Here is a 55740-nt window from a genome sequence, read left to right on the forward strand (position 1 = left end):
GGAGCTGAAAGAAGCCGTCTAGCGCCTACTCTCTCCGTTAAGGCAAAGCGCCATTCCGGCTCGTGACGCGGCCCCGGAGTGGCGCTTTTCTGTTATAGGATTGTCCTACGAAGCTCGCCTTGACGCGGTTTGCTCGCGCGAACCAACTTCGCCAAAGCGCATTGTTCCTATCTCCTGTTTTTTGCGCGGTTTTCATGCTGGCACCGGCTCTCGACTTCAAGCACACCGTCACCGAGCGCTTCCTGCGCTATGTCGTGATCGATACCCAGTCAGACCCGGATTCACCCACCACGCCTTCCACCGAGAAGCAGAAGAATCTCGGGCGCCTGCTGGTCGCCGAGCTGCAGGCCATGGGGATATCCGACGCGCATCTTGATCCGCACGGATACGTCTACGCGACGATCCCGGCCAATACCGACAAGACGGTGCCGGTGATCTGCTTCTGCTCGCACATGGACACCTCTCCCGACTGCACCGGCAAGAACGTCAGGCCGCAGGTCGTGAAGAACTACCGCGGCGGCGACATCGTGCTGCCCGCCGATGCCTCGCAGGTGATCCGCGCCGCCGAGCACGAAGCACTGGCCGACCAGATCGGCAACGACATCATCACCACCGACGGCACCACCCTGCTCGGCGCCGACAACAAGGCGGGCCTTGCCGAGATCATGGACGCCGCGCATTTCCTGATCACCAATCCGCAGGTGAAGCACGGCACCATCAAGATCCTGTTCACGCCGGACGAGGAGATCGGCCGCGGCGTCGACAAGGTCGACATCAAGAAGCTCGGGGCCGATTTCGGCTACACCATGGACGGCGAGACAGCCGGCCATATCGAGGACGAGACCTTCTCGGCCGACGGCGCCAGCATCATCATCGAAGGCGTCGCGACCCATCCGGGCTTCGCCAAGGGCAAGATGGAGCACGCGATCAAGATCGCCGCCGCGATCGTCGATCGCCTGCCCAAGGACACCTGCTCGCCCGAGACCACCGAGGGCAAGGAAGGCTTCCTGCATCCGGTCGCGATCTCGGGCGCGCTGGAGAACGCGCGGATCGACTTCATCGTGCGCGATTTCACCGAGGCCGGCCTGAAGCAGAAGGAAGCGCTGCTGGAAGACATCGTGAACGATGTCATGAAGGGCTATCCGCGCTCGACCTACCGCATGGAGGTCAAGCAGCAGTACCGTAACATGAAGGATGTGATCGATCGCCACCCGCAGATCGTGGCCTATGCGATCGAGGCGATCGAGCGCGCCGGCCTCACGCCGGTGAAGACCTCGATCCGCGGCGGCACGGACGGCTCGCGGCTGTCCTTCATGGGACTGCCCTGCCCGAACATCTTCGCCGGCGAGCACGCGTTCCATTCGCGGCTCGAATGGGTCAGCCGGCAGGACATGGAGAAGGCCGTGCAGACCATCGTGCACCTGGCGATGATCTGGGAAGAGAAGACCTGATCAGGCCCGCGCGGTCACGATCCAGATCGCGCCGGGCAGCAGCACGGCATCGCCCTTCACAAAAGGCGCCAGCGCCTCGCGCATCGAGGCGATCGCGGCATCGCGCACCTCATCCGGGTGCCCTTCCAGCGCGCGGCTGGCCGGCCCGATCTCGAGCGCGCCCTGGATCGCGGCATCGATGCCGCGCCCGGTCGCGACATCGAGCTCAACCCGGCACGGCTCCATGGCAATGCCGGAGAAGCCGGCTTCGCCCAGGATCCGCTTCACGCGGGCCTCGGAGGCGAACGCGAACGGGCCGGGATCCTCGGGCCCTAGCGGCGGCAGTTTCGGCACGTGCTTGTAGACGGCAGCAAGCGGCGTCATGAAGAACGGATTTTCGCGCGGCTCCTGCCAGCAGGCGAAGGCGAGACGGCCGGTCGGCTTCATCGCCTTGCGCAGATTGGCGAACGACGTCACGGGATCGGCAAAGAACATCACGCCAAAGCGCGAGGCCAACAGATCGAAGCTCTCGCTGACAAACGGATAGATGGTGGCGTCGGCCAGCGCGAACTCGACCGGCAAACCCTGCGGCGCGCTCTGCCGCGCCCGCGTCAGCATCGGCTCCGAGACATCGACGCCGAGCACGTGGCCAGCGGGCGCGACCTTGGCCGCCAGCGCGAAGCTCGAGGCGCCGCTGCCACAGCCGACATCGACGACGCGTTGGCCGGCTTTCGGCGCGGCGCGATCGACCAGGAGGTCGAGCACCGGCTGCAGCACGATATCCTGCGCGGCCTGCCGCGTGGCCCAGCGCTGACCGCCCGGCCCGTTCCAATAAGCAATCTGGTCGGCGTTCTGCGGATGGCCAGCGTTCATGCGATCGAAACCTTGTGAGGAAGCTTCTGTTGTCTCATGTTTGGGCATGATCTCTTTCGGAAAACAGCTTCGCACTTTTTCCGGATCATGCCCTAGCAGCTCTCGCGCGTCGCGGCGCGCAGCATCGGCATCAGCTGATAGGTGAATCCGGCATCCGCCTTGGTGACGGGATCGTTGGCGACGATCTCCTGCGGATCGGCATCGTCAGGCAGTTGCAGCACGCCGAGGCCCCAGACGCCGGAGGGATCGGCGACCGGTCCGAACACCAGCGCCTTGCCGGCCTGCAGCAGTTCGCCGCAATAGGCGACGTGCGCCTGCACGATGGCGGCTTCCTGCGGCGTCATATCCTGAGGAAAGGTCGGGCGCGGTCCGGTCAATTTGCAGACGTAGTATTTCATCGACCTGATCCGCGCTCGGAGCTTTATTTGGCGGCTGCGCTCGTGGGCTTGGCCGGTTTCGGCTTCGCGGCATTCGCCTTGGGCGTGCCCTGCCCGTCGCTGCGCGCGATGCCCCAGGGATCGGTCGGTTTCTGATCCGGCACACCGCTGAGCGCACGCTGATAGGCGCGCTGTTGCCGCGCCTCGTTGGCCGCATCGGCCGGCGACTTCTCGACCTCTTCGCGATAGCGCTGAACGTGATCCGACTGTGCGAATGCGGGTCCGGCAATCATGGTGAGAAGAAAAATCGCGGCGAGTTTGCGCATGCATCAAGTTCCCGGTTAGGCGTACAGAATAGCATCGCTGCAGCGTCGGCATCAAATCTGGGCGCGTGACTTTCGGCATCTTTCGCACCATCGGGTATCGAATGACATTCGGCACGCCAGCGCGGAGCAAGCGCGGTCACGGCCATCCCCATGAGACTACCCCACGGCCGGGATCGCGCCCTCTCCGCGCGTTCACCGAGAGCCATGCAATGGCCTTACTCCGCAGGGCTCATCAACCAGAGGCGGCTTTGCAGCTCGTGAAACACCGCGCCACCGTCATCCTGCGCGAGCATGTGCAAGCGGAGGCCGAGCTGGTCGGACGAGCCGCGGTTCTCACCGATGGAACCGCAGGGACCGTCGAGGGCGTGTTTCTGGACGAATCTCACGGGTTGCGCATCTCGATCAAGGGCCACATCGGGAAGTGGCCGATCGCGACCATCAGGATGCTGCAACCGTAGGGCCGGATCCGAAGGGGGAAGCACGCCCGCACGCGTTTAGGCAGCCAGTCCGCCTGCGCACTTCGAGCTTTGGCGTGACAGCCTTCGCCCTGCGAACCGAACAAGCGGATGAATTCGTGCTCAAAGGCTGGCTTGCCCAGCCGTAGCCCGCAGGACGAAGGCTGGTAGGCGGCGAGAGATTCGAACTCCCGACCCTCTCGGTGTAAACGAGATGCTCTAACCAGCTGAGCTAGCCGCCCTTACCTGCGCGCCTCTTTAGCCTCGCCTGCCCCCGAGGCGCAAGGCCGCAACGCCTCAATCCGTCAGCACCAGTCCGTCGGGCGCGCTGGCAATTCCTTGAGATCATTGATCCATGGCGCGGCGGAGCGGCACCAGACCTGGCGTCGCGGGGTCAATTGGCCGCGCTGGCGAATGCTGCCCCAGCGGATGCCCCAGTCGTCGGGCCCGCCGTCCTCGCCGCTCGTGAACAGCGGCGAACCGCAGTCGCCGCAAAAGTGCTGGAAACGGATTCGGCCGTTATCGCCCCGCTTGCCGTAGACCTTCGGCGCACCTCCGGTCAGCCGCACCTGTTCGGCGTCGCAGATCACCGTGACGCGGTAGGGCGAGCCGGTCAGCGCCTGACAGTCCGTGCAATGGCAGATCGACACCCGTTCGGGATCGATCTCGGCCTGATAAGTGATAGCCCCGCAATGGCATTGCCCGTCGATGTGCATCTGGCGCTCTCCAATTCCGTCAAACAAAGCAGCCGCCGTGAGCGCGGTTCCATTGTCCAGGGCCCTGGCTCTCGGCCCACCTCCTTTAACGGAGCAACGCCGGTATCCCGTACCCGCATTGTTTGGGATACCAAATCGGGATACGAAAGCCGTCTGATCGAGATTCCACGCCCGCCAAGGAGCGGCCAAGGACGGCGCCATGTCGCAGATGCTTCAGATCCATGACCAGCTCCGGGAGATGATCCTGTCGCTCGACCTGGGCCCCGGCGAGCGGCTGACCGAGCGCTGGCTGGAGAGCCGGTTCGAGGGATCGCGCACGCCGATCCGTGCCGCGCTGGTCCGGCTCGAAGGCGAAGAGCTGGTGCGCCGCGACGGCCGCAACTGGATCGTCGCACCGATCGACCTCGGTGAGCTGGAGGCGCTTGCCGAGTTCCGGATTCCGCTGGAGACGACGGCGGTGCGCCTCGCCTGCGCGCGGGCGAGCGCAGCCGATATCGCCGGCGTCGAGGAGATGCTGGATGCCTGCCAGTCCGGCGCGCCGCGCGAGGAATGGCATCGGGTCGGCACCGATTTCCATGTCGAGATCGCGCGGCTCTCCGGCAATCCCTTCATCGTCAAGGCGATCGCCGGCGCCATGACCCGGCTGTCACGCGCGCGCTGGCTGGAAGTGTGGACCGAGCCGTCGCGCGAGCAGGCCTGGCGCGAGCACCGGCGCATCCTCGGCTTCATCAAGGCCGACGATCCGGAGGCCGCCGCGCGCGAGGCCGCCGACCACATCACCGATACCCGCGATCGCCTGCTGCGTTCGCTGAACGAGGATCGCCGCGGCCTGCGGGCGCGCGGCTTCGCCGTGATCGGGTTGCGCTGACATGAACATCGAAGTCGATCGCGAAGCCCTGCTCGACGCGGGCCCCTGGAAACGCAATTTGATCGTCTGCGTGTTCGGCTCCTTCACGACAATCGTGGGGATGACGCTGCTGCTGCCGTTCCTGCCGCTCTATGTCGAGCAGCTCGGCGTGACCGATCATGCCGCGATCGTGCAATGGTCGGGCGTCGCCTATGGCGCGGCCTTCTTCAGCGCGGCGCTGACGGCGCCGCTGTGGGGACGGCTCGCCGATCGCTACGGCCGCAAGCTGATGCTGATCCGCGCCAGCCTCGGCATGGCCGTCGCGATGTCGCTGATCGGCATGGCGCACAATGTCTATGAGCTGGTTGGCTTGCGGCTGCTGACCGGCCTGCTCGGCGGCTACGCCTCGGGCTCGACCGTGCTGGTCGCGGCGCAGACGCCGAAGGCGCGCTCCGGCTGGGCGATCGGCGTGCTGTCGGCCGGCATCATGGCCGGCAGCCTGGTCGGTCCCTTGATTGGCGGCGTGCTGCCGGGGCTGATCGGCATCCGCGCGACCTTCTTCCTGATCGGCGGCGTCATCTTCTTCACCTTCCTCGGCACCACGTTCCTGATCCGCGAGGAAGCGCGCCCGAAGACGGCGAAAGGCGGCAAGGCGCGTGGCGGCTGGTCGCTGGTCCCGGACAAGCGCCCTGTCGTCGCGATGTGGGGAACCGGCCTGCTGCTGATGGTCGCCAACATGTCGATCGAGCCGATCATCACGGTCTATGTCGCGCAACTGGTCGAGGCGCCGCAGGTCACGTTCGTGGCCGGCGTCGTGATGTCGGCGACGGCCTTCGGCAGCCTGCTGTCGTCCTCGCATCTCGGCAAGCTGGCCGATCGGGTCGGCCACTGGCGGATCATCACCATCTGCCTTGCGGTCTCCGCGCTGCTGCTGATCCCCCAGGCCTTCGTGGTCAGCGGCTGGCAGTTGATCCTGCTGCGCTTCCTGATGGGGCTCGCGCTCGGCGGCCTCCTGCCCTGCATCGCGAGCGTGATCCGGCACAACGTGCCTGATGCGGTCACCGGCAGCATGCTCGGCTACTCGATCTCGGCGCAATATGCCGGCCAGGTGATCGGCCCGCTCGCCGGCGGCTTCATCGGCGGCCATATCGGCATGCCCGCGGTGTTCCTCGGCACCAGCGTGCTGATGGCACTCGGCGCGATCGGCAATTTCGTCGTCGAAAGGAAAGAGTAGTTCCGGCGCCGGCGTACCCACGTCGGCGGCTCGATCATTCCGTACCGCAACGACGAAAAAGCCAGTCGGGGTGTCGGAACACGCGCCATTGGTTCGTTCTTTGCTGTGAAGCCAGCAAATGGAGATACCCAATGGCCGACCTGACGCTTACCACCTTCGATTGGGTTCCGGAGATGCCGCGGGGATTTGTGCGCGACCTCCGCGTGCGCTGGGCATTGGAGGAGGCGCGCTTGCCGTATCGCGTTGCAAGCGTGCCGTTTCGCGATCGGAGCCCCGAGCACTTCGCGCACCAGCCGTTCGGTCAGGTGCCGTGGCTGACCGACGGCGACGTCTCGATCTTCGAGAGCGGCGCGATCCTGCTGCATCTCGGCGAGCGCAGCGACGCGCTGCTGCCGACCGATCCGCGCCAGCGCAGCGAGGCTTTGAAATGGCTGTTCGCAGCGCTCAACTCGGTCGAGATGGCGAGCCTGCCCTGGTCGCTCCTGGTGTTCTCGGGCGAGAGCGGCGGCACGTCGGCATGGACACGCTTCGACGGCTTCCTGCAATCCCGGCTTAGGCACATGGAGCCGGTGCTGACGGGTCGCAAATGGCTGGCCGGGCCGTTCTCCGTCGCCGACATTCTCATGGCGGATGTGCTGCGCCTGGTCGACCGCTTCGACGGACTGGCGGAATATCCCGCGTGTCGCGACTACGTCGCGCGTGCCACGGCGCGGCCGGCTTTCGCAAAGGCGCATGCCGATCAGATGGCGCACTTTGCCGCCGCGGACAGAGCCGCAGCCTTCCCGACCTGATCGCGAACAGCGAAAACAAAAACGGCGCCCGAAGGCGCCGTTTTCTTATGTCGATCGGAGCTCGCTTCAGTGCGCCGTCAGGCCACCGGACGCCTCATCCGAAGCATCGGGCTTGACGTCGACCTTGCTGGTCTCCTCTTCCCAGACGATCGGCGCGGGCACGCGGACCAGCGCCTTGGCGACAACCTCATCCAGCCGCGAGACCGGAATGATGTCCATGCCGCCCTTGATCGCATCGGAGATCTCCGTGAGATCCTTGGCGTTGTCCTCCGGGATCAGCACCGTCTTGATGCCACCGCGGGCGGCAGCCAGGAGCTTCTCCTTCAGACCGCCAATCGGCAGCACGCGACCACGCAGCGTGATCTCGCCGGTCATCGCGACATCGTGGCGGACCGGGATGCCGGTCATGACCGAGATGATCGCGGTGGCCATCGCCACACCGGCGGACGGACCGTCCTTCGGCGTCGCGCCCTCCGGCACGTGAACGTGGATGTCGCGGCGGTCGAACATCGGCGGTTCGATGCCGTAGACGATCGCACGCGAGCGGACGTAGGACGCCGCCGCCGAGATCGACTCCTTCATCACGTCGCGCAGATTGCCCGTGACGGTCATCTTGCCCTTGCCGGGCATCATGACGCCTTCGATGGTGAGCAACTCGCCGCCGACATCGGTCCAGGCCAGACCGGTGACGATACCGACCTGATCCTCGTCGTCGATCTCGCCGAAGCGATACTTCGGAACGCCGAGGAACTCTTCGATGTTCGCCTCGGTCACCTTCACCGACTTCTTCTTGGAGATCATCAGCTCCTTCACCGCCTTGCGGGCGAGTGTGGAGAGCTCACGCTCCAGGTTACGCACGCCCGCTTCGCGGGTGTAGCGGCGGATCATCAAGAGCAAGGCCGCGTCGTCGATCGACCATTCCTTGGAGTCCAGACCGTGCTTGGACAGCGCGCTCGGGATCAGATGCTTGCGCGCGATCTCGACCTTCTCGTTCTCCGTGTAGCCGGCGATCCGGATGATCTCCATGCGGTCCATCAGCGGGCCAGGAATATTCAGCGTATTCGCGGTCGTGATGAACATCACGTTGGACAGGTCGTAGTCGACCTCCAGGTAGTGGTCGTTGAAGGTCGAGTTCTGCTCGGGGTCCAAGACCTCAAGCAGCGCCGACGACGGATCGCCGCGGAAATCGGCGCCCATCTTGTCGATCTCGTCCAGCAGGAACAGCGGGTTCGAGGTCTTCGCCTTGCGCATCGACTGGATGATCTTGCCGGGCATCGAGCCGATATAGGTGCGGCGGTGACCGCGGATCTCGGCCTCGTCACGCACGCCGCCGAGCGACACGCGCACGAATTCGCGCCCCGTGGCCTTCGCGATCGACTTGCCGAGCGAGGTCTTGCCGACGCCGGGAGGCCCGACCAGGCACAGGATCGGTCCAGTCAGCTTGTTGGCGCGCGACTGCACCGCGAGATATTCGACGATGCGGTCCTTGACCTTCTCGAGCCCGTAGTGATCGGAGTCCAGCACCGCCTGCGCGGCCTCGAGGTCCTTCTTGACCTTGGACTTCTTGCCCCACGGGATCGACAGCAGCCAATCCAGATAGTTGCGCACGACGGTCGCTTCCGCGGACATCGGCGACATCTGGCGCAACTTCTTCAGCTCGTGCTGGGCTTTCTCGCGCGCTTCCTTGGACAGCTTGGTCTTGGAGATCTTCTCCTCCAGATCGGCCAGCTCGTCGCGACCTTCGTCGTCGCCGAGCTCCTTCTGGATCGCCTTCATCTGCTCGTTCAAGTAATACTCGCGCTGGGTCTTCTCCATCTGGCGCTTGACGCGCGAGCGGATGCGCTTCTCGACCTGCAACACCGAGATCTCGCTCTCCATCAGGCCCAGCACCTTCTCCAGGCGCTGCGTGACGGACAACGTCTCCAGGATCGCTTGCCGATCGGCGATCTTGACCGCGAGATGCGAGGCAACGGTATCGCCGAGCTTGGCGAAATCGGTGATCGCCTGAACCACGCCGACGACTTCGGCGGAGATCTTCTTGTTCAGCTTCACATAGCTTTCGAAGTCGGACACGACCGAACGCGCCAGCGCCTCGGCTTCGACCGAGTTGGCGTCAGTGTCGGCGAGCGCGACCGCGGTCGCCTCGTAATATTCGCTGCGGTCGGAATACTTCTCGACGCGCGCGCGCTCGAGACCCTCGACCAGCACCTTCACGGTGCCGTCGGGCAGTTTCAGGAGCTGCAGGACGCTGGCGAGCGTACCGGTCTCGTAAATTGAATCGGGTGCCGGATCGTCATCGGACGCGTTCTTCTGCGTCGCGAGCATGATCAGCGCGTCGTTCTTCATCACCTCTTCGAGCGCGCGGATCGATTTCTCGCGGCCGACGAACAGCGGCACGATCATGTGCGGGAAGACGACGATGTCGCGGAGCGGCAGCACCGGATAGGAGTGGCTTTCGCCGTGGACGATCGTTGGCCGGGGTTTTGAGGTCGTCATGGCCTAATCCTTTTGTTGTGCCCCCTTGCACGCAGTCCGCCTGCTTGCGCAACCGCCACAAGGTGCCTTGGTGATGCGGAATGCGAATGCTGTCGGCAGCCGCTTATTCCGCATCGTGAAGCGACGAATCTCAACGGATGAGATCCCTCACCGATAGCATTAGGTGGCTATCAGGCGGGGGGGTGTCAAGTCTCAGAAGTGTCGGGAAATATAGGCTAAACAAGCATTTGCTGCTACGCCGCAAGGGCGCCGCTGCTGCGCCATGGCGGCCGCCGGAGCGTCCGGCAGCCGCGCATTTTTGACGGGTCGAGATGAGCGCCGTTTAGGCGCTCGCGCTGCTCTCGACAGCGCGGTCGGAACGATCCGCGTAGATGTAGAGCGGACGCGCCGTTCCCTCGACGACCTCGCGCGAGATCACGACTTCCTCGACGCCTTCCAGGCCCGGGAGGTCGAACATGGTTTCGAGCAGGATGCTCTCCAGGATCGACCGCAGGCCGCGCGCGCCGGTCTTGCGCTCGATCGCCTTGCGGGCGACCGCGCCAAGCGCCTCGTCGGCGAAAGTCAGCTCGATGTTCTCCATCTCGAACAGCCGCTGGTATTGCTTCACCAGCGCGTTCTTCGGATCGGTCAGGATCTTCTTCAGCGAGGTCTCGTCGAGGTCCTCCAGCGTGGCAACGACGGGCAGACGGCCGACGAATTCCGGGATCAGGCCGTACTTCAGCAGGTCTTCCGGCTCGACGTGACGGAAAATCTCGCCGGTGCGGCGATCCTCCGGCGCGAGCACCTGCGCCGCGAAGCCGATCGAGGTCGAGCGGCCGCGCGCGGAGATGATCTTCTCGAGGCCCGAGAACGCACCGCCGCAGATGAACAGGATGTTGGTGGTATCCACCTGCAGGAACTCCTGCTGCGGATGCTTGCGGCCGCCCTGCGGCGGGACCGAGGCCACCGTGCCTTCCATGATCTTCAGCAGCGCCTGCTGGACACCCTCGCCCGACACATCGCGGGTGATCGAGGGGTTGTCCGACTTGCGGCTGATCTTGTCGATCTCGTCGATATAGACGATGCCGCGCTGCGCGCGCTCGACATTGTAGTCGGCGGCCTGCAGCAGCTTCAGGATGATGTTCTCGACGTCCTCGCCGACATAGCCGGCTTCGGTCAACGTCGTCGCATCCGCCATCGTGAAGGGCACGTCGAGGATGCGGGCCAACGTCTGCGCGAGCAGCGTCTTGCCCGAACCGGTCGGACCGATCAGCAGGATGTTCGACTTTGCCAGTTCGACGTCGTTGTGCTTGGTCTGATGGTTAAGCCGCTTGTAGTGGTTGTGGACAGCGACCGACAGCACCTTCTTGGCATGGCTCTGGCCGATCACGTAGTCGTCCAGGACCTTGCAGATTTCCTTCGGCGTCGGGATGCCGTCGCGCGACTTCACCAGCGAGGACTTGTTCTCCTCGCGAATGATGTCCATGCACAGTTCGACACACTCGTCGCAAATGAAGACAGTCGGTCCGGCAATCAGCTTGCGAACTTCATGCTGGCTCTTGCCGCAGAACGAGCAATATAGCGTGTTCTTGGCGTCGCTCGTGCCGACCTTACTCATTCATTATCTCCGTCCGCCGTTCGATCTCGTTTGCCAGATCGACCCAATCCGGCACACAACCGGGTTGTTGGGTAGATAGAGCAAATTCCGTACCAAAAAAGACCCTACGCAATACTGACCGTGTGGATCACGGTTTATTCGAATCTCCGCGATCATAGCCGATGCATCACAGCCAACCATGCTGGCACCCGACTATCAAGAATTCGCTAATCGGATGGCCGGCTCAACACCGTGACAATACCGTGATTTTCAACGATCGCACGTGGAATACGCGTCGAAATCCACGGAACGTTGCGGGATTACCACGTCAGTATATGAGCACGAAACCGGAACTTTCCGCCCGCGCGCATGCACCCGCGGGCCGGTCACCACCCTGCTTTTGCCGGTTATGTGAGGCGTCAATGTGGAGATCACACCGACGCCTCGAGATACCTGCCCAGATCAGGCGGCCTTCGCGGCGGCCGGATCGTCCGGACGCTTGTCGATGACCTTGTCGACGAGGCCGAACGCCTTGGCGTCCTCGGCGGTAAGGAACTTGTCGCGCTCCAGCGCGTCCTCGATCGCCTTGTAGGTCTGGCCGGTATGCTTCACGTAGATTTCGTTGAGGCGCTTCTTGAGATTCAGTATCTCCTGCGCGTGCAGCATGATGTCGGTGGCCTGGCCCTGGAAGCCGCCGGAGGGCTGGTGCACCATGATGCGGGAATTCGGCAGCGTAAAGCGCATGTCCTTCTCGCCGGCAGCCAGCAGCAGCGAGCCCATCGAGGCCGCCTGCCCCGTGCACAGCGTCGATACCGGCGGACGGATGAACTGCATCGTGTCGTAGATCGCGAGGCCCGACGTCACCACGCCACCCGGCGAGTTGATGTACATCGAGATTTCCTTCTTCGGATTCTCGGCCTCGAGGAACAGCAGCTGCGCGACGATCAGCGTCGACATGCCGTCTTCCACCGGACCTGTGACGAAGATGATGCGCTCTTTCAAAAGGCGCGAGAAAATGTCGTAGGCGCGTTCGCCGCGATTGGTCTGCTCGACGACCATCGGCACGAGGTTCATGTAGGTTTCAACGGGATCGCGCATGAAAGAACCCAAGGGTTAGGGGTGATGCAGAACTTTGCTCAAGACTACTTGGCTCAAGACTACTGCCTCAAGGCTTAACCCAGATATGGGCCAATTTCCGGCCGACAAGGCCGTCAACTCGCCGCACTAGCCACCTGGGCAGGTCGCAGAAGTTCAAGCTGATTCGCGTCTTCGCGCCTAGCGACGGGGACCCTCGCCAGGCGCGCTTTCGCGGTTCATCATTAACGCGAGGTGCCGAAATTAAGCGGCAGTTTTCTCGGCGTCTTCATCCTTGAACAGCTCCTCCTTGGTGACCTTCTTCTCGGTCACGCTGGCGAGCTCCAGGACGAAGTCGACGACCTTGTCCTCGTAGATCGGGGCGCGGAGCTGGGCCAGCGCCTGGGCGTTGCTGCGGTAGTAGTCCCAGACTTCCTTTTCGCGGCCGGGCATCTGGCGTGCACGCTCGATCACGGCGCGCGACACCTCGTCGTCGGTCACGGTGATCTTGTTCTTCTCGCCGATCTCCGACAGCACGAGGCCGAGGCGGACGCGGCGGTCGGCGATCTTGTGGTACTCCTCCTTTGCCGCTTCCTCGGTGGTGTTCTCGTCGGCGAAGGTCTTGCCGGACGAGTCCATCTCGGCCTTGATCGAGTTCCACATCAGGTTGAACTCTTCGGCGACAAGCGACGGCGGCGCCTCGAATTTGTGGCTCTCGTCGAGCCGGTCGAGCAGCGCGCGCTTGACCTTCTGACGGGTGGCGCCGGCGAACTCGGCCGTCAGGCGCTCGCGGGCGGCTTCCTTCAGCTTGTCGAGCGACTCCAGGCCAAGCGTCTTGGCGAACTCGTCGTCGATCGTGGTCTCACCGGGCGCCTCGATCAGCGTCGCGGTGGTCTCGAACTCGGCCGGCTGGCCGGCGAGCTTCTCGTTCAGATAGTTCTTCGGGAACGAGACCTTCAGCGTGCGGGTCTCATTGGTGCCGATGCCGATCAGCTGCTCCTCGAAGCCCGGGATGAACTGGCCGGCGCCGATCACGACCTGGATGCCCTCGCCGGTGCCGCCCTCGAACGCTTCACCGTTGATGGTGCCCTTGAAGCTGATGGTGACGCGGTCGCCCTTCTCCGCCGCACCTTCGGCCTTGGCATTGTACGGGCGGCTGCCTTCGGCGATCCGCTTGATGGCATCGTCGACATCGGCGTCGGAGACTTCGACCACCGGCTTCTCGACCGAGAACGACTTGAAATCGGCGAGCTGGATCGGCGGCACGACCTCGATCGCGACGGTGTAGGTCAGGTCGGTCTTGCCCGACAGCAATTCCTCGACCTGGTCCTTCTCGGTCGGCATCGTGATCTTCGGCTCGCCGGCGAGGCGGAAGCCGCGATCCTCGAAGATCTGCCGGTTGGTATCGCTGATGGTCTGGTCGATGGTCTCGGCCATCACCGACCGGCCGTAGATCTTCTTCAGATGCGCCACCGGCACCTTGCCGGGACGGAAGCCGTTGAGACGGACCTTGTCCTTGAGGTCGACCAGCTTGGCGTCGGCCTTGGCATCGAGATCGGATGCCGGGACGCTGATCTTGAATTCGTGCTTCAATCCCTCGTTGAGGGTCTCGGTGACCTGCATGGTATCAATCTTCTTCCGCTTTTGCCGCGGCCCGAGCGGCCGTGGCAGTGTTCAATCTGTTCGACGATGGACCTTGCGGCCTAACGTCTGTGGGTTCGGCGAACCCTCACCCCGTCGGGGCCAAAGGTTCTCCAAGAATTCGTCATGCAAACGCTGTAAGCGCTTGGTGCGGGCGGAGGGACTCGAACCCCCACAACTTTCGTCACTGGAACCTAAATCCAGCGCGTCTACCAGTTCCGCCACGCCCGCGCGAAAAGCATCCCAGTCCGGCCGCGATGCCGCGGGCGGCCGGGCTTATAACATGCGCCCACCGGTTCGCAGCAAAAAAATGGCCGCTGTTGAGCCCGCCCTGCGACCGATCGCGACTGGACAGGTACACTTGAAAATGGTCCGCATCGGCCGGATGACAAGTCCTCCCGCAAGTCCCGAATTTTCACTCACCCGGCGCAGCCTGATCGCCGCCCTTGGGGCCGCGGCGCTTTGCCCCGCTCTGCCGGCCACCGGCGCGGCACAGGGCCGGATCGCGGTCGCGCTCCAGGCCAAACCCGACCGGATCTCGCTTCGTCCGGGCAACGGACCGGGTCGTGGCGGACCGGAGATACCGGTCTGGTCACTCGGCAGCGGCGACCTCCGCTTCAAGCGCGGCGAGATCCTTGACGTCACCTTTGGCAATGACCTGCCGGTCGCGGCCGCGCTGGATTGCCGCGGGCTCGACGGCGTCGCGGCGGCGGAGCCGCTGGCCTCCCGGGCGCTGCTTGCCGCCGGGGGAAAGGATAGCTTCCAGCTGCCGCTTCGGCATGCCGGCACCTTCCTGTGCGAGCCGCTGATCGGCGATGGCGGCACCGCACCGGCACGGCCGCGACCGCTGATCGTGACCGGCACCTCGCCGGTCGCGATCGATCGCGACGAGGTCTTGCTGATCGAGGAGTGGCGCCTGCGGCCGGACGGAAGCGCAATCCCGGCCGGCAATGATCCAAAAGATTCGACGCGAATTCATACGATTAACGGCAAAACCTCATACGATATCTCGGCACCGGCCAATGCCCGGCTCAGACTCCGCTTTATCAACGGCAGCCAACGCAGCGTGCTGGCGGTCAAGCTGGAGAACCTTGACGTCCGAGTGATGGCCATCGACGGCCAGCCGGCCGAACCGTTTCCGGCCCGCAACGGTGCGCTGGTACTGGCTCCCGGCGGCCGCACCGATGTGTTCGTCGACGCGGCCGGACCGGCCGGAACCAGCTTCGCGATCCTGCTGCACGACGGCACGCTGGCCCGCCCGGTCGGCAAGCTGGCCGTCTCGAACGACCCGCCGGTCCGCCCGGCGCCGTTCCCGCCGGCTCCACCGCTGCCCGGCAACGACATGCCAGCCCAGCTCGATCTCAAGAGCGCCGCAAGGTTCGAGCTAACCCTCGGCACGCCGACCGAATGGTTCCGCCCGGCGGACTTCAAGCCATCGGCCGCGCCGGCCTTTCAGGCCAAAGCCGGCCGGCCGGCCGTGCTGGCGCTGACCAATCGCGGCCCGGTCGCCAGCGTCTTTCATCTGCACGGCCATCATTTTCGTCTGCTCGATCGGCTCGACGACGGCTGGAAGCCGTTCTGGCTCGACACGCTTGCGGTCGAACCGGGCCAGACCCAGCGCATCGCCTTCCTCGCCGAATATCCGGGCCGCTATCTGATCGAGCAGGTCGCGACCGACTGGGCCGCGCCGCGGCTCGTCCGATGGTACAGTGTCCAATAACAAAAAGAGGAAACGTCCATGAGCCAGACAGTTGCAGCGATCCGCGGAGTTCGTGCGCGAAGCGTCGTGGTGCCGCTCAAGCGCCCTGTGAAGAACGCCTTCGGCGTGATCGATTCCGGCCCGCTGGTTCTGATCGATGTCGAGACCGACCAAGGCGTTACCGGCCGCACCTACATCTTCGCCTACAGCAAGCTCACGCTTAAACCTCTTGCCTATCTGATCGAGGAGATCGGCCGCGAACTCATCGGCAAGCCGGTCGCGCCGTTCGACCTGATGAAGGCAATGGACGCCAAGTTTCGGCTGCTCGGCTGGCAGGGCCTGGTCGGCATGGCGGTATCCGGTCTCGACATGGCGTATTGGGATGTAGTCGGCCAGCTCGCCGGCCGGCCGCTGGTCGAACTGCTCGGTGGCTCGGCGAAGCCGATCAAGGCCTATGACAGCTATGGCGTGGTCGATCCCGTCGCCGACGAGCGCGCGCTGCGGCGCTCGCTCGACCAGGGCTTTCGCGGCATCAAGATCAAGGGCGGCGACGGAGATGCCGCCAATGACGAGCGCGTCGTGAAGGGCGTGCGCACCCTGCTCGGTCCCGACATCGCGTTGATGATCGACTTCAACCAGTCGCTCGATCCGGCGGAGGCGACCCGCCGCATCGCCCGCCTTGCGCCCTACGATCTGCACTGGATCGAGGAGCCGGTGCCGCAGGAGAGCCTGTCCGGCCACGCAAAAGTCCGCGAGACCTCACCGACGCCGATCCAGGCCGGCGAGAACTGGTGGTTTCCGCGCGGCTTCGCCGAAGCGATCGCCGCCGGCGCATCGGACTTCATCATGCCCGACGTCATGAAGGTCGGCGGCGTCACCGGCTGGATGCAGGTCGCAGGACAAGCCGACGCCGCATCGATTCCGATGTCGAGCCATTTGTTCGCGGAGGTCAGCGCGCATCTGCTCGCGGTGACGCCGACCGCGCACTGGCTCGAATTCCTCGACTTCGCCGGCTCCATCCTCACAAGGCCCGCCGAGATCGTCGACGGCGCGGTGACCGCCAAGGGTCCCGGGCTCGGCATCGAGTGGAACGAGCCGGCGGTGGCGAAGTATCTCATGAGCTAGTCCCAGACGGTAATCCGTAGGATGGGTGGAGCGCAGCGATACCTATCATCTGGCCGCGCGGAGATTGATGAGTATCGCTTCGCTCCACCTATCCTACATGGCCATTGTTGCGATCGATCGCAGCTTCACCTTTGCCGTGCGTTCATGTAGGTCAACCGGACAACGGAGCGCCCAATGTCGACCAACAACAAGCTGACGCTCAAATTCCGTTGTCCGACGGAGCTTGACGGACTGATACCGGCCCCCATACCGGCGGCCCAGGGCGTTCCCGACTGGCTCAAGGCCATGCCGGCGACGGCCTTCTCTTCGATCAACCTGCACGACGAGGACACCATCAAGCGCTGCCCGCCGTTCGTGGATGCGATGACCTGCGGGTTCTTGCTGCCGCTGGTTTGCGATCTCAAGGTCGAGGACGGCGAAATCACCTGGGACCAGGACCTGCCGCCGGGAGGCACGCCGGAATTTCCACGCTCACCGATCGGCTTCCACGACCCGGGTCAGGTCACCGGCACTCCGCTGTTTGAAGAGGGCCGCTTCTTTCTCAAATTCCACAATTTGTGGACCGTCGAAGCCCCGGAAGGCTACGCGATCTACTTCACCCATCCCGTCAACCGCTTCGACCTGCCATTCACCACACTCAGCGGCCTGGTCAATTCCGACCTCTATGCCGACAATTGGGTGCACTTTCCGGCGTACTGGCACGACAGGAACTTCCGAGGCGTGCTCCCCAAGGGGACTCCGATCGCGCAATGTATTCCCGTCAAGCGAGACGACTGGACCGCGCAGGCATCCCCGTTCAGCGCCGAAGACGCCAAGCGGGTCGGCGAACTCCGCACCGAGCTCCGACGGCAGCCGAACCTCTACCGGAGAAACTTCAGGGCGTAAGGCGAGGCGGAATGCCGTCCGCCGTGCTCAATCTCACTCCCCGCCGAGGAACTTCACAGCGGCGCTCTGGGAGAAGAAGAAGCGGCCATGAGATCCCGAGGCCATGACGAATGCCGCGCGTCCAAACAGCTGGGGCTGACCGCGCATCACCGAGCGCAGCGCCGCCTCGGCTGCATCGCGCTCACCCTGCTCGAAAAGGCAGGTGGCGAGGTGGGCGCGGGTCGAGCGATCATCCGGGTATTGCGCGAGCACGCGGCGGAACGCATCCGCGGCTGCGGCGTAGTCGCCAACGAGGATCAGGACCCGCCCGAGCTGGTTGAGAACGTCGGGGCGCCCCGGCGCAGCATCACGTGCCGCCGTCAGGACGCTTGCAGCCCGCGCGATGTCATTGGTCTCCTGCAACAAGTGCCCGAGATCGAGCTTCAGGTCGACGCTCTCAGGGGCGAGCGCGAGACCGGCCTCGATCGTGTTGATCGCCTCATCGTGCTGACCGGCTTTGGCAAGCTGCCCGGCGAGTTCCTGGAAAGACGGCAAGTATGGCGGGCGGCGTGCCGCCGTGCGCCGAAGCTGTGCGATGCCGTCGGTGACGCGGCCGGCGCCGCACAGCAGCGCGCCAAGCAAGGTCTCGACCTCTCCATCGTCGCCGCGACGCGCAACGCGCTCGAGCGCTGCGATCGCCTCGCCGCCCCGCTTCTGCCCCATCAGCGCATGTGCCAGCAGAAGCGCGGCATGCCTGTCGGTACGGTTCGATTTCAGGATGTTGGTGGCGATCTGCTCCGCCTGCGCAAACTGCTGCGCCCGCAATGCCATCGCGCCTTGTTGCAGCGCCTGAGCGAGGAAATTGTTCTGCGTGGCACTCACGAGCGGGATTCACGGGATGCAAGGGAACCTCGTGGGGCTTTAGCCCGCCTCCTTCCACGCGTCCACCAAAAGTCTCGTGCAAGCGGAACTTCAGCACCGATGAGCCGTCCAGCCCGCTCCGCCGGCAGCGAAAGGATCGGATCTAGGCGGGACAAGGGTAATGCCGACCTTGTATGCTGCAGTGATCGGCGTGCCGCCGAACGAACCTGACTCATCTGACTCAGATCGGAGAACCGGAATGGCACAGTGCATCGTTATCGTTCAATTCGACCTTCCGAAGCGAACCGAAGAACAGTCCATCAGGGGTGGCATGGGCAGCGCCCCCACCTATCGAAAGCTCGCAACAAAGGGGCTGATCCGTAAAGACTACCTCAACGGCGAGGCCGGCACGGGCGGCGTTTACCTGTGGGAGAGCCGAGAAGCCGCCGAGGCATGGTTCACCGAGGCCAAGATCGCCGAGCTGACTGAGCGGTTCGGAGCCCGGCCGCGGCTGACCTGGTACGACACGCATGTCACTGTCGACAATCTCACGGGCGAGACGCGAGTGAATCAAACCGCGCTGATTTCCGCCGCGGAATGAAATCGACCTGAGTGATTGTTGAACGCCCGCATCTGGGTGCACTGCGGGCGTCAACGCGGCCATTTTCCGACCGGCGCGTCTGCCCGACGCCTAATCCCCGCCGCCGGCGATCCTGCCAGTGCTCGGTTGCAGCGTGCTGTGCGCCTGCGCAGGCGAAGCTTCGCCGTCCATCGCCTCCGGCCGCAACGCCTCCAGCGGACGCTTGCGGGTCTCGATGCCGAGCACCGCAACCGCGATCGCCTGCACCACCAGGAGCCCGGCCACCACAGAGACGACGCCGGTGACGCCGAACCTTGTGAACAGCTCGACCACGATGAACGGCGTCACGATCGACATCAGGCGACCGGCCGTGTTGCAGATGCCGGATCCGCGCATCCTGAGCTCGGTCGGGAACAGTTCGGGGATGTAGAGCCCCCAGGCCAGCGCGAGCATCACCGCCACCGTGAACACGAGCAGGAAGCCGATCAGGACGAAGGCGACCGGGTTGATGAACATCGGATAGATCAGCCCGAGCCCGGCCGCGGCTAGCGACAGCACGATCAGCGACGGCTTGCGGTCGATCTTCTCACCGATCCACATGCCCGACAGCGTGCCGAGCGGGCTGCCGAGCGTCATCAGCATGGTGTAGCCGAGCGATGACGACAGGTTGATGCCCTGCTTGACGAAGAAGGTCGGGATCCAGGCGATGAAGCCGTAGACTGCGGTGTTGAGCCCGATCAGGATCAGGCAGCCGACGATGGTCCGCGCGATCAACGCGCGCGAGAACAGGCGCGTGAAGCGAACGTCCGGCTGCACCGGGGCCGGCTGATAGGCCGGGGTCGGCAGGGTCCTGCCCTTGCCGACCTCCTGCTCGATCGCCGCCAGCACCGCCTCCGCCTCGGCGCTCTTGCCCTGCGTCTCGAGCCAGCGTGGCGATTCCGGCAGCGAGCGCCGCAGGAACCAGACGATCATCGCGCCGATGCCGCACAGCGCGAACATCCAGCGCCAGCCGAGATGCGGAATGACGACCCAGCCGACCAGCGTCGCGACGAACAGCGCACCATTGGTGCAGGTCGCGAGCGCCGCGCCCCAGCGGCCGCGCTGCTGCGGCGGGATGAATTCGCTGAGCACGACATAGCCGACGACGATCTCGGCGCCGAGCCCGAGGCCCATCACGAAGCGGGCCCCGATCAGCCAGTTCATCGACGGCGCGAGCGTTGCCGCCAGCGCGCTGAGGCCGAAGATCAGGAGGTTGGCCTGGTAGGCGAACTTGCGGCCGAAGCGGTCGCCGGCGATGCCCGCCAGCCAGGCACCGATCAGCATCCCGACAAAGGTCGCCGAGATGAAGCGTGCATTCTGGGCGAGGTCCGAATAGCCGGACTGAACCAGCGCGCCGAGAATGCTGCCGGCGAGGAAGATCTCGAAGCCGTCGACGAACAGTCCGGCTCCGATCAGCGCGAATATCCGGTAGTGAAATCCGGCGATCGGCAATCTGTCGAGCCGGCCCCCCGCGTTAACGCCCTTGGTCACTTCAGCCTCCCTGATTTTGATTTTGTTTTGATCGTTGTCTGCGCCGGCGTTCTGTCCGGCGTCATCCGGTCGAGACGCGCGCCTCCTCGTCTGCGCTTGCATGCACGGCTTGCGGCCGCGGCAGGCCGAGATTCTCGCGCAATGTGTCGCCCTGATAGTCGCGCTGGAACAGGCCGCGGCGTTGCAGCTCGGGCACCACGAGGCGCACGAAGTCCTGGTAGGTGCCGGGCACATGGGTGGCCGCCACGACAAAGCCGTCGCAGCCGCCTTCGCAGAACCAGCGCTCCATCTGATCGGCGACCGCCTTGGGCGAGCCGACGAAGGTTGGTAGTTCAGCGAGCGTCCCGCGCCCGCTGAACTGCACGAAGTCCCGCGGCGTCGGATTGGGCTTGCCGCTGAGATTCATCACGCGGTCGCGGATCGCCTGCAATCCGCTGATCGAAGCCAGCTCGTCCGACGTGAACGGCTCGTCCATCGGCTTGGCCGCGAAATCGTAGTTCAGCACCTCCGACAACAGCGTCAGCGCATCGATCGGCTTGGCGAGCCGGTTGATCGCGGCGAACTTGTCCTCGGCCTCGGCCTGGGTCTCGGCGACGATCGGATAGACCGCCGGCGCGATGCTGATGTCCCAGCCCGTCTTGGCGAGCGTCCCCTTCAAGTCGGCATACTGCTTCTTCGCGATGTCGAGATTGGGATAGATCACGAAGATCAGTTCGCCCCAGCGCGCCGCGAAGGTCTTGCCGCGGCCGCTCTGGCCGGCCTGAATGATCACCGGATGGCCCTGCGGCGAGCGCGGCACCGTGAACGGCCCGCGCGAGCGGAAGAACTGCCCGTGATGGTCGAGCCGGTGCACCTTGGCCGGATCGGCGAACAGCCCGCTCTCGCGATCGAAGCTGACCGCGCCGTCCTCCCAGCTATTCCAGTGGCCGAGCACAACCTCCATGAACTCGTCGGCGCGGTCATAGCGCAGATCGTGGCTGAGATGCTGCGAGGCACCGAAATTCGCAGCCTCGGAGTCGTTCAGCGAGGTCACCACGTTCCAGGCGGCGCGGCCGTTCAGCAGCAGATCCATCGTCGCGAACACGCGCGCGACGTGGAACGGCTCGTAATAGGTGGTCGAATAGGTCACGCCGATGCCGAGCCGCTCGGTCGCCAATCCCATCGTGAGCGCGACCGAGACCGGATCGAGCTTCGCCGCGCGCACGCCGTGGCGGATGGTCTCGCGAAAATCGTCACCGAAGCGATCGGGGATCGCGAGCCGGTCGTCGAAGAAGGCGAGATGGAACTTGCCGTGCTCCAGCGTGCGCCCGATTTCCTGATAGTAGTCGCGCGAGAACCAGTTTGGCTTCGAGTCCGGATGACGCCAGGAGGCGGGATAGTTCGAGCAATTCTGGGCCTGCAGGAAGCCGATCAATTTCATCTGCCTGGTCATGGCGTGGTTCCTTCGTGGCCGCCGGAGAATTGGTTCATGTCAGATCACCCCGTCGTTGCGCAGCGCGGCGAGCGCCGCCGCGGTTGCGCCGGCAAGCGAGGTCAGGACCTCGTCGGTGTGCGCGCCGAGCGCGACGCCGGCATGCCTGAACCGCGGCGGCGTGCGCGACATTTTTGGGATCGCACTCGGCACCGCGATCAGGCCGGCGCGCGACGGCACCTCGGCGATGTTGCCGCGCGCGCGGTACTGCGGGTCGGCGAAGATGTCACTGATGCTGTAGATCGGCCCGCAGGGCACGTCGTAGCGCTCGCACTCGGCAAGCGCCGTCTCCAGCGGCATGGAGCCGATCCAGTCGGCGACCATCCCGTTGACCTCCTCGCGCCGCGCCAGGCGGCCGGCCATGGCCGCATAGCGCGGGTCGGTCGCGAGTTCAGGGCGCTGCATCGCCTGCGCCAGGCGCTCGAACATCTTGTCGCTCGAACAGGCCAGCGCCACCCATTTGCCGTCGGCGGTCTGGTAATGGCTGTGCGGCACGACATTGACGGTGTCGGCGCCGAGGCGTTCGCGGACGAAGCCGGTCTTGGCGAACACGGTCGCCATCTCGTCGAGCAGCCGGAACACCGATTCATATAGCCCGATGTCAACCACCTGCCCGTGTCCGGTGGCATCGGCATGGCGTAGCGCCAGCAGCACGCCGAGCGCGCCCCACAGCCCGGAAATATAATCGGCGAGCGAGGTCGAGCCCGGCATCACCGGCGCCCGCCCCGCCTCGCCGGCAAGATAAGCGAGCCCGCTGAAGCCGTGCGCGATCCGGGCAAAGCCGGGCTTGTCGCGCAACGGGCCGTCCTGCCCGTAGGCGCTGATGCGCAGCATCACGAGTTTTGGGTTGATCTCGCGCAGCGCCTCGAAGCCGAGCCCCCATTTCTCCAGCGTGCCCGGCCGGAAGTTCTCCAGCACCACGTCGGATTGGCGGACCAACTCGCGAAACAGCGCGGCGCCACCCTCGCTGCGCAGATCGAGCGTCACCGACTTCTTGTTGCGGGCTTCGCTGAGCCAGACATAGGTGTCGCCGCAGTCGCTCGGGGTGCCGAACCGGCGCAAGGGATCGCCCGTGCCCGGCTGCTCGATCTTGATCACCTCGGCGCCGAAATCCGACAGCACCGTGCCGCAGAACGGCGCCGCCACGAAGGTCGCGATGTCGAGCACGCGAATTCCGGCCAGCGGTGGCTCATGCGACATCGCGCGCTCCTGCCCTGCCCGCCGACAGAATTGCGTCATGGCGGTCGATGATCGCCTGCGCGCGCTTGAGCACCGCAAGATCGATCAGCACGCCGTCCTGTCCGAAGGCGCCGTCGCCGCCAGCGCTGGCGGATTGAATTTTCGCCGTGATCTCGCGCGCCCACCCGATCTCGCGTGCGGTCGGCGAGAACACCTCGTTGGCAGCCTCGAGTTGCGACGGATGGATCGCCCATTTGCCCTCGAAGCCGAGCGCGGCCGCCCGCGCCGCACTGGCGCGAAACCCTGCGGCATCGCCGAAATTGGCATAGGGGCCGTCGATCGCACGCAGGCCGCGGGCGCGGCAGGCATTGGCGATCCGGGCGAGAGCGAAGTGCCACTGGTCGTTCCAGTGCATGCGGCGCGCGCCGTCCTCGCCGGCATCGGTGAGCACGGCATAGCGCGGATCGGAGGCGCCGATGATCTCGCCGCAGGTGCGCAGATCGATCGAGTAATCGCCGATGCCGAAGATGACCGCTTCCAGTCGCTCCGACGCCTGCACGATGTCCTCGACATTGGCGAGCCCAAGCGTGGTCTCGATCAGGATCTCGATGCCCAGCGGCCTTGTGCGCGGGAACTCACGCTCGAGCCCCGTCAGCAGCGCATCGACGAACTGGACGTCGAAGGCGGTGCCGACCTTCGGGACCATGACGAGGTCGAGGCGCGGCGCGCGGCTGACGATCTCGATGATGTCGCGATGCGCCCATTCGGTGTCGAGCCCGTTGATCCGCACCGCCAGCGTCTTGTTGCCCCAGTCGATCCGGTTCAACGCCTCGATCGCGATCTCGCGCGCCTCGGGTTTTCGCGGCGGCGCAACCGCGTCCTCCAGATCGAGGAAGATGAAATCGGCGGCGCTACTTGCTGCGCGTTCGAAGAAATGGGTCGAGGTCGCGGGAACCGCGAGTTCGGAACGCTGGACGCGGCGCGTGCGCGGCTTGGTGACGGTGAAGGACATCGGAGCATCTTTTCTGCATCGCGCCGCAGGATCGTCTCCCACGGCCAACACAGTCATGCTAGATGTCCGACACTGATCTTTCTAACGAGATTATCTTAAGAACTGTTCGGTTTTTCGGGACAATTCCCTGCAGGGCAAAACGATGTCGCAGATCAATTTCAAGCTGCTGCACATGTTCATCGCGGTCGCCGAGAACAAGAGCTTTCGCCAGGCCTCCGAGCAGCTCAACCGCTCGCAATCCGCGGTCAGCATGCAGATCAAGCTGCTGGAGGACCAGGTCGGCGCCGCCCTGTTTCATCGCACCACGCGGCGCGTCGAGCTGACCGCTGAGGGCCTGCAATTGCTGACGCATGCGCGGCGCGCGCTCGGCGAATGGGAGAACGGCCTGCGCGAGATCCGCGAGGTCATCGACATCCAGCGCGGCACGCTGTCGCTGGCCTGCGTTCCGACCATTGCCGCGACCATCCTGCCGCAGGCGCTGCATGCCTTCCAGGCGAGCTATCCCGGCATCAACATCAATCTGCGCGAGCTTGCCGCCGAGGACATGCTGGACTGCCTGCGCCGGCGCGAGGCGGATTTCGGCATCGGGCCGGAGATGGACGGCTCGACCGAGTTTCAGTTTGCGCCGCTGTTCAACGACCCGATCTATGCGCTGGCTACAAGAGCGTTTCCGTTCCGCAAGCGCAGCGCGGTCGACCTTACCGAACTGTCCGCCTATCCGATCCTGCTCAACTCAAAATCGGCGGCGCTGCGCTCGATGCTGGAGCGCGCGCTCGCCACACGCAATCTGCAGATGAAGATCAAGTTCGAGGTCGAGCACAGCTACACGCTGGCCGCGCTGGCCGGCGCCGGCCTCGGCGTCGGCATCCTGCCGAAGGTCGCGTTGCCGCGGCCGATCAAGAAGACGATGCAGGCGCTGCCGATCGTCAATCCGACGCTGGAGCGCACGGTCTGCATCGTCTCGCTGCGCGGACAATCGTTCTCGCCGGCCGCCGGCGCGCTGACATCAGTGATTCACAAATTCCTCAAGCCGCGCCCTTAGGTCCGCCGGGCCAATCCGCAGAACGCGCCACCAAAATAGATCAGCGGCGTCTCCCCTTCACGCAGATGCATCGCGCGGACCGCGCCGACGAAGATCGAATGCGTGTCGTGCGCATGCTCGTCGATCAGCTCGCAGTCGAGGCCGATCAGCGCATCCCGCAGGATCGGCGCGCCGGTGGCAAGCGACAGCCAGCCGTCGGCGTCGGAAAAGCGATCGTCCCGCTCGATGCCGCGGCGGCCGGCGAACACATTGGCCAGCTCCGCCTGGTCGGCGTGCAGCATGTTGACGCCAAAGGCTGCAGTGCGCCGGATCAGGCCATGCGCGCTCGCCGAGCGGTTGACGCAGGCGATCAGCCGCGGCGGCGTGTCCGACAGCGAACAGACCGACGTCGCCGTCATCCCCGTTCTGTCGCCCGGCCCGCCCGCCGACAGGATCGTCACCGCGCCGGCGTGGTGGCGCATCGCCGCGCGATAGGACGCGGGGTCGACGCTCCCGTGAGCCGGAGCGGCGGTCCGTGCGGCGGTCGAAAGCAAGCTGGTCGGTGCGTTCATCTGACTGTTCCGGGCGAGAGGCGACGGTTTTGAATCGTATAGGCCAGCCCGACCGATCGCAGAAACGCAAATATCTAACCAGTTGTTCAGATCATCCGATCAATGCCGTCGGGCGTGTGCAGGCCCGCGTGTCACGGTAGCGCCAGATCGAATGCCGCGCGATGCACGCGGGCGGCGCATCCATGTCGGCGCGTGTGAACCGCCTAATACTCGATCCCGAACTCGTCATAGAGGCGGCGGAACACGGCGGGCAGCACTTCGGTGAGATCTTCCGCGATCAGGCCGGGGCCCGCCTCGCTCGCGCTCTCGCCGTGCATCCAGACGCCGATGCTGGCCGCCTCGAAGGCCGCGACGCCCTGCGCCAGGAAACCGGCGATGATGCCCGACAGCACGTCGCCGGCGCCGGCGGTGGCGAGCCACGGCGGCGCGTTGGCGGCGACGGTGGCGCGGCCGTCGGGAGACGCGATCACCGTGTCGGCGCCTTTCAGCAGCACCACCGCGCCGGAGCGCTCGGCCGCCGCGCGCACGCGCTCGAGCTTGGAACGGCCGGGATGCTTGTTGGAAATATCGCTGAACAGCCGCGGAAACTCGCCCTCATGCGGCGTCAGCACCACCTGCTGACCGTCGCTTGCCTTGATCGCCTCAAACAGCCGGTCCGGCGCGCCGGCAAAGCTGGTCAGCGCGTCGGCGTCAAGCACCAGATGCCGCTGCGCCGACAGCGCGGTGTGGACGAAGTCGCGGGTGCGCGCGCTGACCCCGGCGCCCGGACCGATCACGCAGGCATTGAGGCGCTTGTCGCCAAGCAGCTCGGCGAACTGGATCGGGTTGTCGACCGCGCGAACCATCACCGCGGTCAGCGCCGCGGCATTGACGGCAAGCGCATCACGCGGCGAGGCCAGCGTCACGAGGCCGGCGCCGGCGCGCAGTGCCGCGCGCGCGGCAAGCCGCGCCGCTCCGGTCGAGGCGAGATCGCCCGACACCACGACGGCATGCCCCCGCGCGTATTTGTGGCCGTCGATCCGCGGCACCGGGAACGACCAGCGCCAGGCCTCGGGCGCATTCTCCGCGGTCAGCGGCTTGATCTCGTCGAGCACCTGCGCAGCGATGCCGATGTCGGCGACGCGCACCCGGCCGCAATGCATCCGGCCCGGCAGCAACAGATGCGCGGGCTTCTTGCGGAAGAAGGTGACGGTCTCGGTCGCCTGCACGGCCGCGCCCATCACGGCGCCCGACGTGCCGTTGATGCCGCTCGGCAGGTCGACCGCCAGCACCGGCGTACCGTTGGCGTTGACGGCCGCGATCATCTCCAGGGGATCGCCCTTCACCGGCCGGTTGAGGCCGGCGCCGAACAGCGCGTCGATGATCAGCGCCGGCTTGCCGAGCGCCTGCGGATTGAACGGCAGCACCGGATATTTCCAGCCCTTCGCCGCCAGCGCCGCGTCGCCCTGCAGGCTGTCGCGCTCGCAAAGCAGGATCACCGAGACCTCGCGGCCGCGCGCGGCGAGCTCGGCGGCGGCGACAAAGCCGTCGCCGCCATTGTTGCCGCGGCCCGCGACCACCACGATCGGCCCCTCCTCGACCAGGTCCATCGCGGCTTCCGCGACGGCCTGGCCGGCGCTCATCATCAGCGCGAAGCCCGGCGTTCCGGCTGCGATGGTCAGCCGGTCGGCGCGTTCCATCTCGGTCGTCGTCAGAACGTCCATGCCGAATCCTCAATCGCTTCGCCTTTTCGAGAGGCAATTCCTGTGACGTTCGCGGGGTTTCTACTGGCCGACTGCATACGGATTGATCTATTTGCCTATTTGTTGGGCTTGGATATCATAGCCCATGTGGTTCGATATCAGCCGATTGCCTGTTAAAAGGCTGATAACATTCCGAAATCGGGGACCTTAACAACTTGGCATAGACCCTGCTTTTGAGGAAGCCGCGCGCGAGGCCGCTTCATGCGACCATTGCGCGTGTTTCCGGCCACCGGCCGGAAGGCTTAAGACCAACCAGACTGCGCCCCACGCGCATCGAACTCGACCCTGCAATCTGCAATGCCCGGGAGGCGCTCAGTGAAGAAGATTGAAGCCATCATCAAGCCCTTCAAGCTCGACGAGGTGAAAGAAGCGCTCCAGGAAGTTGGACTGCAAGGCATCACCGTCACCGAGGCCAAGGGGTTTGGCCGCCAGAAGGGCCATGCCGAACTCTATCGCGGTGCGGAATACATCGTCGACTTCCTGCCCAAGGTGAAGATCGAGATCGTGATCGGCGACGACCTGGTCGAGAAGGCGATCGACGCGATCCGCCGCGCGGCGCAGACCGGCCGGATCGGCGACGGCAAGATCTTCGTCTCCAACATCGAGGAAGCCATCCGCATCCGGACCGGCGAATCCGGGCTGGACGCTATTTAAGGGCGGTGCTATCCGGATTTTCTGACGGCAAAAGAGAAAAAAGGCTGCTTCGGCAGCCTGATTTCGTTTGTGTAGTCACACGAACTCGCCAAAAGCGGGAATAACGTCGCTCTCCGCTGGAAACCGACCCGCACATCCATAAGGGGTATTCATGAAGACCGCCAAAGACGTCCTGAAATCGATCAAGGACAACGACGTCAAATACGTCGACCTGCGCTTCACCGATCCGCGCGGCAAGTGGCAGCACGTCACCTTCGACGTCAGCATGATCGACGATGACATCTTCGCCGAGGGAACGATGTTCGACGGCTCGTCGATCGCCGGCTGGAAGGCGATCAATGAATCCGACATGTGCCTGATGCCCGACCCGGTCACCGCGACGATCGACCCGTTCTTCGCCGAGACCACGATGGTTATCACCTGCGACGTGCTCGAGCCGACCACCGGCGAGCCCTACAACCGCGACCCCCGCGGCATCGCCAAGAAGGCCGAGGCGATGGTGAAGTCGATGGGCGTGGGCGACACCGTGTTCGTCGGCCCCGAGGCCGAGTTCTTCGTGTTCGACGACGTGCGCTATTCGGCCGAGCCCTACAACACCGGCTTCCGCCTCGACTCCTCCGAGCTGCCGATCAACTCGGCGACCGAATATGAGGGCGGCAATCTCGGCCACCGCATCCGCACCAAGGCCGGCTACTTCCCGGTGCCGCCGCAGGACTCGGTGCAGGACATGCGCTCGGAGATGCTCGGCGCGATGGCCAAGATGGGCGTCAAGGTCGAGAAGCATCACCACGAGGTGGCGTCGGCCCAGCACGAGCTCGGCATGAAGTTCGACACCCTGACGCTGATGGCCGACCATATGCAGATCTACAAGTACTGCATCCACCAGGTCGCCCACATCTACGGCAAAACCGCCACCTTCATGCCGAAGCCGGTCTATGGCGACAACGGCTCGGGCATGCACGTCCACCAGTCGATCTGGAAGGACGGCAAGCCGACCTTCGCCGGCAACAAATATGCCGACCTGTCGGAAACCTGCCTGCACTATATCGGCGGTGTCATCAAGCACGCCAAGGCGATCAACGCCTTCACCAACCCGTCGACCAACTCCTACAAGCGTCTGGTCCCGGGCTATGAGGCTCCGGTGCTGCTCGCCTACTCTGCCCGCAACCGTTCGGCGGCCTGCCGCATCCCCTACACGGCGAACCCGAAGGCCAAGCGCGTCGAGGTGCGTTTCCCCGACCCGATGGCCAATCCCTATCTCGGCTTCGCCGCGATGCTGATGGCTGGCCTCGACGGCATCAAGAACAAGATCGATCCGGGTCCGGCGATGGACAAGGACCTCTACGATCTGCCGAAGGAAGAGCTGAAGCAGATCCCGACCGTGTGCGGCTCGCTGCGCGAGGCGCTCGAGAGCCTCGACAAGGACCGCGCGTTCCTCAAGAACGGCGGCGTGTTCGACGACGACTTCATCGACGCCTATATCGAGCTGAAGATGACCGAGGTCGCGCGCTTCGAGATGACCCCACACCCGGTCGAGTTCGAGATGTACTACTCGCTGTAAGCTTTACGGCTACCTACGAAATGCGAAAGGCGCTTCCACTGGAAGCGCCTTTTGTTTTTGGGTGAGAACGGTGCGTAGGAAGGGTAGAGCGAAGCGAAACCCATCGCACCGGTGCAAGCCTTGAGATGACGGGTTTCGCTTCGCTCTACCCATCCTACGAAGGAAGGTTACGCCTTCGCCTTGGCGAGCCGACGTCCGCCGGCGTCGAGCGCGCCGAAGGTGCCCGCGATCATGTCGGGCGTCGGGATCATGCCACCGAGCGACCAGCTCGCCGGCTCGCCCTCCTCGATCTTGACCCAGACGTTGCGGCGGAAGTCCGGGTTACCCTGCCCCTCGATCTCGACCATGAGGTCGGTGACGCGCTCCAGCAGCGCCTGCTTCTGCGCGACATCGAAGATGCCGCGGACGGTGGAAATGGTGACGTAAGGCATGGTCTCTCTCCATTGCTGAGGGTGTGACAACGCAGCGAAGATGGACCGGCGCGGCACAATCAGGCAGTGGCCGATCGGACAGAGATCGGGCAATATCTGCCACCGCCCGATCGCGCTGATCGGCTAGCATGACGGCGAAATCCGGAGGTCCCATGAAGCTTGCGATCCTCGCGCTGGAAGGCTGCATGCAATCGGCGGTCGCCGGCATCGCCGACATCCTCACCCTCGCCAACCACGTGATGCAGCTGCGCGGCGGCAAGGCGCGCTTCAGCTGGCAGACGCTCTCGCTCGACGGCAAGGCGGTGCGCGCCGGCGGCGGCAAGTTGCTCGCCGTCGATGGCGCGGTGGGCAGGCGGACGGCGTGCGACGCGATCATCGTGCCGGGCAGCCTCGTCGATCATCTCACCGCCGAGCGCCTGCAACCGCAATATGACCGTGCCGGCGCCTGGCTGCGCCGGCAGCATGCCAGCGGCCGGTTGATCGGCGCGTTCTGCAGCGGCGTGCTGCTGCTCGCCAATGCCGGCCTCCTCGACGGCCGCCGCGCCACCATCACCTGGTGGCTGCAGAGCGAGCTCCGCCGCCGCCATCCCAAGGTCGATCTCGCCGGCGATGCCGTGATCACGCAGTCCGATCGCCTGGTCTGCGCCGCCGGCCCGATGTCGTGGGTCGATCTGTTGCTGCGGCTGATCGAGCTCGTCGAAGGCGCGGAGGTCGCAAAAGTCTGCGCCGACTATGCGGTGATCGACACCGCACAGCGCACCCAGGCGATCTTCATGCCGCTCGGCTACATGCTCGGCCAGGATCCGCTGCTGATGAAAGCGGACATGCTGGTGCGCCGCACCGGCAAGACCCCGATCACGGTGCGCGGCCTCGCACACGCGCTCGGCCTCAGCGAACGCACGCTGAACCGCCGCTTCCGCGAACTGACCCACGAGCCGCCGCAGGCCTTCATCATGCGCCGCCGCGTCGAGCACGCCCGCACGCTGCTGGAGACCACGGCGCAGCCGATCAAGGCGATCGCCCGCGCCACCGGCTATGAGGACGAAAGCAGCTTTCGAAAAGCCTTCCGCAAGCTCATGCTGACATCGCCGCAGGCCTATCGCGCGCAGCGGTCGATGCGCGCGGCCTGATCGCAGGAAGCCCGGAAGACTACGGTCAGCAACGCTGACGAACCTGATGACGTGCTGCGAACAGCATACAAGGTTGTGTTTCCGGGATCGACAACGCCTGGGCCCGGGTGTTCACTGCCGGCAAGGACCCGAAAGCGGCCTCCGATAAAACACACATTCATTTTTCTGCATGGGGAGAAACGAGATGTCTTTCGTCGCTCGACGAATGGCGGCGCTTTCGACCGCCATCACCATTCTCGCTGTCTGTGCCGGCAGCGCATTCGCACAGAAGAAATACGACACCGGCGCAACCGATACTGAAATCAAGATCGGCAACATCATGCCCTACAGCGGGCCGGCATCCGCCTACGGCACCAGCGGCCGGGCCCAGGCGGCCTATTTCCGCAAGATCAACGCCGAGGGCGGCATCAATGGCCGCAAGATCAACTTCATCTCCTACGACGACAGCTACAGTCCGCCGAAGACGGTCGAGCAGGCGCGCAAGCTGGTCGAAGGCGACGAGGTCTTGCTGATCTTCGCCTCTCTCGGCACGGCATCCAACGGCGCGATTCAGAAATACATGAACGTGAAGAAAGTACCGCAGCTGTTCATTCAGACCGGTGCCACCAAGTGGAACGATCCGCAGAACTTCCCGTGGACCATCGGCTGGCAGCCCAGTTATCAGAGCGAGGGACGGATCTACGCCAAGCACATCCTGAAGGAAAAGCCGGGCGGCAGGATCGCGGTCCTCTACCAGAACGACGATTATGGAAAGGACTATCTCAAGGGCCTGAAGGACGGCCTCGGCGACAAGGCGGCGTCGATGATCGTCATCGAGGATGCGTATGAGGTAGCCGAGCCGACGATCGACACGCACATCGTCAAGATGAAATCGATGAACGTCGATGTATTCGTCGACATCGCCACACCGAAATTCGCGGCGCAGGCCATCAAGAAGGCGGCCGAGATCGGCTGGAAGCCGCTGCACATCCTCAACTCGGTCGGTTCCTCGCTCGGTGCCGTGATCCAGCCCGCCGGCTTCGAGAACGCGCAAGGCATTATCTCGGTGGCCTACCTGATGGATCCGCTCGATCCGCAATGGAAGGACGATCCCGGCATGAAGGCGTTCGACGAGTATCTCTCCAAATATTTCCCCGAGGGCAATCGGGCCGACAGCCTGATCGTGACAGGGTACAATGCCGCTCAGACGCTGGTTCAGGTGCTGAAGCAGTGCGGCGACGATCTCACGCGCGCCAACGTCATGAAGCAGGCCGCGAACCTGAAGGCCTTCCGGACCACCAACCTGCTTCCTGGCATCACGATGAACACCAGCCCTATCGATTTCGCGCCGATCAAGCAGATGCAGCTCAGACGACTCAAGGGCGAGCGATGGGAGCTCTTCGGGCCCATGCTCAGCGCGGAAGTGGGTGGTTAGCCGACCGCGGCCCCTCATTGCCCCGCCCGGACGGTCCGAGCGCTATCCGCGTCATTGCGGGGAGCGCAGCGACGAAGCAATGACGCCAATTAGATCTGCAGGATGGGTAGAGCGCAGCGAAACCCATCCTCTCGCCCCTCGCACAGGCGATGGGTTTCGCTGCGCTCTACCCCCATCCTACGGGGCTTGAACTACACCCGGAACAGCTTCGCGTACTTTGCCTTGATCTCCTCGGACTGCACCTGCACCTGGGCCGGATCGGCCTTGAGCATCTTCAGTTTGTCGAGCGGCACGTGCCCGGCCTTCTCCTTCACCTTGGCGTGGAACGAGCGGTGCGCGAATTCGTCGGCCAGCATCTGCTGGGTCTCGGCGCTGAAGAAATAGCTCTGGAACAGCCGCGCGGCATTCGGGTTCGGCGCGTTCTTGAAGATGCCGCTGGGGACGATGATCAGCGGCGCGCCCTCGGCCGGATAGACCACCTCGACCGGCTTGCCCTGATCCTTGGCCAGCACGAGGTTGTAGTCGTTGCCGTCGGCCATCACGGCGCGCTCGCCGAGCAGGATCTTCTTCGGCGGATCGGCCGCCGACTGCACCTGCATCACCCGCTGCTGCGACAGCTTCTCCAGATACGGCCAGCCGAGGTCGCGTGCCAGCACGAAGGTCGCGGTCATGATCGCGCCGGAGTAGCTCGGGTGGCCCTTGACGATCTTGCCGCGCCACTTGGGATCGAGCAGGTCGGCGTAGCTCTTCGGCGCCTCCTCGCGCTTCACCTGCTCGGTGTTGTAGCCGATCACCTCGAACCAGGCGCAGGACGTCGCCGAGGTGCCGTCGGGATCGATCTGGTCGGCCGGGAAATGTCTGGCGACGTCCTCCGGCACATAGGCCGCGAGCCAGTCGTTCTTCTTCCAGTCGAGGTAATGCGCCGGATCGGTGGAATTGGCGACGTCGACGGCGTTGATGCCGCTGCCCTGCTCCTGGGCGATCCGCTGGAAAATGCGTTCCGCGCCGGAGCGCTCGACGCGGACGCTGATCCCGGGATATTTCTGCTCGAAGTCACGCGCGAGACGCTCGGCCGTGTTCAGTTCCAGCGCGCTGTAGAACGAGATCTTGCCTTCCTTCTTGGCGGCTGCGATCAGCTCCGGCGTCACGGCTTCCGCCGGCGGCGCCGCCGCGCGCAGCGGCTCCGCGAATACCATGCCGGCGGCGGTGGCCGCCGTCACCTTGAGCCAGTCGCGCCTCGACCATTTGTGGTCCTGCATTCCATACTCCCTGAGATCGGGCCGTTGACCGGCCGCGCCTTTGTCGCGGGAGCTTAGCGCGTAGGATGGGTAGAGCGAAGCGAAACCCGTCAAATAGCGGGTGATGGGTCTCGCGCAGTTTATCATCGGGCCGCGCGTTGCGGACCCATTGGCATCCAGGCACGCCGCGGTCTACGTCTTCGCGGGCGGATTCTCGCGCAGGAAGCGTTCGAGATCGGGCTGCACGGAATAAGGCTGCGGAACCGGATCGCCCTGAAAGTCGACCTGAAGATCAAGGCAGCGCCGCAGCATCCGCGCCAGTTCGCCGCGCCGATAGGGCTTGGTCAGCAGCGGAATGCCGTGGCCGCCACGCCCCTGCTGCGCGGGCAGCACGCCATCGCTGTAGCCCGAGGTGAACAGCACCCGCAGTGCCGGGCGCCCCGCCATCAGTGTCTCCGCCAATTGCCGGCCGTTCATGCTGCCGGGCATCACGATATCGGTGAACAGCAGGTCGAACGCGGTGCCGCGTTTGACGATTTCGAGCGCGGCGTCCGCGTTCGCCGCGACCAGCACGTTGTAGCCGAGGCTTTCGAGCTGGCCCGTGACATAGTCTCGGATCGTAGGGTCGTCCTCCACGCACAGGATCGTCTCGTCGCCGCCCCTGACGGGCAGATCGTCCTCCTCCGCCGCGCGCTGTGCGGTGCCGTCGGCCTTCGGCAGATAGATCCTGAAGATGGTGCCGCGCCCCTGCTCGCTCTTGACCTCGATCCCGCCGCCGCTTTGCTTGACGAAGCCGAACACCATGCTGAGCCCGAGCCCGGCGCCCTGTCCGACCTCCTTGGTGGAAAAGAACGGATCGAAGATCTTCTCTAGATGCGTCGGCGAAATACCGGTGCCGGTATCGGTCACCTCGATCACGAGATGATCGCCGGCGCGCTCGACGCCGCACGCCACGGCGTCGGGAATCCCGAGCTGGACGTTACAGGTCGCAAAGGTCAGCGTGCCGCCGTCAGGCATGGCATCGCGCGCATTGATGGCGAGGTTGACCAGCGCGGCACCAAGCTGGCTGCGGTCGACGAAGGCGAGCCAGGCATTGCGGCCGAGCTCCGTCCTGATCTCGGTCTGCGAGCCGAGCGTCTGCGACAGCAGCCGGACCACCTCGCCGACCAGGTCGTTGACGTCGGTCTCGCCGGGCTGCAGCGGTTGCTTGCGCGCGAATGCCAGGAGGCTCGAGGTGAGTTGCGCGCCGCGATCGGCGGCATCGCTGATCAGCTTGGCGATCGCGGCAAGTTGCGGATTGTCCTTGACGCCGTCGGCGAGGATTTCGATCGTGCCGGTGATCACGGTCAGCATGTTGTTGAAGTCGTGCGCGATGCCGCCGGTCAGCCGCCCCAGCGATTCCGACTTCTGCGCCTGGATCAACTGCTCCTCGGCGATCCGGCGCTGGCTGACGTCCCTGACAAAGGAATTGATGATCCAGCCATCGCCGCGGCGCAGCGCGTTGAGGGACACCTCGACATAGAACCGGTGACCGTCGCGGTGCAGGCACGCCGTTTCATAGCGCATGCCCATGCCGCCGGCCGCGGTCTCCTGCAGGAAGCGGGTGATCCGCTGCCGGTGCGCAACGCGCAGCTCCTCCGGAAACACCAGTTCGACCACCCGATAACCGACCGCCTCGGAGCGCGTCCAGCCGGTCAGCGCCTCGGCCTGCGGGCTCCAGTCGAGAATGAAGCCGTCCTGGTCGGTCTGGACGAAGGCGTCGAGCGCGGTCCTGACGATGGCCTGCGCCATCTGCTCGCTCTCGACCAGCGCCTGGTGTGCCCGCCGCTGCGCGGTGACGTCGTGCAGCACGGCGACCGCGCCCCGCAGATTGCCGGTATCGTCGCGCAGCGGCCGCGCGTTGACGACAAGGAAGACGGCCGGTTGCGGCGGTTGCGGTTTGACGATCAACTCGAAATCGTCGACGTCATTGCCGCGCAGCGCACGCGCCATCGGCGTGTCCGGGATCGGCATCACGGTGGTACCGTCGGAATAATAGTTCTGGAAGGTGCGAACGCCGGTCAGGGTATCAAAACCGGGTTCGACACTGTACAGCCGTCGCGCCGCGGCGTTGACGATCACGATCATCCCGTGCTCGTCGGCGACCACGACCGGATCGCGGATGCTCTCGACGGTCTTCTCCAGCAGGTGCTGCCTGCTGCCCAGCTGCGCCGACAATTCGGCAAGCGTCACCGCGAGCTGAGCGGTCTCGCCGTCATCGCCTGAGCCGAGCGCGACCTGCTGGCCGCGCGACAGCGCCTCCGCCGCCCGCACCAGCTGGGCGGGCGTCCTGGACAGCGATCTCGCAATCATCTCAGCCGTCATCAATACCACCGCAACCGCGCCACCGGCGAGCAGAACGCCCGGCCAGGTCACGCCATGGATGAAGCCCAGCGCGAGCAGGAGCGCGGCGACGGGAAACATCATCCCCATCGCCAGACGGCCCGACAAATTCATCCCGACCAACCCCTCGTGTCGGCTGCGCCCGAAAATGGAAAAGGAAAAGCAGTATTCGGAAAGGGTCGTCGGCGCCGGAGCAAATATCCCTGTTGCTTAGCCGAGTCCGGCGCAGCAATCCGCCACTTTCGTATCCGTATTAGTACGGAGAAGGACCAATTCCGGCGCGCGCTCGATACCGGAGGAAGACTAGCCGCGACCTGTCGACGGGCGGTCTCGCCAACAGCGCAACGCAACCTGCTAGAATTTGCGGGAGGAGCCCGGGGTACATGTTTGGCACTACTGTCGGCCGGGCGCCCCAGCAGGATGCCGGCATGATCGCGTGCCAAACATGGAACGCTCCGCATCCGGCGTTTCAGGGTCCAGCCAGGCCCTCGCCGGCGCTTAGCGACGCTCCCAACGCCGACTACGCACCTCGAAGCAACGTGCCTCGGCTGCGAGATGCATCAGATGGTCGCGTTCGCTGTCATGAGGCGGCCGAACAGGACCTCGATCCACGAGCTCGAGCGCCCCATGGCAAGCGGTGTTCCCGATTGCGGACGAACCATATCTCGGCCAAAATCGTCGGGACAGTTCAGGAAGGATGAGCTTACAAAAAGAGAGACGATGTGACGTGCAGGCCGCATCCTCATCCCTCGTAAGCTTAAGCTGCAAATACCCATCTGGGTCCCGTTGAATGTTAGCGCGCCGAAGAGCGGATCTGCTCCCAAGGCGGGTGACCTTGCATTTGATACGGAGCACAAAATGGATTCCATGCTGAATGACAGGGTCGCGGAAGGGCGGCTCGTGAGCTTGGAAGAGCAGCTTTCGAACCTCGCGCGCGAAGCAGGAGTCAGCCCTTCCGGCCCGCCGACCAGCAAGAAAGCGTTTCACGCGCCGCTAGAAGCGGTTCATCGATTGGCGGATTGGCGCCACCTGGCCATTGTCGGTTCTGTGCTGGCAGCATGCATTGGTGGCGCTGCTTGGTGGTGGTCGTCACCCAGCGACACGGCGATGGTGGCCTCCTCTGGCCACTCCTCACCTCCTGCGCAAACCCCGCCGAAAGACGCCACACCGAAAGACGTTGCGCCGACTGCCGCCGCACTTTCTTCCGACTTGGCGCAGCAGCTTCAACCGATGGCGCGCGATCTCGCTGCCTTGAGGCAGGCGGTCGAACAGCTTGAGGCGAGGCAAGAACAATTGGTCCGCGACCAAAAGAATGTCGCAAGCCAACTCGAAGCGAGCCAAGCAGAAATGGCACGCAGCAGAGATATCATCGACCAGATCAAGGCGACCCAGAATCAGATGGCGCGCGAAAGCGAGACGGTCACCGAACGGCTCAACGCAAGCCAGGAACAGCTGGCCGGTGTCATCGCCAACGCCGCAGAGCCAAAGGTGAGCCCCGAACAGCCAAACGTGAGCCCCGAACAGCCAACGGTAACCCCGGAAATACCACTGCCGCGCCCGCGGCCGTCGGGCAATGTTGCCCAGACGCGCAAACCGGCGCCAGCCCCGCCGCGGCCGCACGCCACCAGCAAACCGCAACCGCCGGCATGGCCATGGTCAGTGCGCTAATGCCGCGACGTGCTGCTTCCTGCGCGCCATCGACGCGGCAACGGCCGATACCTGCACTTTGCGATCAATGAAGCAACACGAAGAGGCCGCTGGCGCTGGTCAGCGGCCTCTTGAACCTGATCTCAAATGAACGTCTTGGTGGTAAAATCTTTGCCTCAGGTCCGCCATTATTAAACGGGGAATTCGCCACACAGTGAAGTCCCAACAGGTGCGATGCTCAACGGAACTCTTGTGACGTTGCGGGGACAACACACTTTGCGTTCGTGACGCCTGAGTGGACGATCTGCTCGCCTGCCGCTCGGCTCCCATGGATTGCCTAAAGGAAGCCCTGCGTCCTTCATGGCTTCCCGAACCGAGGTGCGACAAACCGACCCGACGGACAGACGACGCCACACATTCGGTGTCGTCCCTACGAAAGCAGGGACCCATAACCACCGATGGTCATTGTTGAGCAGTGCCGCAACGACGAGTCCCCTCCACAATAATTGCCGCAGAGCATGGGTCCCTGCTTTCGCAGGGACGACAGCGCGTTTTTCGGAGACGACGTCGTGATTAACGCGCAGGGACGGTGGCGGTGAAACCGTCCTACGCCGCCCGCCGCCGTTCGCGCAGCGCGTCGCCGAAGGCTTCGAACAGGGCGCGGTTGATCGGATTGCGCTGCGGATCGTATTCGGCGTGCCATTGCACACCCAGCGCAAAACCCGGCGCATCGGCGATGCGGATCGCCTCGATGGTGCCGTCCTCGGCGATGCCCTCGATCACGACGCGCTTGCCGGGCTTGAGGATGCCCTGGCCGTGCAGCGAATTGACCCGAATGGTCTCACGACCAAGTATCTTCGCGAACGCGCCGCCCGGCGTCAGCGCGACGTCGTGACGGTCGGCGAACACAACGGTCGGGTCAGGATGGATCTCGCCGTTCTCCAGCCGCGGCATTCGGTGGTTCATGCGGCCGGGAATCTCGCGGATCTCCGGATGCAGCGAGCCGCCGAAAGCAACGTTCATCTCCTGCAGGCCGCGGCAGATGCCGAAGATCGGCACGCCGCGCGCGACGCAGGCCTCCGACAGCGCCAGTGCAACGTCGTCGCGATGGATATCGTAGGGCTCGTGGGCGGCACACGGTTCGGTGTTGAAGCGGGTCGGATGAACATTGGCGCGGGCCCCGGTCAGCACCACCCCGTCGACCACGTCGAGCAAGGCGCCGACCTCGGTGATTTCGGGGCTGCCCGCGAACATCAGCGGCACCGCGCCCGACACCTCGGCAACCGCGCGAAGGTTGCGCTCCCCGACCATCTGGACTGTGAAACGATTTTCGATGCGATGGGCGTTTCCGATCACGCCGACCACGGGCCGTCTCATTATTGAAGTCTCGCGCAATGATTCTTCTAAGTTTGCGACGTTGCGGAGACGATCATGCCTTCGAGTTCCCGCCGGATCAACTGTCTATATCTGCACAGGGGGGCTTGCAGTCCTGCACAGATTCGCGCCCTTCGGGACCCAAAGCCGGCCGGATGCCCACCGATCGCGCCCGGCCCTGCACCCCGTCAGCAGCGAACCGGCACCGCCCCGCCAGCTTGATCCCGGCGGGGTTTTCGCCAAAGACTGCTCGAAACACGTCGCGAAGGGGGAATCACCCGTGACAGACTCGGCTGACAATCGCCTGCAAGCCCGTAACGACTTGGCATGGGCGATCGCCGTCGGCGGCATCGGCGTGGTGCTGTTCGCTGCCCTGCTGACCTTCGCCTGGCATTTCGCCGCGACGCTGTTCCTGCTGTTCGCAGGCATGCTGCTCGGGGTCGCCCTCAATGCGATGACCACCCTGCTCGGCCGGCTGACCAAGCTGCCCCACGCGTTGCGGCTAGCGATCGTCTGCCTGGCGATGGCCGGGCTGCTGTCCGGCATCGTGTTCCTCGGCGGCACCACGATCGCGCAGCAGGCCACGGTGCTGAGCAACACGATCAAATCGCAGCTCGGCAGCGTCAAGGACTTCCTCGAACAGCACGGGGTCGATACCAGCTATCTCGATTTCACCAATGCCGCGGGCGAGGCGAAGGGCGAAGGCACCGCCGTGACGACAACGACGACGACACCCCCGCGCCGTCCCAGTCCCATGGCATCCCCGGCGCCGGTGCGCTGGCCTCAAGCGGCGGCGCCATCATCAGCCAGACGCTGAAGGTGCTGCTCGGCACCGTCAGCGTCGTCGGCAACTTCTTCATCGTGCTGTTTCTCGGGCTCGCCTTCGCGGCCCAGCCCAGCATCTACCGCGCCGGGCTGCTGTTCATCGCGCCGGCGAAGTACCGCGCGCAGGCGACCGTCATCGTCGACCGCATCGGCGAGACGCTGGAGCGCTGGCTGATCGCGCAGATCATCACGATGATGGCGGTGTTCCTCGTCACCTGGATCGGGCTTGCCATCATCGGCATTCCGAGCTCGTTCATCCTCGGCATCCAGGCCGGCCTGCTCGCCTTCATTCCGACCGTCGGCGCGATCCTCGGCGGGCTGATCGTGGTGCTGGCGAGCCTTGCGACCGGATGGATCGCGGCGCTGTCGGCCTTCATCCTGTTCCTCGGCGTCCACGCGCTGGAAAGCTACGTGCTGACACCGATCATCCAGCGCCAGGCGCTCGACATCCCGCCGGCCACGCTGTTCGCGTTCCAGATCCTGCTCGGCGTCGTGTTCGGCATCTGGGGGCTGGCGCTGGCGCTGCCGCTGATGGCTATCGCCAAGGTGATGATCGACCACTTCAAGACGGAGGATCCGGCCCGGGCCGCTTAGAGCGTTTTCAAGCGAAGTGGGCACCGGTTCGCGTGAAGAAAACGCGTCAAAACAAAAATCAAGCACGTCAGGAGAGCAGCAGCACCGTTCCCGCGACCATCAGCATCACGCCGGCCAGCATCACCATCGGCCAGCGACTCTTCGGCGGCTGGTATCGCCCCTGCGCGCGCCGTTCGGCAATCAGCGCGGTCTCGTATTCGTGGGAGTCCGAGAACAGGCAGGCGAAACCGCTGCGCGCCGAAACCGCGTCGGCTTCGAGCGACATCAGGGCTGACTGCGGATTGCGGGTGCGGATCGACTCCATGCCCGAAAGCATGGGATCGAATGGTTAACCACTCGTTACCGCATTCATGCCCGGACGCTCGCCGGCCTTTGCCGCGCCGAAGCCGGCAGGCCCGCGGTCTTGCGCCGCCAGTTCTCCAGCGAGAGCGGCAATTCTTCCGCCGCCTCGACGCGGTTGCGGCCGCCGCGCTTGGCCTGGTAGAGCGCGGTGTCTGCCGAGGCCAACAGCACCTCGAGCTCGGTGCCGGCGGGGCCGCCGGCGACGCCGATGCTGACCGTGGTGTCGACCGCGCCTTCCTCGCAGTTGATGTTGCTGTTCTCGAAGGCTTCGCGCACGCGCTCGGCGACCAGCACCCCCTCCTCCAGCGAGCACGGCAGCAGCGCCGCAAATTCCTCGCCGCCGATCCGCCCCGACAGATCGCTGATCCTGAGACTGTTGACCACGACGGCGGAGAACAGCTTCAGGATCTCGTCACCCGCGGGATGGCCGAAGCGGTCGTTGATCGACTTGAAGTGATCGATGTCGAAGATCATCACGGTGACCGGCCGGCCAGCAACGGACTCGCGCTCGATCACCCGGGCGCAGGCCTCGGTGAAGCCGCGGCGGTTGAGCATGCCGCTCAAGGGATCGATCGACGCAGCCGTCTTGTGCACGGCTACCGCGCGGTCCGACACCATCATGAAGATCACGAACACCGTACCGATCGCGTACAGCACGAGTTCGATCGAAAACAGCGTGACCCAAAAGCTGGAGACGAAATTCTGGCCGTTCAATCGCAGCAGGTCGCCGACCAGGATCGGCAGCATCAGGACGCAACCGTGCGCGACCGGGATGACGATCGCAAGCCAGCGCCGCTGCATCGCGCGGCGGCGCTCGCTCCACAGTTCGGAGGCGGTCAGCGCGGCGTAGATCGCGACGATCCCGGCGCCGATCGTCAGGCGCATCGCAGGATCCTCAACCGTCGTCACCGCCCCGATCCATGCGATCGGGCCGAGCACGAGGCCCAGCAGATTGGCCTTGCGGCCGTGGAAAATGCGCGCGGCATTCCAGACTAGGCCGCAGGCGGCGAAACCGATCGCATTGAGGCCCAGCAGAACCATCGGATCGAGGGTCGAACTGCCGACCGTCCAGACCGCGACCGAGGCCGCGCCGAGCAGATAGGCGGTGCCCCACCATTTCAGCGCGGAAATGTTCTCCTGCCTGCCGAACAACCACAGCATGGCGCCGAGCATGCCCGCGACCATGGTGGCGAACAAATAAAGTGTCGATGGATCGAACGACATGAACTCACCCCAGCCCGGTGTGATGCAACGTTCGCAGGCGCAAATAAATACGGTGATGCAGCGCCACTGCGAGCCCGCAAGCTAGAAGGTGCGAGTTCCAATTTCGTTTGCACGCACACGCAAGTTTTCATGAAAAACTGCGCTAATTCGCGGAAGCACGGCCGGTTGGACGCAGCAAAAAGGGCGCCTCGCGGCGCCCTTTGCAACTCGATGCCCGCGGCAATTGCCGCGAATTTTAGAACTCGAATTAGCGCTTCGAGAACTGGAAGGACTTGCGGGCCTTCGCCTTGCCGTACTTCTTGCGCTCGACCGAGCGGCTGTCGCGGGTCAGGAAGCCGCCCTTCTTGAGGACGCCGCGCAACTCGGGCTCGAAGTTGGTCAGCGCCTTTGAGATGCCGTGTCGGACAGCACCAGCCTGGCCGGAGAGACCGCCGCCGGCGACGGTGCAGATCACGTCGTACTGGCCGTTGCGGGCGGCAGCGACCAGCGGCTGCTGGATCATCATGCGCAGCACCGGGCGGGCAAAGTAGACTTCGAACTCGCGGGTGTTGACCGAGATCTTGCCGGAGCCCGGCTTGACCCAGACGCGGGCGACCGCGTCCTTGCGCTTGCCGGTGGCGTAGGCGCGGTTGTACTTGTCGACCTTCTTGACGTATTTCGGCGCGTCGGGCGCGGCCGGCTTGACCTGCGAGAGCTGGTCGAGGGACTGCAACGTATCGGACATTATGCGGCCCTCGTGTTCTTGCGATTCAGGGAAGCGATATCGACCTTCTCGGGGCTCTGCGCTTCATGCGGATGATCGGCACCCGGATAGACGCGCAGATTGCCCATCTGCATGCGGCCGAGCGGACCGCGCGGGATCATGCGCTCGATCGCCTTCTCGACGACGCGCTCGGGAAAGCGACCCTCGAGGATCTGCTTTGCGGTGCGCTCCTTGATGCCACCGATGAAGCCGGTGTGCTTGTAGTAGGTCTTCTGGTCGCGCTTGCGACCGGTCAGCACCACATGCGCGGCGTTGACGATGATGACGTTGTCGCCGCAATCGACATGCGGGGTGTAGGTGGGCAGGTGTTTGCCGCGCAGGCGCATCGCGACGAGCGTGGCGAGACGACCGACGACCAGACCCTTGGCGTCGATCACGACCCACTTCTTCGTCACTTCGGCGGGCTTGGCCGAGAACGTGCTCATGTGTGAAATCCGTGAAAAAGAAATCGGCGCCGTATGCGCCGAACTGGGCAGCTTTCTAGAGAAGCCGCGATCGCGCGTCAACGCCCACGCGCTCAAATTACATCAGAAAAAACAACGGCTTGCAAATATGGTACAATAATACCGTAGAAAAGCCTATTGATTTGGAATGGAATAGGTCGCCGTGACATGGGCTATCGGATCGGGAGACGAGCCGGACAGCAGGTTGACCTCGCCGACCGCGAGCCGCTTGCCGAGCTTGAGTAGCCTCGCCACCGCGAGCACGTCCTGCCCCGGCTGGCCCTTGCGCAGGAAGTTGATGTTGAGGTTGGTGGTCACGGCAAGGCCGACCGGTCCGATCGCCGACAGCAGCACCACGTACATCGCGAAATCTGCCAGGCCCATCAGGGTCGGCCCGGACACCGTACCGCCCGGCCGCAGCATGCGCTCGCTAAAGCGCTGGCGCAGCAGGGCGGTCTCGCCGTCGGCGCTTTCGATCCGGACATCGTCGTGGACGAACGCCTGCGGGAATTCCCTCCGCAGGAACTCTTCCACCTCAGCCACGCTCATTTTCGCAGTCGCCATGCCGTCCCTGCCCTCGCTTCAGCCTGCCTGTTACATTAAGTTGTCACAGAGACCAAAGTGGAATTTCACCATGTCCGCCCAAGCCGCCCGCGCCGAAGCGCCGCAACACCAGCCGATCCTGCTGCGTGAGACCGTCGGCAGTATCGCGCTACTAACGCTCAATCGCCCCGGAGCGCGCAACAGCCTCTCCGAGGGCCTGATCGGCGAGCTGCACGCCGCACTGAACGAGATCAGTGACGACAAGCGCATCCGTGCCGTCGTGCTCGCCGCCAACGGCCCGGCGTTCTGCGCCGGCCACGACCTCAAGGAGCTTACCGGGCGCCGTAGCGATGCCGACCGCGGCCGCGCCTATTTCGCGCAAATCATGAACGCCTGCAGCGCGATGATGCAGGCCATCGTGCGCCTGCCGAAGCCGGTGGTGGCATCCGTCCAGGGCATCGCCACCGCGGCCGGCTGCCAGCTCGTCGCAAGCTGCGACCTCGCGGTCGCCTCCGAAGCGGCGGCGTTCGCGACGCCGGGCGTCGACATCGGGCTGTTCTGCTCGACGCCGATGGTCGCGCTGTCGCGCAACGTGCCGCGCAAGCAGGCGATGGAGATGCTGCTGACCGGAGAGCCGGTCTCGGCGGCAACGGCGCTGGGCATCGGCCTCGTCAACCGCGTGGTATCCGCGGGCACCGAACGCGACGCCGCGATCGCGCTGGCCGAGAAGGTCGCGCTGAAATCGGCCTACACCGTCAAGCTCGGCAAAGAAGCGTTCTATCGCCAGGCCGAGATGAACCTCGCCGACGCCTATCGCTTCGCCGCCGAGGTGATGACCGAGAACATGATGGCGCGCGACGCCGAGGAAGGCATCGGCGCCTTCATCGAGAAGCGCGATCCGAAGTGGCAGGACAAGTGACGACCTGAGGTCGTCATTCCGGGATGGTGCGTTAGCACCAGACCCGGAATCTCGAGATTCCGGGTTCTCGCTGCGCGAGCCCCGGAATGACAAACCCGGAAGAAAAATGAATCACGACGCCTACGACGACAATTACATCCGCAGCATCCTGAACAACGTCAAGACCATCGCGATGGTCGGCGCCTCGCCGGTCAATGTGCGGCCGAGCTATTTCGCATTCAAATATCTGGCGCAGCGCGGCTACGACATGATCCCGGTCAACCCCGGCCATGTCGGCAAGACGCTGATGGGCAAGGCATTCGTCGCCTCGCTTGCGGACATCGATCGCCCGATCGACATGATCGACATCTTCCGCAATTCGAGCCACATCATGCCCGTCGTCGAGGAGGCGCTGAAATTGTCACCGCTGCCGAAGGTGATCTGGATGCAGCTTGGCGCGCGCGACGATGCCGCCGCCGAGAAGGCGGAAGCCGCGGGCCTCAAGGTGGTGATGAACCGCTGCCCGAAGATCGAGTATGGCCGGCTGTCGTCGGAGATCTCGTGGATGGGCGTCAACTCGCGCACGCTGAGTTCCAAGCGCGCGCCGATCCCGACGCAGGGCATGCGGCTGTCGCTCAATCGCACGAGCTTCGGCGGCGGTCAGACTGCGGCATCCGACCGCGCGGCAAAGAACAAAACCGAGACGACCTGACATCGCGGCGGAATAATCGCTGCGATCATCCGGTATAGCGCGGGATGCCCCTCCAGAAACTGGCGATGTGCCCAACTCGCTTGACGGCGGGCGCCGCCGCCATCAGCATGCCGCGCGTTTCGACCAGGCCACAACAGGATACTAAAGAATGACCGATCGCCTTCCGGGATTTTCCACCCTCGCCGTGCACGCCGGCGCGCAGCCTGATCCCACCACCGGCGCGCGGGCGACGCCGATCTACCAGACCACGTCATTCGTCTTCAACGACGCCGACCATGCGGCCTCGCTGTTCGGCCTGCAGGCATTCGGCAACATCTATACCCGCATCGGCAACCCGACCAATGCCGTGCTCGAGGAACGTGTCGCAGCCCTTGAAGGCGGCACCGCGGCGCTCGCCGTCGCCTCCGGGCACGCGGCGCAGCTCGTCGTGCTGCAGCAGCTGTTGAAGCCCGGCGATGAGATCATCGCGGCACGCAAGCTCTATGGTGGCTCGATCAACCAGTTCACGCATGCGTTCAAGGCGTTTGGCTGGAATGTGGCCTGGGCCGATCCCGATGAGATCGAAAGCTTCGAGCGCGCGGTTACGCCGCACACCAAGGCGATCTTCATCGAGTCGATCGCCAACCCGGCCGGCAGCATCACTGATATCGAGGCGATCGCGGCCGTTGCGCGCAAGGCCGGCGTGCCGCTGATCGTCGACAACACGCTGGCCTCGCCCTATCTGATCAAGCCGATCGATCACGGCGCCGACATCGTCGTGCACTCCCTGACCAAGTTTCTCGGCGGTCACGGCAACTCGCTCGGTGGCATCATCGTCGATGCCGGCACCTTCGACTGGTCGAAGGACAACAAATATCCGATGCTGAGCGAGCCGCGCCCGGAATATCACGGCATCCGGATCCAGGAGACCTTCGGCAACTTCGCCTTCGCGATCGCCTGCCGCGTGCTTGGCCTGCGCGACCTCGGCCCCGCGCTGTCGCCGTTCAACGCCTTCATGATCCTGACCGGCATCGAGACGCTGCCGCTGCGCATGCAGAAGCACTGCGACAACGCCAAGGCGGTGGCGGAATTCCTCTCCACCCACCCCGCCGTGTCGGCGGTGAACTATGCCGGCCTGCCCGGCGACAGGTACAACGCCTTGCAGCGCAAATACGCGCCGAAAGGCGCCGGCGCGGTGTTCACCTTCAGCCTGAAGGGCGGCTATGACGCGGGCGTCAATCTGGTGTCGAACCTGCAGCTGTTCTCGCATCTCGCCAATGTCGGCGACACCCGCTCGCTGGTGATCCATCCGGCCTCCACCACCCACAGCCAGCTCGACGACGCCGCCAAGGTGAAGTCGGGCGCGGCGCCCGAGGTGGTACGGCTTTCGATCGGCATCGAGGACAAGGAAGACCTGATCGCCGACCTCGACCAGGCCCTGCGCGCCTGATCCCGCAATTGTTCCGGAGCGGTGCGCCGCATCGCTCCGGAAGCTTGCCCAAAGCGACGGACCTCCCGTTAACGCTTAATACCGACGGGCCTCTCGTTAACGTTCAATCCGGCTTAAAGTGTCAGTGATAGGCTCCGTTGATTCGGGAGACCATTGATGCTGCGCTGGACATTGCCGCTCGCGATCGCATTATTTGCGATCCCGCCTGCTGACGCCGCCGACGGCCCGGCCGTCGCCAAGAGCGCGACCGTCAAGGCTGCGCGCCAGCTGCCGGCGGGCCTGCCGCGCCGGCATTACGCCTACCGCACCACCATCACATCGCCGACCTATGTGCGGCGCGGACGACAGCTTGTGGTCGTCGAGCAGCCCGTGGTGATCCCGCTCAATTCCGAGCCGTACATCCCGTTCGTGCCCGGCGAACCGCTGCTGCCGGGGTCGTCGTCGCTGCCCGGCTATTACGGCAACTGGCACTCCTACAACTATTTCGGCCCGTATTACGGCGGTGCCTACGTGACCTATTGGGATCGCCTGCCCTACGCCTGCGGCGTCTACGGCTACTGCTAGCGCGGAACGATCGCGTGGCCAGATCGCCGCAGAAATCCAGCGCACCGGCTTCGGGGAACGCGGTGACCGCCGATCTCGTCGCGGTGCTGGTCGCCGTCACCGAGGGCACGCCGAAGATCATGACTATCGCCGGCGGCTCCGCGCTGCCGAGCGGCCCGTTCGAGTTCACCCATCGCTCGCTGCAGACCGCGCTGCGGGCCTGGGTCGAAGCGCAGACCGGCCACCCGCTCGGCTATGTCGAGCAGCTCTACACCTTTGCCGACCGCGGCCGCTCCGGTGATGCCAAGGGGCCGCACAGCGTCTCGATCAGCTATCTCGGCCTGACCCGCGAGGATCGTGTCGGCGAAGGCTTTGAGGCGCACTGGTCCGGCTGGTACGACTACTTCCCTTGGGAGGATCATCGCGCCGGCGCGCCGGCCTTCCTGGCCAAGACGATCGCGCCGAAGCTGAAAACTTGGGCGAAGGCCGCGCCGTCACCGACGCTGCAGCGCGAGCGCTGGCAGCGCTGCGCCATCACCTTTGGCCTCGACGATCGCGACTGGAACGAGGAGCTGGTACTGCAGCGCTATGAGCTGCTCTACGAGGCCGCGCTGATCCCGGAAGCCGGACGCGGGCATGGCCACGAGGCGCCGGTCGTGCCGGGCAAGCCGATGACGGCGGATCATCGCCGCATTCTCGCGACCGGGATCGCGCGGCTGCGCGCCAAGATCAAATACCGTCCGGTGGTATTCGAGCTGATGCCGGCCGAGTTCACCCTGCTGCAACTGCAACGCAGTGTTGAGGCGCTCGCAGGCCGGCTGGTCCACAAACAGAACTTCCGCCGGCTGATCGAGCAGCAGGAACTCGTTGAAGAGACTGGCGCAATGGCCGCCGATACCGTCGGCCGGCCGGCCAAGCTATTCCGCTTCCGCCATGCCGTGCTGGCCGAGCGGGCTGTCGCCGGCACCAAGCTCCCGCTTTCGCGCACTTGACACGCCTTATGCTCAGGATAAGTATAAGCCATCTTATGCTCACGGAGAGTATAAATGGTTGCACTCGATACCGATCTGCTCACCCGCACCGCGCCGCTCTATGAGCGCGTCAAGCGCGTCATCCCGCCGTTCGAATGGGCGACTTTCGCCGAGGACGTCGATGCGATCCTTGCGCTGAAACGCCGCCGCAATGCGGTGGTGCTGGCGCACAACTATCAGACGCCGGAGATCTTCCATGGCGTCGCCGATATCGTCGGCGACAGCCTGTTGCTCGCGCGTGAGGCGACCAAGGTCGATGCCGATGTCATCGTGCTCGCCGGCGTGCATTTCATGGCCGAAACGGCAAAGCTGCTTAATCCGGCCAAGACCGTGCTGATCCCCGACCTCAAAGCCGGCTGCTCGCTGGCGGATTCCATCACGGCGCAGGACGTGCGGCTGATGCGCGCGCGCTATTCGGATGCGCCCGTGGTCGCCTACGTCAACACCTCGACCGCGGTGAAGGCGGAGTCCGACATCTGCTGCACGTCGGGCAATGCGCTAAGGGTCGTTGAATCGCTCGGCGCCGAGCGCGTCATCATGCTCCCTGATGAATATCTGGCGCAGAACATCGCCAGGCAAACCAGCAAGAAGATCATCGCCTGGAAGGGCCACTGCGAGGTGCACGAGCTGTTCACCGCCGATGACGTGCGGCAGCTGCGCGAGAATTACCCCGATGTCACCGTCCTGGCGCATCCGGAATGCCCGCCCGAGGTGGTCGCCGAGGCGGACTTTGCGGGGTCGACGGCGGCGATGCAGTCGTTCGTCGAGACCAAGCGTCCGCCGCGCGTCGTGCTGCTGACGGAATGCTCGATGAGCGACAACATCGCGGCCAGAAATCCCGATGTCGACTTCGTCCGCCCCTGCAATCTCTGTCCGCACATGAAGCGGATCACGCTGAAGAACATCCGTCACGCGCTGGAGACCAACCAGCACGAGGTCACCATCGACCCCGCGATCGCCGATCGCGCGCGCAAGAGTGTCGAAAGGATGCTGGCGATATGAGCATTGATATCTCCGATCTCAACGGCCGCCCGGTGATCATCGGCGGCGGTGCCGCCGGGCTGATGACCGCGCTTCAGCTAGCCCCCGAGCCGGTCGTGCTGCTGTCGAAATCGCCGCTCGGCGCGGAAGCTTCCAGCATGTGGGCTCAGGGCGGCCTTGCCGCACCGGTCGGCGCCGATGACAGCCCTGCCCTGCATCTCGCCGATACGCTCGCGGCCGGCGCCGGCCTTTGCGACGCGGCCGCCGCGAGCCGGATCGTCCACGCCGCGCCCGCAGCCGTCGAGCAGCTGGCGAGGCTCGGCGTCGCCTTCGACCGGCACGCCGACGGCAGCTGGCGCCTCGGGCTCGAGGCCGCACACCGCCGCAACCGCATCGTCCACGCCACTGGCGACGGCACCGGCCGGGAGATCATGCGCGCGCTGATCGCGGCGGTCCGCCAGACGCCGTCGATCACACTGCTGGAAGGCGTCGAGGCGCGCCGGCTGATCATCGAGGACAATGCGGTCAGGGGTGTGCTTGCAGCGAGCGACCGTGGCGCGCTGACGATCGCAACCAACCGCGTGGTGATCGCAACCGGCGGCATCGGCGGGTTGTTCGCCGACAGCACCAATCCCGGCGGATGTTTCGGCCAGGGGCTCGCGCTTGCCGCACATGCCGGCGCAAAACTGTCGGACATCGAGTTCGTCCAGTTTCATCCGACTGCGTTCGACGGGCCGTCGCGCCCGATGCCGCTGCTGACCGAGGCGATCCGCGGCGATGGCGCGGTCTTGATCGACGAGACCGGCCGGCGTTTTATGGCCAATCAGCCCGGCGCCGAGCTTGCGCCACGCGATATCGTCGCGCGCGCCGTGTGGCGCCACCGCGCCGCGGGACATCGCACCTTCCTCGACGCGCGCGAACATCCGGGCGCGGAGTTTACCCAGCGCTATCCCGTGATCAGCGCGTTCTGCAAGATGGCCGGCATCGATCCCGCGCATGATCCGATCCCGATCCGGCCGGCGGTTCACTACCACATGGGCGGCATCACGGTTGACGGTTTTGGCCGCAGCACGGTGCAGGGCCTGTGGGCCTGCGGCGAGGCCGCGCGCACCGGGTTGCACGGCGCCAACCGGCTCGCCAGCAACTCGCTGATGGAAGCGATCGTCTGCGCGCGCTGGGTCGCCGAGAGTATCGAAAGCGTGAGTGCGGGCCCGCGCGCCATGCTGCGCGACGATGCGATGCCACAGGCTTCCGATCCTTCTGCCGTGCGACCGATCCTCACCCAAGGCCTCGGTGTGCTGCGCGACCGCGACGGGATCGCCCGCGCGATCCGCAGCCTCTATCCACTCGCATGCGGTCACAGTGCGGCGTCCGATGCAGCATTGGTCGGATTGATGGTCGCGGTTGCCGCCATCCGGCGTGAGGAAAGCCGCGGCGGCCATTTCCGCAGCGATTTCCCGCACACTGCTGCGTCGGCCGTTCCGTCGTCCCTTACCCGCGCCGATGCACTCGCCGCCGCGCGCGACATCGTCGAATCCACGCCATTTGCCAGGAGTGCCCTGTCATGACCCTCAATCCCCTGTTGCCGCTGATCTATGAGCCGATCGTGCAGACTGCGCTGCGCGAGGATCTCGGCCGCGCCGGCGATATCACCGCGGACGCGATCGTGCCGGCCGGCCAGCAGGCGCGGCTGGTGATGCGCGCGCGGCAGCCCGGCGTGATCGCCGGGCTCGACGTCGCGCGGTCAGCCTTCCAGACGGTATCGCCGGCCATCACGCTGCGCGCCGAACGGCCCGATGGCAGCGCGGTCGAACCCGACCAGGTCATCGCGATCATCGACGGCCCGGCCCGCAGCCTGCTCACCGCCGAGCGGACCGCGCTCAACTTCCTCTGCCATCTGAGCGGTGTCGCCACTGCAACCGCCACGCTGGTCAAGGCCGTGGCGGGCACCCGCGCGCAGATCGTCTGCACCCGCAAGACCACGCCGGGACTGCGGGCGCTGGAGAAATATGCGGTGCGCGCCGGCGGCGGCGGCAATCACCGCTTCGGCCTCGACGATGCCGTGCTGATCAAGGACAACCACATCGCGCTCGCCGGCGGCATCCGCACCGCGATCGAGCGCGCCAAGGCCAATGCCGGCCATCTCGTCAAGATCGAGGTCGAGGTCGACACGCTGTCGCAGCTCGAGGAGGCGCTGACGCTCGGCGTCGACGCGGTGCTGCTCGACAACATGACGACCGAGCAGCTCAGCCAGGCGGTGGACATGGCGCGCGGCAAAGCGATCACCGAAGCCTCCGGCCGCATCACGGCGGCGACGGCCGCGGCGATTGCCGCCACCGGCGTCGATTTGATCTCGGTCGGCTGGGTGACCCACAGCTCGGCCGCGCTCGATATCGGGCTCGACTATCTCTCCTGATCGATCAACCGGGCTGGCCGACCGCAACGAGGGTCGGCTGGTCCCGCTCGGTCCGGCGCGCGGCGAAGCGCTCGGCCTGCAGCACCGCGAGCGTCAGCACGACGATGGCGACGGCCTGGTGCGTCAGCGCCAGATCGATCGGCACCTGATGCAGCAGCGTCAGGATGCCAAGCGTCGCCTGCAGCGTGATCGCCGCCACCAGCCACCAGGCCCCCGCGATGACAGCGCCGCCGGCGCGCGCGCGCATGGCATCGATCGCATGTGCGATCGCCAGCGCGAACAGCAGATAGGCGGTCATGCGATGCTCGAACTGCACCGTCAGCGTGTTGTCGAACAGATTGCGCCACCACGGTGTCTCGAACCAAAGCCGGTCAGCCGACGGAATGAAGCCGCCGTCGATGTCGGGCCAGGTATTATAAACCCTGCCCGCGCGCAGCCCCGCGACCAGCGCGCCGAAATAGAGCTGCACGAAGGTCAGCACGAGCAGCACCGCGCTCGTGAGCTTCAGCCTGAGCGGCGCGATCACGGCCGGACGGTCGGTCAGGCGCCGCAGCGTCCAGACGATCGCCGCGAAGATCAGCAGCGCCAGCACCAGATGCGTCGCCAGCCGATACTGCGATACTTCGATGCGTTCCGAGAGGCCGGACGCGACCATCCACCAGCCGACGCCGCCCTGCAGCGCGCCGAGGCCGAAAATTACCCACAGCCGCCTGCCGAGCTCGCCGCTCACCGCGCCGCGCCACAAGAAATACAGGAACGGCAGCAGATAGGCCGCGCCGATCACGCGGCCAAGCAGCCGGTGACTCCACTCCCACCAGAAGATCGTCTTGAATTGCTCGAGCGTCATCCCGGCGTTGAGTTCGCGATATTGCGGGATCCTCTTGTAGCCCTCGAAAGCCTGGGTCCACTGCGCCTCGGTCAGCGGCGGCAGCGTGCCGGTCACCGGCTTCCATTCGACAATCGACAGGCCGGACTCCGTGAGCCGGGTGGCGCCGCCGACCAAGACCATCAGGGCGATCAGGGCGGCCACCGCGACCAGCCAGACCCTGACGGCGCGGAGCTGCGATGTCTTTGCGGAAATACCGGCCATTTCGCCCTGACTTGATTGGATTTTCGGGCCCCTTATAGTCCGCCGCGCCCGCGGCGCAAGCGCCGCCCGGAGCCTCGTTCCGATCAAGCCGGAAGGAAGCTCCAGAATGTTGTTTTGACGCGTTTTCTTTGCGCAGCCGGTGCCCGCTTCGCGCGAAAACGCCCTGGATCACGAGTTGCAAATATCCGCCATGGCCATACGCACCCGCAAACTGCTCGGAACCATCTTCCTGCTGATCCTGGTGGTGGTGTGGTCGCTGCTGGGCATGACGGTCGCCCAGACGCCGTGGCTTGCCAATTCGGGGCTGCTGCAGGCGATCTTCTACGTCGTCGCCGGCCTCGGCTGGGTGCTGCCGGCGATGCCGATCGTCGCCTGGATGTCGCGGCCCGATCGCGCCTAAAGCATGATCCGGAAAAGTGCGAAGCGGTTTTCCGAAAAGATCATGCTCAAACAAGGAGCTAAAGCGCGATGGCGATTCAACCTAATCTCATCGCGCTTTAGGTAGCGTTCTGGTCGCGCGCACTGCGCGTCGGCCGTACCGGCGCGAACATCACACCCGACAGCAACACCCGCATCATCCGCAATGAGCGCACGCGGCCGTCCCATGCGATGCGCGGCAGCGCGTGGAGGTTGGTGCGCCGCTGCGCCTCGACGACCCCTGGTATGGTCGACACCGCGCTGGCAAAGCCGGCCTCCTCGGCCATCACGACATGCGGACGGCCGAATGCATCGCGGTCCCCGAACGGGAATGCGAAATGCCTGACCTGCCGCCCAAGCGCGCTCTCGGCCACCGCGTTGCCCATCGCCATCTCGCGCTGCGCGTCGGCATCCCTGAGGCTTGACAGTGCCGGATAGTTCACGGTGGCGCTGCCGAACGTCACGTTTGGATCGGCGGCAAGCTTCGCCAGATCCTGCCAGTCGAGTGACGCATTGCGTGACAATTGGGCCGCGTCGGCCGAATAGCGCCTGGCGAGATCGTTCAGCGCGTACGACAGGTCCGACGGCGGCAGCTTGCGCAGCCAGCCGGACAGGAAATCGAACAGCTCGTATTTGTCCGACAGCGTCGAGACCGCGAAGTGCCGTTCCCTGCCGTCGACCATGAGGCCGATGCGGCTCTCGCGGGCGATGATGTCCTCGAGCGCCAGCCACCACGCCGCGCCCACACCATCCGGGAAAGCCGTCGGCAGATACAGGGTGAAGGGGACGCGGTGCCTCATGAGCACCGGCCAGGCATGGGTGACGATGTCCTTGCTGGCGCCGTCAAAGGTCAGGCAGGCAAAGCGCCGGCGCTCCGGCAAGGTCACCGCGCGGCGGCAAGCCTCGTCGATTCCGACGATGTCATACTGCCAGCGTTTCAGCGCGCGGATCGTGCGATCGAGGAAAGCCGGCGTGATCTCCTGGGACTTCAGCGGCTGAAACCGGCCGCGTCGCGCGGGACGAACGCGGGCGAAGCGCAGGATCACCCCGGCGCCGCCGCTCTCGCGTTCCCGCAGCTTGAAGACGCCACTGAAATACGCGAGCTCCATTCGGGCCCGTCGTAAAATCCCGCTGTCCGGCGCCAAGATCCCCGTCCTTGTCAGGCGGTTCCCGCACACCGCCACGGCATTGTTATTACTCTTTGTTGACATTTCCCTGCGAAGGTCGGCCCAGCCGAGAACTGTAAATTAATACCTAAAAAAATTTGGGTTCCGAGATGACCATGGCGGCGGCAATCGAAGGCCAGACGGCTGAGACGCGGGCGTGGCCTAACGCAATCCGCGTTGCCGGCGTCGACATCTTTCATGATCTCACCGCGGCCGAGGCCACCTGGCGCAGCTTCGAGACATCGCAGCACAGCTACACGCCCTATCAGCGGTTCGATTTCCTCGCCAGCTGGCAGCGCCAGGTCGGCGAGCGCGAGGGCCTGCGGCCCTTCATCGTCGTCGCGCATGACAGCGAACGCCGGCCGCTGCTGCTGTTGCCGCTCGCAATCGAGTCCCGCCTCGGCGCGAACTGTGCGAGCTTCATGGGCGGCAAGCACGCAACCTTCAACATGGCGCTGTGCGAGAGGGATTTCGCCGCTAACGCGACGGAAGCCGATATCGCGGCTCTGATCGAATCGATCACCGAACGCTCCCGCGCCGACGCGCTCGTGCTCTGCCAGCAGCCGCTGCGCTGGCAGGACCTGCCGAATCCGCTGGCGCTGCTGCCGCACCAGCCTTCGGTCAACGACTGCCCGGTGCTGGCGATCGAGCCCGGCGCGGCGCCCGCGGCGCTGATCAGCAACTCGTTCCGCCGCCGCCTCAAGGGCAAGGAACGCAAGCTGCAGGCGCTGCCCGGCTACCGCTATTACGTCGCGAGCGAGAGCGCCGATGTCTGCCGCCTGCTCGACTGGTTCTTCCGCGTCAAGCCGCAGCGCATGGCGGAGCAGAAGCTGCCGAACGTGTTCGCCGAGCCGGGCATCGAGCCGTTCATTCGTGCCGCCTGCCTCGCGCCGCGCGCCGACGGCAACGGCTATGCGATCGACATCCACGCGCTGGAGTGCGACGAAGAAGTGATCGCGATCTTCGCCGGCGTGTCCGACGGTCATCGCTTCTCGATGAT

Annotated in this window: 52 protein-coding genes, 2 tRNA genes and 1 pseudogene (2 of these 55 running past the window's edge); 27 read left to right on the forward strand and 28 right to left on the reverse strand. The window is 64.9% G+C overall.

Annotated features, from left to right (window positions below; translation table 11 throughout):
* On the forward strand, positions 1-22 hold the 3' end of the coding sequence (locus ACVWY5_RS18450; protein ID WP_259171327.1) for an HU family DNA-binding protein. Its footprint begins 302 nt before the window's first position; the window shows 22 of its 324 coding nt (coding positions 303-324); its start codon lies off the left edge, out of view; it ends in the stop codon at positions 20-22.
* Between the two features lie 172 nt (positions 23-194).
* Positions 195-1451 carry a peptidase T gene (gene pepT / locus ACVWY5_RS18455; RefSeq protein WP_028333959.1) on the forward strand — a complete coding sequence of 419 codons (1257 nt, stop codon included), beginning with the start codon at positions 195-197 and terminating at the stop codon, positions 1449-1451.
* On the opposite strand, the gene ACVWY5_RS18460 is transcribed toward pepT, so the two are convergent.
* From ACVWY5_RS18460 to ACVWY5_RS18470, 3 genes are all read right to left on the reverse strand, one after another.
* Positions 1452-2303: a class I SAM-dependent methyltransferase gene (locus ACVWY5_RS18460; RefSeq protein ID WP_028333958.1), complete on the reverse strand. Its 852-nt coding sequence runs from the start codon at positions 2301-2303 to the stop codon at positions 1452-1454. It abuts the gene before it with no gap.
* A gap of 92 nt (positions 2304-2395) precedes the next feature.
* On the reverse strand, positions 2396-2701 hold the full coding sequence (locus tag ACVWY5_RS18465) for a YciI family protein (RefSeq protein WP_028333957.1): 306 nt from the start codon (positions 2699-2701) through the stop codon (positions 2396-2398).
* Positions 2702-2724: 23 nt separating this feature from the next.
* Positions 2725-3006 (reverse strand): hypothetical protein, encoded by a 282-nt coding sequence (locus ACVWY5_RS18470; RefSeq protein WP_028333956.1) that lies wholly within the window; start codon positions 3004-3006, stop codon positions 2725-2727.
* A 248-nt stretch (positions 3007-3254) separates the two neighbouring features.
* Between ACVWY5_RS18470 and ACVWY5_RS18475 the strand changes: the two genes are divergently transcribed.
* Positions 3255-3464 carry a hypothetical protein gene (locus tag ACVWY5_RS18475; RefSeq protein ID WP_016847733.1) on the forward strand — a complete coding sequence of 70 codons (210 nt, stop codon included), beginning with the start codon at positions 3255-3257 and terminating at the stop codon, positions 3462-3464.
* Between the two features lie 162 nt (positions 3465-3626).
* Here the strand turns inward: ACVWY5_RS18475 and ACVWY5_RS18480 are convergent.
* Positions 3627-3703 (reverse strand) — tRNA-Val (locus tag ACVWY5_RS18480).
* Between the two features lie 63 nt (positions 3704-3766).
* The gene (locus ACVWY5_RS18485; RefSeq protein ID WP_028333955.1) at positions 3767-4177 is read right to left on the reverse strand and encodes a GFA family protein; all 411 of its coding nucleotides are present in this window, start codon (positions 4175-4177) and stop codon (positions 3767-3769) included.
* Between the two features lie 199 nt (positions 4178-4376).
* On the opposite strand from ACVWY5_RS18485, the gene ACVWY5_RS18490 reads away from it, so the two are divergent.
* The 3 genes from ACVWY5_RS18490 (at position 4377) to ACVWY5_RS18500 (ending at position 7049) form a co-directional block, all read left to right on the forward strand.
* A complete protein-coding gene (locus tag ACVWY5_RS18490) occupies positions 4377-5045 on the forward strand; it encodes a GntR family transcriptional regulator (RefSeq protein ID WP_028333954.1) in 669 nt (222 codons plus the stop codon).
* 1 nt (position 5046) lies between these two features.
* Complete coding sequence (locus tag ACVWY5_RS18495) at positions 5047-6258, forward strand: MFS transporter (RefSeq protein WP_028333953.1); 1212 nt, start codon at positions 5047-5049, stop codon at positions 6256-6258.
* Between the two features lie 131 nt (positions 6259-6389).
* On the forward strand, positions 6390-7049 hold the full coding sequence (locus ACVWY5_RS18500; protein ID WP_028333952.1) for a glutathione S-transferase family protein: 660 nt from the start codon (positions 6390-6392) through the stop codon (positions 7047-7049).
* Between the two features lie 66 nt (positions 7050-7115).
* On the opposite strand, the gene lon is transcribed toward ACVWY5_RS18500, so the two are convergent.
* The 5 genes from lon to ACVWY5_RS18525 form a co-directional block, all read right to left on the reverse strand.
* The gene (gene lon / locus ACVWY5_RS18505; protein WP_028333951.1) at positions 7116-9545 is read right to left on the reverse strand and encodes an endopeptidase La; all 2430 of its coding nucleotides are present in this window, start codon (positions 9543-9545) and stop codon (positions 7116-7118) included.
* 322 nt (positions 9546-9867) lie between these two features.
* A complete protein-coding gene (clpX, locus tag ACVWY5_RS18510) occupies positions 9868-11142 on the reverse strand; it encodes an ATP-dependent Clp protease ATP-binding subunit ClpX (RefSeq protein ID WP_018271869.1) in 1275 nt (424 codons plus the stop codon).
* Positions 11143-11583: 441 nt separating this feature from the next.
* A complete protein-coding gene (locus ACVWY5_RS18515; RefSeq protein WP_016847729.1) occupies positions 11584-12219 on the reverse strand; it encodes an ATP-dependent Clp protease proteolytic subunit in 636 nt (211 codons plus the stop codon).
* A gap of 240 nt (positions 12220-12459) precedes the next feature.
* A complete protein-coding gene (gene tig, locus ACVWY5_RS18520; RefSeq protein WP_028333950.1) occupies positions 12460-13818 on the reverse strand; it encodes a trigger factor in 1359 nt (452 codons plus the stop codon).
* Between the two features lie 164 nt (positions 13819-13982).
* Positions 13983-14067: transfer RNA gene (locus tag ACVWY5_RS18525), tRNA-Leu, on the reverse strand.
* Positions 14068-14203: 136 nt separating this feature from the next.
* On the opposite strand from ACVWY5_RS18525, the gene ACVWY5_RS18530 reads away from it, so the two are divergent.
* The 3 genes from ACVWY5_RS18530 to ACVWY5_RS18540 all read left to right on the forward strand — a co-directional run bounded on the left by ACVWY5_RS18530 (position 14204) and on the right by ACVWY5_RS18540 (position 17545).
* Positions 14204-15556, forward strand: a complete 1353-nt coding sequence (locus ACVWY5_RS18530; RefSeq protein ID WP_051376121.1) for a multicopper oxidase domain-containing protein — start codon at positions 14204-14206, stop codon at positions 15554-15556.
* A gap of 18 nt (positions 15557-15574) precedes the next feature.
* Complete coding sequence (locus ACVWY5_RS18535; protein ID WP_028333948.1) at positions 15575-16660, forward strand: enolase C-terminal domain-like protein; 1086 nt, start codon at positions 15575-15577, stop codon at positions 16658-16660.
* Positions 16661-16834: 174 nt separating this feature from the next.
* A complete protein-coding gene (locus ACVWY5_RS18540) occupies positions 16835-17545 on the forward strand; it encodes a hypothetical protein (RefSeq protein WP_028333947.1) in 711 nt (236 codons plus the stop codon).
* A 33-nt stretch (positions 17546-17578) separates the two neighbouring features.
* Here ACVWY5_RS18540 and ACVWY5_RS18545 read toward each other — a convergent pair whose 3' ends face one another.
* Positions 17579-18355, reverse strand: coding sequence for a tetratricopeptide repeat protein (locus tag ACVWY5_RS18545; RefSeq protein WP_028333946.1), 777 nt, complete (start codon positions 18353-18355; stop codon positions 17579-17581).
* Positions 18356-18566: 211 nt separating this feature from the next.
* On the opposite strand from ACVWY5_RS18545, the gene ACVWY5_RS18550 reads away from it, so the two are divergent.
* Positions 18567-18986, forward strand: coding sequence for a monooxygenase (locus ACVWY5_RS18550; protein WP_244978391.1), 420 nt, complete (start codon positions 18567-18569; stop codon positions 18984-18986).
* Positions 18987-19076: 90 nt separating this feature from the next.
* Here the strand turns inward: ACVWY5_RS18550 and ACVWY5_RS18555 are convergent, their stop codons facing one another.
* The 4 genes from ACVWY5_RS18555 to ACVWY5_RS18570 all read right to left on the reverse strand — a co-directional run bounded on the left by ACVWY5_RS18555 (position 19077) and on the right by ACVWY5_RS18570 (position 24157).
* Complete coding sequence (locus tag ACVWY5_RS18555) at positions 19077-20495, reverse strand: MFS transporter (RefSeq protein WP_038377428.1); 1419 nt, start codon at positions 20493-20495, stop codon at positions 19077-19079.
* A 61-nt stretch (positions 20496-20556) separates the two neighbouring features.
* A complete protein-coding gene (locus tag ACVWY5_RS18560) occupies positions 20557-21927 on the reverse strand; it encodes an LLM class flavin-dependent oxidoreductase (protein WP_028333945.1) in 1371 nt (456 codons plus the stop codon).
* A 39-nt stretch (positions 21928-21966) separates the two neighbouring features.
* Complete coding sequence (locus ACVWY5_RS18565; protein WP_028333944.1) at positions 21967-23166, reverse strand: CaiB/BaiF CoA transferase family protein; 1200 nt, start codon at positions 23164-23166, stop codon at positions 21967-21969.
* Positions 23156-24157, reverse strand: a complete 1002-nt coding sequence (locus ACVWY5_RS18570) for an HpcH/HpaI aldolase/citrate lyase family protein (RefSeq protein ID WP_028333943.1) — start codon at positions 24155-24157, stop codon at positions 23156-23158. The genes ACVWY5_RS18565 and ACVWY5_RS18570 overlap by 11 nt, the downstream gene beginning before the upstream one ends.
* Positions 24158-24299: 142 nt before the next feature.
* Here ACVWY5_RS18570 and ACVWY5_RS18575 point away from each other — a divergent pair, with 142 nt between their 5' ends.
* Positions 24300-25199, forward strand: coding sequence for a LysR family transcriptional regulator (locus ACVWY5_RS18575; protein ID WP_038377426.1), 900 nt, complete (start codon positions 24300-24302; stop codon positions 25197-25199).
* Here ACVWY5_RS18575 and ACVWY5_RS18580 read toward each other — a convergent pair.
* Together ACVWY5_RS18580 and ACVWY5_RS18585 are read right to left on the reverse strand one after the other, a co-directional pair.
* Positions 25196-25750 carry a flavin reductase family protein gene (locus ACVWY5_RS18580; protein ID WP_028333942.1) on the reverse strand — a complete coding sequence of 185 codons (555 nt, stop codon included), beginning with the start codon at positions 25748-25750 and terminating at the stop codon, positions 25196-25198. The genes ACVWY5_RS18575 and ACVWY5_RS18580 overlap by 4 nt on opposite strands.
* Before the next feature lie 203 nt (positions 25751-25953).
* Positions 25954-27453, reverse strand: a complete 1500-nt coding sequence (locus ACVWY5_RS18585; RefSeq protein ID WP_028333941.1) for a bifunctional ADP-dependent NAD(P)H-hydrate dehydratase/NAD(P)H-hydrate epimerase — start codon at positions 27451-27453, stop codon at positions 25954-25956.
* 354 nt (positions 27454-27807) lie between these two features.
* Here ACVWY5_RS18585 and ACVWY5_RS18590 point away from each other — a divergent pair, with 354 nt between their 5' ends.
* Positions 27808-28146 carry a P-II family nitrogen regulator gene (locus tag ACVWY5_RS18590; protein ID WP_011441447.1) on the forward strand — a complete coding sequence of 113 codons (339 nt, stop codon included), beginning with the start codon at positions 27808-27810 and terminating at the stop codon, positions 28144-28146.
* A gap of 151 nt (positions 28147-28297) precedes the next feature.
* Positions 28298-29707: a type I glutamate--ammonia ligase gene (glnA, locus tag ACVWY5_RS18595; RefSeq protein WP_028333940.1), complete on the forward strand. Its 1410-nt coding sequence runs from the start codon at positions 28298-28300 to the stop codon at positions 29705-29707.
* Positions 29708-29874: 167 nt separating this feature from the next.
* On the opposite strand, the gene ACVWY5_RS18600 is transcribed toward glnA, so the two are convergent.
* The gene (locus ACVWY5_RS18600; protein WP_028333939.1) at positions 29875-30138 is read right to left on the reverse strand and encodes a tautomerase family protein; all 264 of its coding nucleotides are present in this window, start codon (positions 30136-30138) and stop codon (positions 29875-29877) included.
* Positions 30139-30290: 152 nt separating this feature from the next.
* Between ACVWY5_RS18600 and ACVWY5_RS18605 the strand changes: the two genes are divergently transcribed.
* Both ACVWY5_RS18605 and ACVWY5_RS18610 read left to right on the forward strand, forming a co-directional pair.
* Complete coding sequence (locus ACVWY5_RS18605) at positions 30291-31268, forward strand: helix-turn-helix domain-containing protein (protein WP_028333938.1); 978 nt, start codon at positions 30291-30293, stop codon at positions 31266-31268.
* A gap of 184 nt (positions 31269-31452) precedes the next feature.
* Positions 31453-32682: an ABC transporter substrate-binding protein gene (locus ACVWY5_RS18610; RefSeq protein WP_028333937.1), complete on the forward strand. Its 1230-nt coding sequence runs from the start codon at positions 31453-31455 to the stop codon at positions 32680-32682.
* A gap of 191 nt (positions 32683-32873) precedes the next feature.
* Here ACVWY5_RS18610 and ACVWY5_RS18615 read toward each other — a convergent pair whose 3' ends face one another.
* The gene (locus ACVWY5_RS18615; protein WP_028333936.1) at positions 32874-33941 is read right to left on the reverse strand and encodes an extracellular solute-binding protein; all 1068 of its coding nucleotides are present in this window, start codon (positions 33939-33941) and stop codon (positions 32874-32876) included.
* Between the two features lie 171 nt (positions 33942-34112).
* The gene (locus tag ACVWY5_RS18620; protein ID WP_051376119.1) at positions 34113-36416 is read right to left on the reverse strand and encodes a PAS domain S-box protein; all 2304 of its coding nucleotides are present in this window, start codon (positions 36414-36416) and stop codon (positions 34113-34115) included.
* A 744-nt stretch (positions 36417-37160) separates the two neighbouring features.
* Between ACVWY5_RS18620 and ACVWY5_RS18625 the strand changes: the two genes are divergently transcribed.
* Positions 37161-37970, forward strand: coding sequence for a coiled-coil domain-containing protein (locus ACVWY5_RS18625; RefSeq protein ID WP_028333935.1), 810 nt, complete (start codon positions 37161-37163; stop codon positions 37968-37970).
* Between the two features lie 585 nt (positions 37971-38555).
* Here ACVWY5_RS18625 and ACVWY5_RS18630 read toward each other — a convergent pair.
* Positions 38556-39326, reverse strand: a complete 771-nt coding sequence (locus ACVWY5_RS18630; RefSeq protein WP_028333934.1) for a gamma-glutamyl-gamma-aminobutyrate hydrolase family protein — start codon at positions 39324-39326, stop codon at positions 38556-38558.
* A gap of 277 nt (positions 39327-39603) precedes the next feature.
* Here ACVWY5_RS18630 and ACVWY5_RS18635 point away from each other — a divergent pair.
* Positions 39604-40742 (forward strand): annotated as a pseudogene (locus ACVWY5_RS18635) (AI-2E family transporter).
* A 67-nt stretch (positions 40743-40809) separates the two neighbouring features.
* Here the strand turns inward: ACVWY5_RS18635 and ACVWY5_RS18640 are convergent.
* From ACVWY5_RS18640 to ACVWY5_RS18660, 5 genes are all read right to left on the reverse strand, one after another.
* The gene (locus tag ACVWY5_RS18640) at positions 40810-41046 is read right to left on the reverse strand and encodes a hypothetical protein (RefSeq protein WP_028333932.1); all 237 of its coding nucleotides are present in this window, start codon (positions 41044-41046) and stop codon (positions 40810-40812) included.
* A 44-nt stretch (positions 41047-41090) separates the two neighbouring features.
* Positions 41091-42308: a GGDEF domain-containing protein gene (locus ACVWY5_RS18645; RefSeq protein ID WP_028333931.1), complete on the reverse strand. Its 1218-nt coding sequence runs from the start codon at positions 42306-42308 to the stop codon at positions 41091-41093.
* A gap of 247 nt (positions 42309-42555) precedes the next feature.
* Complete coding sequence (gene rpsI / locus ACVWY5_RS18650; RefSeq protein ID WP_028333930.1) at positions 42556-43032, reverse strand: 30S ribosomal protein S9; 477 nt, start codon at positions 43030-43032, stop codon at positions 42556-42558.
* Entirely contained in the window at positions 43032-43496 is a 465-nt protein-coding gene (gene rplM, locus ACVWY5_RS18655; RefSeq protein WP_016840522.1) for a 50S ribosomal protein L13, read from the reverse strand. Before rplM ends, rpsI begins: the two co-directional genes overlap by 1 nt.
* 153 nt (positions 43497-43649) lie before the next feature.
* Positions 43650-44078, reverse strand: coding sequence for a PaaI family thioesterase (locus tag ACVWY5_RS18660; protein WP_028333929.1), 429 nt, complete (start codon positions 44076-44078; stop codon positions 43650-43652).
* Positions 44079-44148: 70 nt separating this feature from the next.
* Here ACVWY5_RS18660 and ACVWY5_RS18665 point away from each other — a divergent pair, with 70 nt between their 5' ends.
* The 8 genes from ACVWY5_RS18665 to nadC all read left to right on the forward strand — a co-directional run bounded on the left by ACVWY5_RS18665 (position 44149) and on the right by nadC (position 52067).
* Positions 44149-44976, forward strand: coding sequence for an enoyl-CoA hydratase (locus tag ACVWY5_RS18665; RefSeq protein WP_028333928.1), 828 nt, complete (start codon positions 44149-44151; stop codon positions 44974-44976).
* 106 nt (positions 44977-45082) lie between these two features.
* Positions 45083-45667: a CoA-binding protein gene (locus ACVWY5_RS18670; RefSeq protein ID WP_028333927.1), complete on the forward strand. Its 585-nt coding sequence runs from the start codon at positions 45083-45085 to the stop codon at positions 45665-45667.
* A 148-nt stretch (positions 45668-45815) separates the two neighbouring features.
* Complete coding sequence (locus tag ACVWY5_RS18675) at positions 45816-47096, forward strand: O-acetylhomoserine aminocarboxypropyltransferase (protein WP_028333926.1); 1281 nt, start codon at positions 45816-45818, stop codon at positions 47094-47096.
* Positions 47097-47252: 156 nt separating this feature from the next.
* On the forward strand, positions 47253-47660 hold the full coding sequence (locus ACVWY5_RS18680) for a hypothetical protein (RefSeq protein ID WP_028333925.1): 408 nt from the start codon (positions 47253-47255) through the stop codon (positions 47658-47660).
* Between the two features lie 14 nt (positions 47661-47674).
* A complete protein-coding gene (locus tag ACVWY5_RS18685) occupies positions 47675-48631 on the forward strand; it encodes an NUDIX hydrolase (RefSeq protein ID WP_028333924.1) in 957 nt (318 codons plus the stop codon).
* 54 nt (positions 48632-48685) lie between these two features.
* The gene (gene nadA / locus ACVWY5_RS18690; protein WP_028333923.1) at positions 48686-49672 is read left to right on the forward strand and encodes a quinolinate synthase NadA; all 987 of its coding nucleotides are present in this window, start codon (positions 48686-48688) and stop codon (positions 49670-49672) included.
* A complete protein-coding gene (locus ACVWY5_RS18695; protein ID WP_028333922.1) occupies positions 49669-51219 on the forward strand; it encodes an L-aspartate oxidase in 1551 nt (516 codons plus the stop codon). Before nadA ends, ACVWY5_RS18695 begins: the two co-directional genes overlap by 4 nt.
* Positions 51216-52067 carry a carboxylating nicotinate-nucleotide diphosphorylase gene (gene nadC / locus ACVWY5_RS18700; protein WP_028352123.1) on the forward strand — a complete coding sequence of 284 codons (852 nt, stop codon included), beginning with the start codon at positions 51216-51218 and terminating at the stop codon, positions 52065-52067. The genes ACVWY5_RS18695 and nadC overlap by 4 nt, the downstream gene beginning before the upstream one ends.
* Before the next feature lie 4 nt (positions 52068-52071).
* Here the strand turns inward: nadC and ACVWY5_RS18705 are convergent, their stop codons facing one another.
* A complete protein-coding gene (locus ACVWY5_RS18705; protein ID WP_028333920.1) occupies positions 52072-53157 on the reverse strand; it encodes a COX15/CtaA family protein in 1086 nt (361 codons plus the stop codon).
* A gap of 190 nt (positions 53158-53347) precedes the next feature.
* Here ACVWY5_RS18705 and ACVWY5_RS18710 point away from each other — a divergent pair, with 190 nt between their 5' ends.
* Complete coding sequence (locus tag ACVWY5_RS18710) at positions 53348-53557, forward strand: DUF2842 domain-containing protein (protein WP_016844954.1); 210 nt, start codon at positions 53348-53350, stop codon at positions 53555-53557.
* A gap of 97 nt (positions 53558-53654) precedes the next feature.
* On the opposite strand, the gene ACVWY5_RS18715 is transcribed toward ACVWY5_RS18710, so the two are convergent.
* The gene (locus ACVWY5_RS18715; RefSeq protein WP_038377423.1) at positions 53655-54683 is read right to left on the reverse strand and encodes a polysaccharide deacetylase family protein; all 1029 of its coding nucleotides are present in this window, start codon (positions 54681-54683) and stop codon (positions 53655-53657) included.
* Positions 54684-54850: 167 nt separating this feature from the next.
* Between ACVWY5_RS18715 and ACVWY5_RS18720 the strand changes: the two genes are divergently transcribed.
* Positions 54851-55740: the 5' portion of a GNAT family N-acetyltransferase gene (locus ACVWY5_RS18720; protein ID WP_028333918.1), read on the forward strand. It continues 304 nt past the right edge of the window; only the first 890 of its 1194 coding nucleotides appear in the window; the start codon lies at positions 54851-54853; its stop codon lies off the right edge, out of view.

It is taken from the genome of Bradyrhizobium sp. USDA 3256, from assembly GCF_054058275.1.

Coding starts and splice junctions, on each gene's coding strand:
- pepT (WP_028333959.1), top strand. CDS start 195: ATGCTGGCACCGGCTCTCGACTTCAAGCACACCGTCACCGAGCGCTTC.
- ACVWY5_RS18460 (WP_028333958.1), bottom strand. CDS start 2,303: ATGAACGCTGGCCATCCGCAGAACGCCGACCAGATTGCTTATTGGAAC.
- ACVWY5_RS18465 (WP_028333957.1), bottom strand. CDS start 2,701: ATGAAATACTACGTCTGCAAATTGACCGGACCGCGCCCGACCTTTCCT.
- ACVWY5_RS18470 (WP_028333956.1), bottom strand. CDS start 3,006: ATGCGCAAACTCGCCGCGATTTTTCTTCTCACCATGATTGCCGGACCC.
- ACVWY5_RS18485 (WP_028333955.1), bottom strand. CDS start 4,177: ATGCACATCGACGGGCAATGCCATTGCGGGGCTATCACTTATCAGGCC.
- ACVWY5_RS18490 (WP_028333954.1), top strand. CDS start 4,377: ATGTCGCAGATGCTTCAGATCCATGACCAGCTCCGGGAGATGATCCTG.
- ACVWY5_RS18495 (WP_028333953.1), top strand. CDS start 5,047: ATGAACATCGAAGTCGATCGCGAAGCCCTGCTCGACGCGGGCCCCTGG.
- ACVWY5_RS18500 (WP_028333952.1), top strand. CDS start 6,390: ATGGCCGACCTGACGCTTACCACCTTCGATTGGGTTCCGGAGATGCCG.
- lon (WP_028333951.1), bottom strand. CDS start 9,545: ATGACGACCTCAAAACCCCGGCCAACGATCGTCCACGGCGAAAGCCAC.
- clpX (WP_018271869.1), bottom strand. CDS start 11,142: ATGAGTAAGGTCGGCACGAGCGACGCCAAGAACACGCTATATTGCTCG.
- ACVWY5_RS18515 (WP_016847729.1), bottom strand. CDS start 12,219: ATGCGCGATCCCGTTGAAACCTACATGAACCTCGTGCCGATGGTCGTC.
- tig (WP_028333950.1), bottom strand. CDS start 13,818: ATGCAGGTCACCGAGACCCTCAACGAGGGATTGAAGCACGAATTCAAG.
- ACVWY5_RS18530 (WP_051376121.1), top strand. CDS start 14,204: ATGGTCCGCATCGGCCGGATGACAAGTCCTCCCGCAAGTCCCGAATTT.
- ACVWY5_RS18535 (WP_028333948.1), top strand. CDS start 15,575: ATGAGCCAGACAGTTGCAGCGATCCGCGGAGTTCGTGCGCGAAGCGTC.
- ACVWY5_RS18540 (WP_028333947.1), top strand. CDS start 16,835: ATGTCGACCAACAACAAGCTGACGCTCAAATTCCGTTGTCCGACGGAG.
- ACVWY5_RS18545 (WP_028333946.1), bottom strand. CDS start 18,355: ATGGCATTGCGGGCGCAGCAGTTTGCGCAGGCGGAGCAGATCGCCACC.
- ACVWY5_RS18550 (WP_244978391.1), top strand. CDS start 18,567: ATGCCGACCTTGTATGCTGCAGTGATCGGCGTGCCGCCGAACGAACCT.
- ACVWY5_RS18560 (WP_028333945.1), bottom strand. CDS start 21,927: ATGACCAGGCAGATGAAATTGATCGGCTTCCTGCAGGCCCAGAATTGC.
- ACVWY5_RS18565 (WP_028333944.1), bottom strand. CDS start 23,166: ATGTCGCATGAGCCACCGCTGGCCGGAATTCGCGTGCTCGACATCGCG.
- ACVWY5_RS18570 (WP_028333943.1), bottom strand. CDS start 24,157: ATGTCCTTCACCGTCACCAAGCCGCGCACGCGCCGCGTCCAGCGTTCC.
- ACVWY5_RS18575 (WP_038377426.1), top strand. CDS start 24,300: ATGTCGCAGATCAATTTCAAGCTGCTGCACATGTTCATCGCGGTCGCC.
- ACVWY5_RS18580 (WP_028333942.1), bottom strand. CDS start 25,750: ATGAACGCACCGACCAGCTTGCTTTCGACCGCCGCACGGACCGCCGCT.
- ACVWY5_RS18585 (WP_028333941.1), bottom strand. CDS start 27,453: ATGGACGTTCTGACGACGACCGAGATGGAACGCGCCGACCGGCTGACC.
- glnA (WP_028333940.1), top strand. CDS start 28,298: ATGAAGACCGCCAAAGACGTCCTGAAATCGATCAAGGACAACGACGTC.
- ACVWY5_RS18600 (WP_028333939.1), bottom strand. CDS start 30,138: ATGCCTTACGTCACCATTTCCACCGTCCGCGGCATCTTCGATGTCGCG.
- ACVWY5_RS18605 (WP_028333938.1), top strand. CDS start 30,291: ATGAAGCTTGCGATCCTCGCGCTGGAAGGCTGCATGCAATCGGCGGTC.
- ACVWY5_RS18610 (WP_028333937.1), top strand. CDS start 31,453: ATGTCTTTCGTCGCTCGACGAATGGCGGCGCTTTCGACCGCCATCACC.
- ACVWY5_RS18615 (WP_028333936.1), bottom strand. CDS start 33,941: ATGCAGGACCACAAATGGTCGAGGCGCGACTGGCTCAAGGTGACGGCG.
- ACVWY5_RS18620 (WP_051376119.1), bottom strand. CDS start 36,416: ATGAATTTGTCGGGCCGTCTGGCGATGGGGATGATGTTTCCCGTCGCC.
- ACVWY5_RS18625 (WP_028333935.1), top strand. CDS start 37,161: ATGGATTCCATGCTGAATGACAGGGTCGCGGAAGGGCGGCTCGTGAGC.
- ACVWY5_RS18630 (WP_028333934.1), bottom strand. CDS start 39,326: ATGAGACGGCCCGTGGTCGGCGTGATCGGAAACGCCCATCGCATCGAA.
- ACVWY5_RS18640 (WP_028333932.1), bottom strand. CDS start 41,046: ATGGAGTCGATCCGCACCCGCAATCCGCAGTCAGCCCTGATGTCGCTC.
- ACVWY5_RS18645 (WP_028333931.1), bottom strand. CDS start 42,308: ATGTCGTTCGATCCATCGACACTTTATTTGTTCGCCACCATGGTCGCG.
- rpsI (WP_028333930.1), bottom strand. CDS start 43,032: ATGTCCGATACGTTGCAGTCCCTCGACCAGCTCTCGCAGGTCAAGCCG.
- rplM (WP_016840522.1), bottom strand. CDS start 43,496: ATGAGCACGTTCTCGGCCAAGCCCGCCGAAGTGACGAAGAAGTGGGTC.
- ACVWY5_RS18660 (WP_028333929.1), bottom strand. CDS start 44,078: ATGGCGACTGCGAAAATGAGCGTGGCTGAGGTGGAAGAGTTCCTGCGG.
- ACVWY5_RS18665 (WP_028333928.1), top strand. CDS start 44,149: ATGTCCGCCCAAGCCGCCCGCGCCGAAGCGCCGCAACACCAGCCGATC.
- ACVWY5_RS18670 (WP_028333927.1), top strand. CDS start 45,083: ATGAATCACGACGCCTACGACGACAATTACATCCGCAGCATCCTGAAC.
- ACVWY5_RS18675 (WP_028333926.1), top strand. CDS start 45,816: ATGACCGATCGCCTTCCGGGATTTTCCACCCTCGCCGTGCACGCCGGC.
- ACVWY5_RS18680 (WP_028333925.1), top strand. CDS start 47,253: ATGCTGCGCTGGACATTGCCGCTCGCGATCGCATTATTTGCGATCCCG.
- nadA (WP_028333923.1), top strand. CDS start 48,686: ATGGTTGCACTCGATACCGATCTGCTCACCCGCACCGCGCCGCTCTAT.
- ACVWY5_RS18695 (WP_028333922.1), top strand. CDS start 49,669: ATGAGCATTGATATCTCCGATCTCAACGGCCGCCCGGTGATCATCGGC.
- nadC (WP_028352123.1), top strand. CDS start 51,216: ATGACCCTCAATCCCCTGTTGCCGCTGATCTATGAGCCGATCGTGCAG.
- ACVWY5_RS18705 (WP_028333920.1), bottom strand. CDS start 53,157: ATGGCCGGTATTTCCGCAAAGACATCGCAGCTCCGCGCCGTCAGGGTC.
- ACVWY5_RS18710 (WP_016844954.1), top strand. CDS start 53,348: ATGGCCATACGCACCCGCAAACTGCTCGGAACCATCTTCCTGCTGATC.
- ACVWY5_RS18715 (WP_038377423.1), bottom strand. CDS start 54,683: ATGGAGCTCGCGTATTTCAGTGGCGTCTTCAAGCTGCGGGAACGCGAG.